The organism is Streptomyces sp. NPDC053474 (genome assembly GCF_044544845.1).
GTDB lineage: Bacteria > Actinomycetota > Actinomycetes > Streptomycetales > Streptomycetaceae > Streptomyces.
In genome coordinates this window covers 463,509-516,930 of the sequence record NZ_JBITXV010000005.1, presented here as the reverse complement: position 1 = coordinate 516,930, position 53,422 = coordinate 463,509, and the positions used below count along the sequence as shown (strand labels likewise).

Annotated in this window: 60 protein-coding genes and 2 pseudogenes (2 of these 62 only partly in view); 39 read left to right on the top strand and 23 right to left on the bottom strand. The window is 72.4% G+C overall.

Going from position 1 to position 53,422, the window contains the following annotated elements; genetic code table 11:
- Positions 1–440: the 5' end (the start) of a mycothiol synthase gene (mshD, locus tag ACIG3E_RS15235; protein WP_399615736.1), read on the bottom strand. 526 nt of this gene lie to the left of the window's left edge; 440 of the gene's 966 nt are visible here — the first part of the coding sequence; it begins with the start codon at positions 438–440; its stop codon lies off the left edge, out of view.
- 157 nt (positions 441–597) lie between these two features.
- Between mshD and ACIG3E_RS15230 the strand changes: the two genes are divergently transcribed.
- Complete coding sequence (locus tag ACIG3E_RS15230) at positions 598–2,445, top strand: bifunctional metallophosphatase/5'-nucleotidase (protein WP_399615734.1); 1,848 nt, start codon at positions 598–600, stop codon at positions 2,443–2,445.
- A gap of 52 nt (positions 2,446–2,497) precedes the next feature.
- Complete coding sequence (locus ACIG3E_RS15225; RefSeq protein WP_399615732.1) at positions 2,498–3,736, top strand: DUF2993 domain-containing protein; 1,239 nt, start codon at positions 2,498–2,500, stop codon at positions 3,734–3,736.
- Here the strand turns inward: ACIG3E_RS15225 and ACIG3E_RS15220 are convergent.
- Positions 3,712–3,996 (bottom strand): hypothetical protein, encoded by a 285-nt coding sequence (locus ACIG3E_RS15220; protein WP_399615730.1) that lies wholly within the window; start codon positions 3,994–3,996, stop codon positions 3,712–3,714. The genes ACIG3E_RS15225 and ACIG3E_RS15220 overlap by 25 nt on opposite strands.
- Before the next feature lie 127 nt (positions 3,997–4,123).
- Here ACIG3E_RS15220 and ACIG3E_RS15215 point away from each other — a divergent pair, with 127 nt between their 5' ends.
- From ACIG3E_RS15215 to ACIG3E_RS15200, 4 genes are read left to right on the top strand one after another with little or no spacing between them, the layout of a single operon-like run.
- Positions 4,124–4,948 (top strand): helix-turn-helix domain-containing protein, encoded by an 825-nt coding sequence (locus ACIG3E_RS15215; protein ID WP_399615728.1) that lies wholly within the window; start codon positions 4,124–4,126, stop codon positions 4,946–4,948.
- Complete coding sequence (locus tag ACIG3E_RS15210; RefSeq protein ID WP_399615726.1) at positions 4,945–5,148, top strand: DUF397 domain-containing protein; 204 nt, start codon at positions 4,945–4,947, stop codon at positions 5,146–5,148. Before ACIG3E_RS15215 ends, ACIG3E_RS15210 begins: the two co-directional genes overlap by 4 nt.
- Positions 5,145–5,354 carry a DUF397 domain-containing protein gene (locus tag ACIG3E_RS15205; protein ID WP_399615724.1) on the top strand — a complete coding sequence of 70 codons (210 nt, stop codon included), beginning with the start codon at positions 5,145–5,147 and terminating at the stop codon, positions 5,352–5,354. Before ACIG3E_RS15210 ends, ACIG3E_RS15205 begins: the two co-directional genes overlap by 4 nt.
- A complete protein-coding gene (locus ACIG3E_RS15200; protein ID WP_399615722.1) occupies positions 5,351–5,626 on the top strand; it encodes a hypothetical protein in 276 nt (91 codons plus the stop codon). The genes ACIG3E_RS15205 and ACIG3E_RS15200 overlap by 4 nt, the downstream gene beginning before the upstream one ends.
- Positions 5,627–5,648: 22 nt before the next feature.
- On the opposite strand, the gene ACIG3E_RS15195 is transcribed toward ACIG3E_RS15200, so the two are convergent.
- The 5 genes from ACIG3E_RS15195 to ACIG3E_RS15175 all read right to left on the bottom strand — a co-directional run bounded on the left by ACIG3E_RS15195 (position 5,649) and on the right by ACIG3E_RS15175 (position 10,097).
- Positions 5,649–7,079 (bottom strand): ATP-binding protein, encoded by a 1,431-nt coding sequence (locus ACIG3E_RS15195; RefSeq protein ID WP_399615720.1) that lies wholly within the window; start codon positions 7,077–7,079, stop codon positions 5,649–5,651.
- Positions 7,076–7,816, bottom strand: coding sequence for a response regulator transcription factor (locus ACIG3E_RS15190; RefSeq protein WP_399615718.1), 741 nt, complete (start codon positions 7,814–7,816; stop codon positions 7,076–7,078). Before ACIG3E_RS15190 ends, ACIG3E_RS15195 begins: the two co-directional genes overlap by 4 nt.
- 217 nt (positions 7,817–8,033) lie before the next feature.
- Positions 8,034–9,044, bottom strand: a complete 1,011-nt coding sequence (locus ACIG3E_RS15185) for a S1C family serine protease (protein ID WP_399615716.1) — start codon at positions 9,042–9,044, stop codon at positions 8,034–8,036.
- 107 nt (positions 9,045–9,151) lie between these two features.
- The gene (locus ACIG3E_RS15180) at positions 9,152–9,586 is read right to left on the bottom strand and encodes a hypothetical protein (protein ID WP_399615714.1); all 435 of its coding nucleotides are present in this window, start codon (positions 9,584–9,586) and stop codon (positions 9,152–9,154) included.
- Between the two features lie 190 nt (positions 9,587–9,776).
- Positions 9,777–10,097 (bottom strand): hypothetical protein, encoded by a 321-nt coding sequence (locus tag ACIG3E_RS15175; protein ID WP_399615712.1) that lies wholly within the window; start codon positions 10,095–10,097, stop codon positions 9,777–9,779.
- 536 nt (positions 10,098–10,633) lie between these two features.
- Between ACIG3E_RS15175 and ACIG3E_RS15170 the strand changes: the two genes are divergently transcribed.
- Positions 10,634–10,888 carry a CopG family transcriptional regulator gene (locus ACIG3E_RS15170; protein WP_150511857.1) on the top strand — a complete coding sequence of 85 codons (255 nt, stop codon included), beginning with the start codon at positions 10,634–10,636 and terminating at the stop codon, positions 10,886–10,888.
- A 63-nt stretch (positions 10,889–10,951) separates the two neighbouring features.
- Here ACIG3E_RS15170 and ACIG3E_RS15165 read toward each other — a convergent pair whose 3' ends face one another.
- Together ACIG3E_RS15165 and ACIG3E_RS15160 are read right to left on the bottom strand one after the other, a co-directional pair.
- Positions 10,952–11,977: a LacI family DNA-binding transcriptional regulator gene (locus ACIG3E_RS15165; RefSeq protein WP_399615709.1), complete on the bottom strand. Its 1,026-nt coding sequence runs from the start codon at positions 11,975–11,977 to the stop codon at positions 10,952–10,954.
- A gap of 127 nt (positions 11,978–12,104) precedes the next feature.
- Positions 12,105–12,804, bottom strand: a pseudogene (locus tag ACIG3E_RS15160) (response regulator transcription factor); the annotation flags it as partial.
- A gap of 281 nt (positions 12,805–13,085) precedes the next feature.
- Here ACIG3E_RS15160 and ACIG3E_RS15155 point away from each other — a divergent pair.
- From ACIG3E_RS15155 to ACIG3E_RS15125, 7 genes are all read left to right on the top strand, one after another.
- On the top strand, positions 13,086–13,931 hold the full coding sequence (locus ACIG3E_RS15155; RefSeq protein WP_399615707.1) for an alpha/beta hydrolase: 846 nt from the start codon (positions 13,086–13,088) through the stop codon (positions 13,929–13,931).
- Positions 13,932–13,951: 20 nt separating this feature from the next.
- Positions 13,952–14,206 (top strand): MoaD/ThiS family protein, encoded by a 255-nt coding sequence (locus ACIG3E_RS15150; protein ID WP_399615705.1) that lies wholly within the window; start codon positions 13,952–13,954, stop codon positions 14,204–14,206.
- On the top strand, positions 14,203–15,402 hold the full coding sequence (locus ACIG3E_RS15145; protein WP_399615703.1) for a hypothetical protein: 1,200 nt from the start codon (positions 14,203–14,205) through the stop codon (positions 15,400–15,402). Before ACIG3E_RS15150 ends, ACIG3E_RS15145 begins: the two co-directional genes overlap by 4 nt.
- A gap of 109 nt (positions 15,403–15,511) precedes the next feature.
- On the top strand, positions 15,512–16,264 hold the full coding sequence (locus ACIG3E_RS15140) for a DUF2993 domain-containing protein (protein ID WP_399615701.1): 753 nt from the start codon (positions 15,512–15,514) through the stop codon (positions 16,262–16,264).
- Between the two features lie 237 nt (positions 16,265–16,501).
- Entirely contained in the window at positions 16,502–16,582 is an 81-nt protein-coding gene (locus ACIG3E_RS15135) for a putative leader peptide (protein WP_361843195.1), read from the top strand.
- A 140-nt stretch (positions 16,583–16,722) separates the two neighbouring features.
- Positions 16,723–17,568, top strand: coding sequence for a sulfurtransferase (locus ACIG3E_RS15130; RefSeq protein ID WP_399615699.1), 846 nt, complete (start codon positions 16,723–16,725; stop codon positions 17,566–17,568).
- A 47-nt stretch (positions 17,569–17,615) separates the two neighbouring features.
- Positions 17,616–17,903 (top strand): DUF1416 domain-containing protein, encoded by a 288-nt coding sequence (locus ACIG3E_RS15125; RefSeq protein WP_399615697.1) that lies wholly within the window; start codon positions 17,616–17,618, stop codon positions 17,901–17,903.
- 146 nt (positions 17,904–18,049) lie between these two features.
- Here ACIG3E_RS15125 and ACIG3E_RS15120 read toward each other — a convergent pair whose 3' ends face one another.
- The gene (locus ACIG3E_RS15120) at positions 18,050–18,310 is read right to left on the bottom strand and encodes a DUF3099 domain-containing protein (protein WP_399615695.1); all 261 of its coding nucleotides are present in this window, start codon (positions 18,308–18,310) and stop codon (positions 18,050–18,052) included.
- Positions 18,311–18,554: 244 nt separating this feature from the next.
- Between ACIG3E_RS15120 and ACIG3E_RS15115 the strand changes: the two genes are divergently transcribed.
- The 3 genes from ACIG3E_RS15115 to ACIG3E_RS15105 are packed head-to-tail and all read left to right on the top strand — an operon-like array spanning position 18,555 to position 20,648.
- On the top strand, positions 18,555–19,127 hold the full coding sequence (locus ACIG3E_RS15115) for an FABP family protein (protein WP_399615693.1): 573 nt from the start codon (positions 18,555–18,557) through the stop codon (positions 19,125–19,127).
- A gap of 17 nt (positions 19,128–19,144) precedes the next feature.
- Positions 19,145–19,648: a Fur family transcriptional regulator gene (locus ACIG3E_RS15110; RefSeq protein WP_399615691.1), complete on the top strand. Its 504-nt coding sequence runs from the start codon at positions 19,145–19,147 to the stop codon at positions 19,646–19,648.
- Positions 19,649–19,682: 34 nt separating this feature from the next.
- A complete protein-coding gene (locus ACIG3E_RS15105; protein WP_399615689.1) occupies positions 19,683–20,648 on the top strand; it encodes a YgfZ/GcvT domain-containing protein in 966 nt (321 codons plus the stop codon).
- A 34-nt stretch (positions 20,649–20,682) separates the two neighbouring features.
- Here ACIG3E_RS15105 and dtd read toward each other — a convergent pair whose 3' ends face one another.
- Positions 20,683–21,108, bottom strand: a complete 426-nt coding sequence (gene dtd / locus ACIG3E_RS15100; RefSeq protein WP_399615686.1) for a D-aminoacyl-tRNA deacylase — start codon at positions 21,106–21,108, stop codon at positions 20,683–20,685.
- Positions 21,109–21,265: 157 nt separating this feature from the next.
- Between dtd and ACIG3E_RS15095 the strand changes: the two genes are divergently transcribed.
- The 3 genes from ACIG3E_RS15095 to ACIG3E_RS15085 all read left to right on the top strand — a co-directional run bounded on the left by ACIG3E_RS15095 (position 21,266) and on the right by ACIG3E_RS15085 (position 24,753).
- On the top strand, positions 21,266–21,937 hold the full coding sequence (locus ACIG3E_RS15095) for an ABC transporter substrate-binding protein (RefSeq protein ID WP_399615684.1): 672 nt from the start codon (positions 21,266–21,268) through the stop codon (positions 21,935–21,937).
- A 114-nt stretch (positions 21,938–22,051) separates the two neighbouring features.
- Positions 22,052–23,020: an asparaginase gene (locus ACIG3E_RS15090; protein ID WP_399615683.1), complete on the top strand. Its 969-nt coding sequence runs from the start codon at positions 22,052–22,054 to the stop codon at positions 23,018–23,020.
- Between the two features lie 869 nt (positions 23,021–23,889).
- The gene (locus tag ACIG3E_RS15085; protein ID WP_399615838.1) at positions 23,890–24,753 is read left to right on the top strand and encodes a winged helix-turn-helix domain-containing protein; all 864 of its coding nucleotides are present in this window, start codon (positions 23,890–23,892) and stop codon (positions 24,751–24,753) included.
- Between the two features lie 6 nt (positions 24,754–24,759).
- Here ACIG3E_RS15085 and ACIG3E_RS15080 read toward each other — a convergent pair whose 3' ends face one another.
- A complete protein-coding gene (locus tag ACIG3E_RS15080) occupies positions 24,760–24,948 on the bottom strand; it encodes a hypothetical protein (RefSeq protein WP_138960462.1) in 189 nt (62 codons plus the stop codon).
- Between the two features lie 125 nt (positions 24,949–25,073).
- On the opposite strand from ACIG3E_RS15080, the gene ACIG3E_RS15075 reads away from it, so the two are divergent.
- The 4 genes from ACIG3E_RS15075 to ACIG3E_RS15060 all read left to right on the top strand — a co-directional run bounded on the left by ACIG3E_RS15075 (position 25,074) and on the right by ACIG3E_RS15060 (position 28,672).
- Entirely contained in the window at positions 25,074–25,979 is a 906-nt protein-coding gene (locus ACIG3E_RS15075; protein WP_399615836.1) for a winged helix-turn-helix domain-containing protein, read from the top strand.
- Positions 25,980–26,708 carry an HAD family hydrolase gene (locus ACIG3E_RS15070; protein WP_399615680.1) on the top strand — a complete coding sequence of 243 codons (729 nt, stop codon included), beginning with the start codon at positions 25,980–25,982 and terminating at the stop codon, positions 26,706–26,708.
- Positions 26,709–26,864: 156 nt separating this feature from the next.
- On the top strand, positions 26,865–27,998 hold the full coding sequence (locus tag ACIG3E_RS15065; protein ID WP_399615678.1) for a phosphotransferase: 1,134 nt from the start codon (positions 26,865–26,867) through the stop codon (positions 27,996–27,998).
- Between the two features lie 122 nt (positions 27,999–28,120).
- The gene (locus tag ACIG3E_RS15060; protein ID WP_399615676.1) at positions 28,121–28,672 is read left to right on the top strand and encodes a hypothetical protein; all 552 of its coding nucleotides are present in this window, start codon (positions 28,121–28,123) and stop codon (positions 28,670–28,672) included.
- Between the two features lie 3 nt (positions 28,673–28,675).
- On the opposite strand, the gene ACIG3E_RS15055 is transcribed toward ACIG3E_RS15060, so the two are convergent.
- Positions 28,676–29,338: a TetR/AcrR family transcriptional regulator gene (locus ACIG3E_RS15055; RefSeq protein ID WP_399615674.1), complete on the bottom strand. Its 663-nt coding sequence runs from the start codon at positions 29,336–29,338 to the stop codon at positions 28,676–28,678.
- 73 nt (positions 29,339–29,411) lie between these two features.
- Between ACIG3E_RS15055 and ACIG3E_RS15050 the strand changes: the two genes are divergently transcribed.
- The gene (locus ACIG3E_RS15050) at positions 29,412–31,448 is read left to right on the top strand and encodes a HelD family protein (RefSeq protein ID WP_399615672.1); all 2,037 of its coding nucleotides are present in this window, start codon (positions 29,412–29,414) and stop codon (positions 31,446–31,448) included.
- Between the two features lie 107 nt (positions 31,449–31,555).
- Here the strand turns inward: ACIG3E_RS15050 and ACIG3E_RS15045 are convergent, their stop codons facing one another.
- Positions 31,556–32,653, bottom strand: coding sequence for a pyridoxal-phosphate dependent enzyme (locus ACIG3E_RS15045; protein WP_399615670.1), 1,098 nt, complete (start codon positions 32,651–32,653; stop codon positions 31,556–31,558).
- Between the two features lie 110 nt (positions 32,654–32,763).
- Here ACIG3E_RS15045 and ACIG3E_RS15040 point away from each other — a divergent pair, with 110 nt between their 5' ends.
- The gene (locus ACIG3E_RS15040) at positions 32,764–33,723 is read left to right on the top strand and encodes a LysR family transcriptional regulator (RefSeq protein WP_399615834.1); all 960 of its coding nucleotides are present in this window, start codon (positions 32,764–32,766) and stop codon (positions 33,721–33,723) included.
- Here the strand turns inward: ACIG3E_RS15040 and ACIG3E_RS15035 are convergent.
- Positions 33,660–34,313 carry a peroxiredoxin-like family protein gene (locus ACIG3E_RS15035; protein ID WP_399615668.1) on the bottom strand — a complete coding sequence of 218 codons (654 nt, stop codon included), beginning with the start codon at positions 34,311–34,313 and terminating at the stop codon, positions 33,660–33,662. The genes ACIG3E_RS15040 and ACIG3E_RS15035 overlap by 64 nt on opposite strands.
- A 179-nt stretch (positions 34,314–34,492) precedes the next feature.
- Here ACIG3E_RS15035 and ACIG3E_RS15030 point away from each other — a divergent pair, with 179 nt between their 5' ends.
- The 4 genes from ACIG3E_RS15030 (at position 34,493) to ACIG3E_RS15015 (ending at position 38,159) form a co-directional block, all read left to right on the top strand.
- The gene (locus tag ACIG3E_RS15030) at positions 34,493–35,098 is read left to right on the top strand and encodes a TetR/AcrR family transcriptional regulator (protein WP_399615666.1); all 606 of its coding nucleotides are present in this window, start codon (positions 34,493–34,495) and stop codon (positions 35,096–35,098) included.
- 344 nt (positions 35,099–35,442) lie between these two features.
- Positions 35,443–36,285: a DUF4097 family beta strand repeat-containing protein gene (locus ACIG3E_RS15025; RefSeq protein WP_399615664.1), complete on the top strand. Its 843-nt coding sequence runs from the start codon at positions 35,443–35,445 to the stop codon at positions 36,283–36,285.
- Between the two features lie 75 nt (positions 36,286–36,360).
- Positions 36,361–37,359: an ATP-binding cassette domain-containing protein gene (locus ACIG3E_RS15020; protein WP_399615661.1), complete on the top strand. Its 999-nt coding sequence runs from the start codon at positions 36,361–36,363 to the stop codon at positions 37,357–37,359.
- Complete coding sequence (locus ACIG3E_RS15015; RefSeq protein WP_399615659.1) at positions 37,356–38,159, top strand: ABC transporter permease; 804 nt, start codon at positions 37,356–37,358, stop codon at positions 38,157–38,159. Before ACIG3E_RS15020 ends, ACIG3E_RS15015 begins: the two co-directional genes overlap by 4 nt.
- Before the next feature lie 22 nt (positions 38,160–38,181).
- Here ACIG3E_RS15015 and ACIG3E_RS15010 read toward each other — a convergent pair whose 3' ends face one another.
- On the bottom strand, positions 38,182–39,627 hold the full coding sequence (locus tag ACIG3E_RS15010; RefSeq protein WP_399615658.1) for a PLP-dependent aminotransferase family protein: 1,446 nt from the start codon (positions 39,625–39,627) through the stop codon (positions 38,182–38,184).
- Positions 39,628–39,779: 152 nt separating this feature from the next.
- On the opposite strand from ACIG3E_RS15010, the gene ACIG3E_RS15005 reads away from it, so the two are divergent.
- Positions 39,780–40,550, top strand: a complete 771-nt coding sequence (locus ACIG3E_RS15005; protein WP_399615656.1) for a YitT family protein — start codon at positions 39,780–39,782, stop codon at positions 40,548–40,550.
- A 13-nt stretch (positions 40,551–40,563) separates the two neighbouring features.
- Here the strand turns inward: ACIG3E_RS15005 and ACIG3E_RS15000 are convergent, their stop codons facing one another.
- Positions 40,564–40,935 (bottom strand): VOC family protein, encoded by a 372-nt coding sequence (locus ACIG3E_RS15000; protein WP_399615654.1) that lies wholly within the window; start codon positions 40,933–40,935, stop codon positions 40,564–40,566.
- 140 nt (positions 40,936–41,075) lie between these two features.
- On the opposite strand from ACIG3E_RS15000, the gene ACIG3E_RS14995 reads away from it, so the two are divergent.
- From ACIG3E_RS14995 to ACIG3E_RS14980, 4 genes are all read left to right on the top strand, one after another.
- A complete protein-coding gene (locus tag ACIG3E_RS14995; RefSeq protein ID WP_399615652.1) occupies positions 41,076–41,618 on the top strand; it encodes a hypothetical protein in 543 nt (180 codons plus the stop codon).
- 150 nt (positions 41,619–41,768) lie between these two features.
- Positions 41,769–42,305, top strand: a complete 537-nt coding sequence (locus tag ACIG3E_RS14990; protein WP_399615650.1) for a helix-turn-helix domain-containing protein — start codon at positions 41,769–41,771, stop codon at positions 42,303–42,305.
- 24 nt (positions 42,306–42,329) lie between these two features.
- Complete coding sequence (locus ACIG3E_RS14985; protein WP_399615648.1) at positions 42,330–42,965, top strand: hypothetical protein; 636 nt, start codon at positions 42,330–42,332, stop codon at positions 42,963–42,965.
- A 143-nt stretch (positions 42,966–43,108) separates the two neighbouring features.
- The gene (locus ACIG3E_RS14980; RefSeq protein WP_171075786.1) at positions 43,109–43,441 is read left to right on the top strand and encodes a DUF2516 family protein; all 333 of its coding nucleotides are present in this window, start codon (positions 43,109–43,111) and stop codon (positions 43,439–43,441) included.
- A 33-nt stretch (positions 43,442–43,474) separates the two neighbouring features.
- Here ACIG3E_RS14980 and ACIG3E_RS14975 read toward each other — a convergent pair whose 3' ends face one another.
- Both ACIG3E_RS14975 and ACIG3E_RS14970 read right to left on the bottom strand, forming a co-directional pair.
- Positions 43,475–44,899: a PP2C family protein-serine/threonine phosphatase gene (locus ACIG3E_RS14975; RefSeq protein ID WP_399615645.1), complete on the bottom strand. Its 1,425-nt coding sequence runs from the start codon at positions 44,897–44,899 to the stop codon at positions 43,475–43,477.
- Positions 44,900–45,372: 473 nt separating this feature from the next.
- A complete protein-coding gene (locus tag ACIG3E_RS14970; RefSeq protein ID WP_399615643.1) occupies positions 45,373–46,464 on the bottom strand; it encodes an NlpC/P60 family protein in 1,092 nt (363 codons plus the stop codon).
- 393 nt (positions 46,465–46,857) lie between these two features.
- Here ACIG3E_RS14970 and ACIG3E_RS14965 point away from each other — a divergent pair, with 393 nt between their 5' ends.
- Entirely contained in the window at positions 46,858–47,232 is a 375-nt protein-coding gene (locus tag ACIG3E_RS14965; protein WP_399615641.1) for a hypothetical protein, read from the top strand.
- Between the two features lie 212 nt (positions 47,233–47,444).
- Here ACIG3E_RS14965 and ACIG3E_RS14960 read toward each other — a convergent pair whose 3' ends face one another.
- Entirely contained in the window at positions 47,445–47,996 is a 552-nt protein-coding gene (locus tag ACIG3E_RS14960) for a flavoprotein (RefSeq protein ID WP_399615639.1), read from the bottom strand.
- Positions 47,993–49,275: pseudogene (locus tag ACIG3E_RS14955) on the bottom strand (helix-turn-helix domain-containing protein). Before ACIG3E_RS14955 ends, ACIG3E_RS14960 begins: the two are co-directional and overlap by 4 nt.
- A 202-nt stretch (positions 49,276–49,477) precedes the next feature.
- On the opposite strand from ACIG3E_RS14955, the gene ACIG3E_RS14950 reads away from it, so the two are divergent.
- Together ACIG3E_RS14950 and ACIG3E_RS14945 are read left to right on the top strand one after the other, a co-directional pair.
- Entirely contained in the window at positions 49,478–49,870 is a 393-nt protein-coding gene (locus ACIG3E_RS14950; protein WP_399615637.1) for an ATP-binding protein, read from the top strand.
- A gap of 150 nt (positions 49,871–50,020) precedes the next feature.
- Complete coding sequence (locus ACIG3E_RS14945; protein WP_399615635.1) at positions 50,021–50,731, top strand: hypothetical protein; 711 nt, start codon at positions 50,021–50,023, stop codon at positions 50,729–50,731.
- Positions 50,732–50,810: 79 nt separating this feature from the next.
- Here the strand turns inward: ACIG3E_RS14945 and ACIG3E_RS14940 are convergent, their stop codons facing one another.
- Both ACIG3E_RS14940 and mshA read right to left on the bottom strand, forming a co-directional pair.
- A complete protein-coding gene (locus ACIG3E_RS14940) occupies positions 50,811–51,329 on the bottom strand; it encodes a YbjN domain-containing protein (RefSeq protein WP_399615633.1) in 519 nt (172 codons plus the stop codon).
- On the bottom strand, positions 51,322–52,677 hold the full coding sequence (mshA, locus tag ACIG3E_RS14935; RefSeq protein WP_399615631.1) for a D-inositol-3-phosphate glycosyltransferase: 1,356 nt from the start codon (positions 52,675–52,677) through the stop codon (positions 51,322–51,324). The genes ACIG3E_RS14940 and mshA overlap by 8 nt, the downstream gene beginning before the upstream one ends.
- A 223-nt stretch (positions 52,678–52,900) precedes the next feature.
- Between mshA and ACIG3E_RS14930 the strand changes: the two genes are divergently transcribed.
- Positions 52,901–53,422, top strand: the 5' portion of a protein-coding gene (locus tag ACIG3E_RS14930; RefSeq protein WP_242719512.1) for a trans-aconitate 2-methyltransferase. 249 nt of this gene lie beyond the right edge of the window; the window shows 522 of its 771 coding nt (coding positions 1–522); it begins with the start codon at positions 52,901–52,903; its stop codon lies off the right edge, out of view.

The window sequence follows — 53,422 nt, the reverse complement described above, 5'->3', positions numbered from 1 at the left end:
TGGCGCAGCTCGCGGAACAGGGTCAGGCCGAGCACCTGCGCGAGGTGCCGCGCGGCGGAGTGCCCGCCGTGCGCCCACACCCGAAGGCGCCTGCCGGACTCCGCGAGCAGCGCGGTGCCCAGCGCCCGCCCGTGCCCGTGGCCGCGCCGCGCCGGGTGCACCACCAGCTCGGCGGCCGGGGCCTCCACCGGGTCGTTGTCCTCCAGCTGTGCGTAGCCCACGAGTTCGCCGTCGACCGTCAGGAGCAGGTGCCGCACGCCTTCGCGGGCCCCTCCCCGCAGTTGGAGCCGCCCCTGCTCGGACACGGCCTGCTGTCCGTCGGTGCGCGCGGCGTCCGCGAGGAGCGCGAGCACGGCGGTGGCCTGATCGTCCGTGAGCACGTCGTACGCGTCGATCTGGCGGAGGGCGGCGGGGGTCTTGGCGGGCGTCTCGTCTGTCATGGATCCGAGGGTAAGTCGAAGGGCGGCGGCGGCACGACAACGCCTGGGCGACGGTGAATGGCTATCAGGCTGTAACCACCGGGACTCTGTTGCGCTACGCGCGTTGACCATAGGCTTCCGCACGGCCCCAGTCGTCCACACCACCCCAGGGGAACACGTGTCAGCCACATCCCAGCCACGCAGGCAACGGCGCAGAGCCGCCCGGGTGCTCGCCCTCACGGCGGGCCTCGCCACCGTCGGCGCGCTCGCCGCCGCGCTGCCCGCCACGGCGGGCCAGGAGCAGGGTCAGGACCGGATGGCGGCCGTGGGGCACCACGGCCAGAAGCGCACGGTCGATGTGCAGCTGCTCTCCTTCAACGACTTCCACGGCAACCTCCAGGCGCCCGCGGGATCCTCGGGCCAGGTCACCGAGAAGCAGCCGGACGGCACGGAGAAGAAGATCGACGCGGGCGGCGCCGAGTACCTGGCGACCTCCCTGCGCACGGCCCGCAAGGGCCACCCGTACTCGATCACCGCGGCGGCCGGTGACCTCATAGGCGCGAGCCCGCTGCTCTCCGGGCTCTTCCACGACGAGCCCAGCGTCGAGGCCCTGAACAAGATGGACCTCGACGTCTCCAGCGTCGGCAACCACGAGTTCGACGAGGGCGCCAAGGAACTGGCCCGCATCCAGAACGGCGGCTGTCACCCCAAGGACGGCTGCTACGAGAAGGACGCGCACGGCAGGGCCAAGAAGTTCAAGGGCGCCGACTTCCCCTACCTCACGGCGAACGTGACGAAGGAGAAGACCGGCAAGTCCCTCCTCAAGCCCTACTTCGTGTGGAAGCACAAGGGCGTGAAGATCGGCTTCATCGGTCTGACCCTGGAGGGCACCCCTGACATCGTCTCGGCCGACGGCATCAAGGGCCTGAAGTTCCACGACGAGGTCGAGACGATCAACAAGTACGCGAAGGTCCTCGACAAGCAGGGCGTGAAGTCGATCGTCACGCTCATCCACGAGGGCGGCTCCCCGGCCAGCCAGGCCTACAACTACGACTGCGACTCGCCGGGCGCGGGCGACGGCATCTCCGGCCCGATCGCCGCGATCGCCAAGAACGCCTCGCCCAAGGTCGACGCGTTCGTCACCGGCCACACGCACCAGGCGTACGTCTGCACGATCCCCGACCCGGCGGGCAAGCCGCGCATGGTCACGTCGGCGTCCTCGTACGGGAAGCTCTACACCGACACCACGCTGACGTACGACCGCAAGACCAAGGACATCGTCCGCACCGGCGTGAAGTCCGCGAACCACGTCGTCAGCCGCACGCAGCCCAAGGCCGCCGACATGACGCGGCTGATCGACCGCTGGAACAAGCTGGCCGCGCCGATCGCCAACAAGCCCGTCGGCTACATCTCCGGCGACATCCCCGGCCGTGGCGCCACCTCGCCCGAGTCGCCGCTCGGCGACCTCATCGCCGACGCGCAGCTCGCGCACGCCAAGTCCCTGGACCCGAAGGCCGCCGTGGCCCTGATGAACCCGGGCGGCATCCGCTCCGACCTCGTCCACAAGGCGAGCGGCGGCGAGGGCGACGGCGTCGTGACGTACGGCGAGGCCTTCACCGTGCAGCCCTTCGCCAACACCGTGAACCTCGTCGACCTCACCGGCGCGCAGCTCCTGACCGCCCTGCGCCAGCAGGTGAGCGGCCCGAACGAGGCCTCCCCGAAGATTCTCCAGATCTCGGAGGGACTCACGTACACGCTGGACATGACGAAGACCGGCGCGGACCGGATCGTCACCAGCTCCGTGAAGCTGAACGGCCAGCCGCTGGACGCGAACGCCACCTACCGCGTAGCCCTGAACTCCTTCCTCGCGGGCGGCGGCGACGGCTTCGCCGAGCTGGGCAAGGGCGCGAAGCCGCTGGTCGGCGCGGACGACCTGAAGGCGCTCAACGACTACTTCGCCGCGAACTCCTCGGCGGCCAAGCCGATCGCGCCGCCGAAGGCGGACCGGATCACGGTTGTGAAGTAGCTCTCCGGAGCAAAGCTTGGGGTGGGGTGTGAACGTATGGTGAGATCGAGCGATGCGTTCCCCCCACCGCATGGTCACAACAACCGATAGCAAAACCCCCCAACCCCCCATATCCGAGGCCGCGTCCCGGCCGAATCCGTACGACGAGCTGGCCGAACTCGCGCCGAACCCGCTGGACGACTTCCTTCGGGAAGACAGCGGGCCCGCCGACGACGAGCCCTGGTCGCCCCCCAACCACCGGCGCGGCAGCCGTCGCCGTCGCAACCGGTTCGCCGGGCTTCCGTTCCTCGCGAAGACCCTCGTCGCGCTCGCCGTCGGCACCGCCTTCCTCGTCCTCGCCGACCGCTGGGCGCTGCTCTACGCCGAGCACGAGGCCGCCGACAAGCTGAAGGACCAGCTGCACCTCAGCGCGGCGCCCGAAGTCGACATCGAGGGCTTCCCCTTCCTCACCCAGGTCCTCGACCGGCGCCTCGACAAGGTCGAGGTCACCATCCCCGACGTCGCCGCCGACCGCGTCTCCCTCGCGAAGGTCTCCGCGACCGCGAGGGACGTGACCCTGAAGGGCGACGGGCCCACCTCCCTCACCGGCGCCGTCATCGACACCATGCGCGGCGAGGTGCTGCTCTCCTTCGACGACATGAACCGCGAACTCGGGGCCTCCCAGGTCACGTTCACCGGCCACGGTCGCGACCAGGTCCTCGCGCGCGGCACCCTGCCCGTCGCCGGGCACGATCTGAAGGTGCGGGCCGACGCGCACATCGAGCGCGTCGGTCAGCGCGGCGTGGCCACGGACATCGACCGGATGCGGCTAGACATCGGCGACCTGGCGACCTACCGACCCGGTGCGCGGCCCTCCGAGGGCCTGCACCTGAGCCGGAAGTCCGCGGGCCGCGTGGCCGAGGAGTCGGGCCGGGCCAAGGCGCTCCTCTCGGTGCCCGCGATCGCCCACCGCCTCGGGCTCCCCGACGCGGCCGTGCGCGAGGCACTGCGCAGCGACGCGAAGCTCAACGACCTCACCGGGTCGCCGCGGTTCGTCGACGACGTGATGCGCCTGAACCTCCTGGACGTGGCCATGGAGCACCCCGAGCTGCTCCGCCGCCTCGGTCTCGACCCCGCCCTCCTCAAGGGCCTCGACGGCCTCACCCGCCCCGTCCTCGTCGACCGCCTGTCGCTCGCCTTCGAGCTGCCTCAGCTGCCCGGGCAGGGGGCGGTGGGCCTGCGCGACGTCAGGGTGCAGCGGGACGGGATCCGGGCCGCCGTCGAGGGCTACGGCATCGGCTTCGGCCGCTGATCGATGCGCGCACCTCTGCTGTCCGCGACGCGGAGCGCGTCCCGCAGGGACTCGGCGGCACGGGTCAGCGCGAAGCGCACGGCGCGGTCCCCGGCGGCGGCGTCCGCGAGGACCGCCTCGGAGCCCGCCAGCACCCCGCGCCCCGAGTCGAGCTGGGCTTCCTCGATGTCGTCGGCGAGGCGGGAGACCACGCTGCCCGGGTCGTCCGTGCTCAGGTAGCAGGGCCCACCGTCAGGCGTGGTCCACGGGAGCAGTCTCATCCTGGGCTTCTCTCCTCGGTACCGGATTCCGGCGATTACCGTTCGTGTTCCGATGATTACGACTCCGGCGTACGCTGCGACAGAGACGGCGAGTTGCCCTCACGGGCGGCAACAGGAGGGGCGTGCGATGTCCGAACAGGAAGCGGTGGAAGGGGAGTCGGGGCGGGCCTCGCTCGCACGCACGCTCCGGTTCCTGCGCGAGAAGGCGGGCATATCGCTGGGCAAGCTGGCCGAGGACACCGCGTACGACAAGAGCTACCTGTCGCGCCTGGAGAGCGGGGAGCGCCTTTCCAAGCTGGCGGTCATGGAGGACCTCGACCGGTACTACGGCTCGGGTGACTTGCTGGTGACCCATTGGAAGGGGGCTCGGCGGGAGGCGTTCAAGGATCAGTACAAGGAGTACATGCGGCTGGAGGAGACGGCCCGGGTCATCTGGCTGTTCTCGCTCGGTGTACCTGGACTTCTCCAGACCGAGGACTTCGCCTACGAGGTGTTGTCCGCTGCCCAGACACCACTCGATGGTGAGGGGTGGGTTGAGGAGCAGGTGGCTGCGCGGTTGGGGCGGCAGTACCTGTTGCGGCAGAAGCCGTTACCCAACGTCCGCATCATCATGGACGAATTCGCGTTCCACCGCCCGGCGGCCCGTGCGGAGATCTGGTACGAGCAACTTCAGCACATCGAGGACGTGGCGGCATGGCCGAACGTGGTGGTCCAGGTACTGCCGTTCAAGGCCGGTGCTCACCACCACATGAGCGGTTCCCTGACGCTGCTGTGGCAGAAGGACGAAAGCACCGCTGCCTACAAGGAAGGCAACGGTGTGAGCGAGTTGTGCGAAGAACCGGACGAGGTCCTGCGGCGACGGCTGATCTACGATCGGCTCCGAGACCAGGCGCTGTCCCCGTCGGACTCGCTCGCGTTCATTCGGGACGTTCTGGAGGAGCACAGGCCATGAAGCATGCCCCCGATCTCAGCGCGGCCACGTGGCGCAAGTCGTCCTACAGCGAAGGCGGAGCCAATGATTGCGTCGAAGTTGCCAGTGGGTGCCCCGGCGTGGTCCCGGTCCGGGACAGCAAGACACCCGACGCCCGCCCCCTGATCTTCTCCGCCACCTCCTGGTCCGCCTTCGTGAACGAGATACGGGAGACGGCATGACCCCCGACCTCACCGGCGCCGTGTGGCGCAAGTCGTCGTACAGCGACGGAGGCCAAACGAACTGCGTCGAGGTGGCCGACGGCCGCCTCGGCCTCGTCCCCGTCCGCGACAGCAAAACGGCCCCGCAGGGCCCCACCCTGCTCATCGCCGCCCCGGCCTGGGCGGCGTTCGTCGCGGCGGTCGGGGCCGGGGAAGCCGTCGGGTGAGGGAACGGCGGATCGCGCGCGGCGCCGCTCCCGAGGGCTACAAGGCCGAGGTCTTCGACGGGCGGGTGATCATGACCCCGCAGAGTCCGGAGCGGGACTGGACCGTCACGGATGTCAAGGACGCGGTGAAGGCGGCAGAGGTCCCCCGGGAGCGGGACGAGGTGCCCTACGGCCAAGTGGTGACCCTCACCCTGCCGACGGGCGAGCGCGTGAAGATCGACACGAGCACGTTCCCCGTCCGCGACGTGGGTGGACGCGTGCGCGAGGGGTGAATCCCGGGGAACTCGGGGCGCCTCAGGGCGTCGTGGGCGGTGGAGTCGGGGCGCCGGGGAGGGTCACGGTCGCGATCGTGCCGGGGGTGGGCGCTGGGCCCAGGGTGACCTCGCCGCCCGACTGGCGGACCGTGCGGGCCACGATGGACAGGCCGAGGCCGGAGCCGGGCAGGCCGCGGGCCGTGGGGGAGCGCCAGAAGCGGTCGAAGACGTAGGGCAGTTCGTCCGGGGGGATGCCGGGGCCGTGGTCGCGTACGGTCAGGACGCCGTTCTTCAGGGCGACCTCGATGGCGGTGCCGGGAGGGCCGAACTTCACCGCGTTGTCCAGGATGTTCACGATGGCCCGCTCCAGAGCGGGCGGCTCCGCGCGGACGTACCACGGCGTGAGGTCCGCCTCGAAGGTCAGCTCGGGGCCGCGCAGCCGGGCCCGCCGCAACGCCGTGTCCACGACCTCGTGCAGGGCGACCACCTGCACCTTGCTCTCACCCGCCGCGTCCGGGCGCGACAGCTCCTGGAGGTCGCCGATGAGCGAGGCGAGCTCCGTCATCTGCGCTTTGACCGACGCGAGCAGCGCCTTGCGGTCGGCGGGCGGGATGGCGCGGCCGGTCTCCTCGCTGCGGGCCAGGAGCTCGATGTTCGTACGCAGCGACGTGAGCGGCGTGCGCAGCTCGTGCCCCGCGTCGGCGATCAGCTGCTGCTGGAGGTCGCGGGACGAGGCGAGGGCCGACGTCATCGCGTTGAACGACCGGGAGAGCCGGGCGATCTCGTCGTCGCTGGCCCCCTCCGTCGGAAGGCGCAGAGTCAGGTCCTCGGTACGGGCCACGTGCTCGACGGCGGCCGTCAGCTCGTCCACCGGGCGCAGGCCGGTACGCGCGACCCACAGGCCCGCGGCCCCCGCGCCGACCACGCCCACGCCCGCCACCAGGGACAGCACGAGGACGAGGTTGCTCAGGGTGTCCTGGACCTCGTTGAGGGGGCGGGCGATGGAGATCGCCAGGGGCTGCCCGGGCATCGGGTAGGTGTAGACCCGGTATTTCTTGCCGTCCGAGGTGGTGGCGTCGTGGAAGGACTCGTCGCGCTCGCGCAGCGCGACCTCGGTGTCCGACTTCTTGAGCTCCAGTGTGATGCTCGGCCGCCCCACGACGATGCACGCGTTGCCGTCCTGGTCCACCACCTGGATGACCTGCTGGTACAGGTCCGGCGAGTCGGGCCGCCCGATGGTCGCGCGCCCGCACCGTCCACTGGAGTCGATCAGGTTGCGCACCTGGTCGTCGAGGTTGGCGGTACGGCGCTCGCTCAGCGCGTCGTCCAGCGAGCTGACCAGCACGTTGCGCACCACGAACCAGCACGCCACCGCCGCCGCGGCGACCGCGAGCGCCACCGCCGCCGTCACGAGCAGCGCGAGCCGCGAGCGCAGCGGCAGCGCCTTCAGGCGGCTCGGCAGGCCCCTCACTCGCGGCCACCGGTCCCCGCGGCGTCCGCGCGCAGTACGTACCCCACGCCCCGCACCGTGTGCACCAGGCGCGGCTCGCCGCCGCTCTCGGTCTTGCGGCGCAGGTACATGACGTACACGTCGAGGGAGTTGGACGACGGCTCGAAGTCGAAGCCCCACACCGCCTTCAGGATCTGCTCCCGGGTGAGGACCTGGCGCGGGTGCGCGAGGAACATCTCCAGGAGCGTGAACTCCGTGCGGGTCAGCTCCACCGTGCGCGCGCCGCGCGTCACCTCGCGCGTGGCCAGGTCCATCCGCAGATCGGCGAAGGCGAGCACGTCGCTCTCCGTCGCCTGCCCGGCGGCCGCCGCGTACGAGCTGCGCCGCAGCAGGGCGCGGATGCGGGCGAAGAGCTCGTCCAGCTCGAAGGGCTTGACCAGGTAGTCGTCCGCCCCGGCGTCCAGGCCCGAGACGCGGTCGCCGACCGTGTCGCGGGCGGTGAGCATCAGGATCGGGGTCGTGGAGCCGGTGGCGCGGAGCCTGCGGGCGGCCGTGAGGCCGTCCATGCGGGGCATCTGGATGTCGAGCACGAGGAGGTCGGGGTGGTACGCGGCCGCCTTCTCCAGGGCGTCCGCGCCGTCCACGGCGACCTCGGTGCCGTAGCCCTCGAAGGCGAGGCTGCGCTGGAGCGCCTCGCGTACGGCGGGCTCGTCGTCCACGATCAGGATCCGCTGCGGGGCGCCTTCGGCGGGGCTCATGGGTGTTCGTCTTCCTCGGGGTGTACGGGGCTGCTATCAGCGTCGCATGGTCCCTCGCGGGTAGCGCCCCAGGCCCGCCCCTTCCCGCTTCCTGGGGGCTCCACCCCCAGGCCCCCGCTCCTCAAACGCCGGAGGGGCTGAAAGATCTGCCGCAACCGGCGACAGTTGTAGCCCGTCCGGCGCTTGAGGACGAGGCGCGGAGCGCCGAAAGAGCGGCTCAGCCGTCCGCGCCGGACCTCAGCTTCGGCAGGTCCGCCTTCACCGTGTTGACGGGAATCGCGAAGCCGAGCCCGACGCTTCCGGAGTCGCCGGAACTCGGCGCGTACATCGCGGAGTTGATCGCGACGACGTTCCCGTTCATGTCGATGAGGGCACCCCCGGAGTTCCCGGGGTTGAGCGAGGCGTCGGTCTGCAGCGCCTTGTACGTCGTCTTCGACGACCCCGTGTCGCCGTTGAACTCCTGGCCGCCGAACTCGAAGGGCCAGCCCCCGCCGGGCCCCTGCTGCTCCCGGCCGCCGCCCTTGCCGGGGTCCGCGGACACGGTCACGTCGCGGTCGAGCGCGGAGACGATGCCGCTGGTGACGGTCCCGGTCAGGCCCTCGGGCGAGCCGATGGCGACGACCTGGTCGCCGACCTGCACCTTGTCGGAGTCGCCGAGGCTCGCGGCCTTCAGGCCGGAGGCGCCCTCCAGCTTGATGAGCGCGAGGTCCTTCTTGCTGTCGGTGCCCACGGTCTTGGCCCGGTACGTCTTGCCGTCGCTGGTCCGCACGGTGATCGAGGTGGCGCCGGAGATGACGTGGTTGTTGGTGATGATCTCGCCGTCGGAGGTGATGATCACGCCGGAGCCGGTGGACTTGCCCGCGTTGCCGCTGGCGTTGATCTCGACGGTGCTGGGCGTCACGGCGGCGGCGACGCCGGAGACGGTGCCCTTGCTGCCCGCGGAGACGCTCGTGCCGTTGATGTTCCTCGCGCCGGTCCCGTCGTCGCCGCCGGTGAGGGTCTGGACGGCGTAGGCGGTGCCGCCGCCGACGGCCGCGGCGGCGAGGGCGACCGCGGCGAGCAGGGCGGCGGGCCCCTTGGCCCGGCGCCGGTGCGCGGCGGCGGGCACCCCGGCGGGCTCCGGCTCGTAGGCGGGCGGGGGCGGGTACGCGCCCTGCGTACCGCCGTGGGGCCCAGGGGAGGACTGCTGCGGGTGGTACTCGCCGCTGTGGCGGAAGCTCTCGGTCATGTACCTGAGCATCACGGCCGTAGATGAGAGCCCTCTGAGCACGCCCTGAGAAGCCCGGCAGAACCCCGTTTGCCCGAGATAAAGGCCTGGCGCCGGTGCGCCGTGGCTCACAGGTCGCGGTTGCGCTCGTCGCTGGCGAAGAAGAAGCCGAAGGCCGCGCTGGCGAGGGCCACCACGGGGGTGAAGACGAGGCTCATCTCGCGGTAGTTGTCGGCCTTGAAGTGCGTCCAGTGGCTGAAGACCAGGGCGAGGCTGGGCACTACCGCCAGGACGCAGACGAGCCAGAAGAGCCCCAGGGCGAGCACGCGCCGGGTCTCGTTCATGTGCCGCTGCTTGCTGATCTTGAGCCAGTGCTCGGTGTCGAGCCCGGCGGGGGAGGGCGGCAGGTCCTCGACGAGGGCGGGCGGCGCGGCCTCGGCGGCGCGTCCGGCGCCGGGGCCGGGGCCGCCGGGCTGGACGTGGTCGCGCAGGAAGCCGAGGTCGAGCCCGTCGGGGGAGGGCGGCTCGGTCTCGGTCAGGTCGTCACCGGGTCCGGTCGTCACGGCAGCCTCCCGCCTGGGGCGTGCGGGGGACCGACGCCGGTGGTGGCCCGGGGGTGCGCGGGCCCGGCTCCGGCGAGGCCTCCGGGGTGCGGGGGAGCGGCGGGCCCGGCCGCCACGTCGGTGCGTCCGTCAACGGTTGCTCGTCCTCCAGGGTCGGGGGCGGTGCCGCCGGGCACCGCCCGCCGTCTCGTTACTCGTGTACGGGGCACCCCTGCCCCCCGGCACCGCAGGGTTCCACCGGGAGGGGAGGGCCGATCCGGCAGATCTCGCCGTCCGGCAGGGGCGGTTCATCCTCGCGCAGGAGCACTTCTCCCGCGAGGCCGGGGTCTTCGTCGTCGGCCTCGATGAACTCCTCGAAGGGCGCGGGGAGTTCGGGCACCTCGGTGAGCTGCTGCTCGTTGTGCCATTCGCGGTAGGGCGTAAGGTGGCCCACCTTCGTCGCGCAGCAGAGCTGCACGGTCACGTGCCGGGCCTGCCTGCGCGCCCCGGGCGCAGGTGTCGGCTCATTCATCCCGTGGTGCCCCCTCCGGTGATCGCCCTGTGGGCGAGGGGGCCGGGCCACAGCTCAGGACCCCCAAGCTTCACCTGAGCGAGGCTACCACACCGCATGTGATCTTTCTCAACATTTGGCGCGCATGTGATGTGGATTTGATGCACACTAGGAGTGTACTGAAAGCGCATCGGGTACGGATTTGCTTGACACGATGTGTGCGGGAGGGCACCATGGATGGCACGCGTTCCGACGAGCACGGCTGGGAGGAGCAAGTCATGGGTCGTTTGACCGGTCGGTTACCGGCCTCGTGAGATCCGGCTCGTGCACCGGCGGATCCGCCGGTGTCGGCGCGCGCTGACCTGGGTTTCTGGCGCAGGGGGATGCGCCGGCGCGGACCCGTGAGGGGGAGCGCCCATATCTGCGGCACCGGGGTCGCCCCGGATGCTTGCGATCGCTCGGGGAGCATTCAGGGAAGGCCCTGGACGGAGCTGCCCGGCGTCCGTGTGTCCGGAGCTCCGTGACATCTGCCTACTGAGGTTCTGAGGGGAACTGGCATGCCTGCTGACAACACGACCGAGACGCCCACCACGGCGGCAGACACTCAAAGCACCCGCCTCAGCGTGAACATCAACGCGGAGACAGCGGCCAAGCTCCGCTGGTACAAGGAGCAGAAGGGCATCTCGATCACCGAGACCATCCGGCGAGCCGTGGCTCTCCTCGATCTCGTGGAGCGAGAGTCGGCAGGCGGCAATGAGGTCCTGCTCAAGTCCCGTGACGGCAAGTCGGTCCGCCAGCTCTGGCTGGTCTGACCCGCGATCCCGGCGCCCGCTCCCCTGACCGGCCACGCACCCGTGGCCGCGGCCGGGCTCCGGTCAGCCGTCGCAGCCGCAGGAGCGGCGCACCACCAGGCGCGACGGGAAGACCTTCAGCCGCTCCCGCCGCGACCCCGCGACCCGCAGCCCGTCGTCGAGGACCAGGTCGACGGCCGCGCGGGCCATCGCGGGACGGTCGGAGGCGACCGTCGTGAGGGGCGGATCGGTGAGCGCCGCCTCCTTCACGTCGTCGAATCCGGCGACGGCCAGCTCACCCGGCACGTCGATCCGCAGCTCGCGCGCGGCCCGCAGGACGCCGATGGCCTGGTCGTCGGTGGAGCAGAAGATCGCGGTGGGCCGGTCGGGACCGCTCAGGAAGCCGAGCGCCAGCTGATACGCGTCGTAGCGGTTGTACGGCGCTTCGAAGAGGCGGCCCTCGGTCGGCCGGCCCGCCTCGCGCATCGCCCGTCGCCAGCCCTCCACGTGGTCGGAGACCGGGTCGCCGACGGTGGGCGTCGCCGCCGTGCCGCCGACACACGCCACGTACTCGTGTCCGTGCTCCAGGAGGTGCCGGGTGGCGAGCTGGGCACCGCCCACGTCATCCGTGACCACGGCCACGTCGTCGATGGCCTCCGGCCGCTCGTGCAGCAGGACCACGCGCGCGTCCCACGCGTCGATCTCGGCCGCCGCCTGGTCCGTCAGACCGTGGCTGACCAGGATGAGACCGGAGACCCGCATGCCGAGGAAGGCCCGCAGATAGTGGGTCTCGCGCTCTTCCACGTAGTCGGAGTTGCCGACCAGGACCATCTTTCCGCGCTCGGACGCCGCCTGTTCCACCGCGTGCGTCATCTCCGCGAAGAACGGCTGGCGCGCGTCCGGCACGATCATGCCTATGAGGTCCGTGCGGCGGGACGCCATGGCCTGGGCGACCCGGTCCGGGCGGTAGCCCAGCTCCTTGATCGCGGCGAGGACACGCTCGCGCGTGGCCGGGGCGACCGGCCGGGGTCCGTTGTTGATGACGTAGCTCACGACCGCGGTCGAAGTACCCGCCAGTCGCGCCACATCGTCCCGCGTCACCTTGGCCACGCGCGCAGTCTACGCGGATGGAGTCAGCCCTGAGCAGGGCGTGCGGCCGCTTCCTCGGGCGCCCGGGACACCGCCGCGGACGGCTGCTGTGACGAAGCGGACGAAGGGGGCGTCCGCTTGCTTTCGGTCTTCTCGGCCTTCTCCACGCGCTCCGGCTTCTCCGGGACGACGAAGCGGTAGCCCACGTTGCGCACGGTGCCGATGAGCGACTCGTGCTCGACGCCGAGCTTCGCCCGCAGCCGTCGTACGTGCACGTCGACCGTGCGGGTGCCGCCGAAGTAGTCGTAGCCCCAGACCTCCTGGAGCAGCTGGGCGCGGGTGAAGACCCGGCCCGGGTGCTGCGCGAGGTACTTGATCAGCTCGAACTCCTTGAAGGTCAGGTCGAGGACCCGGCCCTTCAGCTTCGCGCTGTACGTCGCCTCGTCCACGGACAGGTCGCCGTTGCGGATCTCCATGGGGGAGTCGTCGGCGGTGATCTCCTTGCGGCCCATGGCCAGGCGCAGGCGCGCCTCGACCTCGGCGGGGCCCGCGGTGTCCAGGAGGACGTCGTCGATGCCCCAGTCCGCGGTGACGGCGGCGAGGCCGCCCTCCGTCACGACGAGGAGCAGCGGACAGCCGGGCCCGGTGGAGCGCAGGAGCTGGCAGAGGCTGCGGACCTGCGGCAGGTCACGGCGTCCGTCGACGAGGATGACGTCGGCGCCGGGGGTGTCCACGAGGGCCGGGCCCTCGGCGGGGGCCACCCGCACGTTGTGCAGGAGCAGGCCGAGGGCGGGGAGCACCTCCGTCGACGGCTGGAGGGCGTTGGTCAGGAGCAGCAGAGAACTCATCGCGCCGCCCCCTCCGCCTGGGGGGCCTGCCCGGCCGTCAGGCCGCCGTGCACGTTTCGCTCGCCCATTACGTCGGTTCCTCCTCGGGTCCCGTGCGAGGACGTGGGGGCACTGCTTCGTACGTTGCTACACCTCCCGCGCCCGGGGAGGCGTCCGTGCTCGCCGGTCTTGAGGCTACGTTTACCGACGGCGTTCCGCGCGGCCCATGTGACCGGCCCGGAAAGCACGAAAGGACCCGGGGGCTGCGTTGCCCGGATCCTCTGCGCAGCAGAATAGCCCACATGAGTTCCGGTCCGGCAGGTCAGACGGCGCGATCTTCTGTGCCCCCGATCACTCGCGTTCAGCGGAGCGCCACGCTGCGTACCACGCTCCGTACGGCGGACGGGGTACGTCTCGACGCCGCGTACGACCCGGGTCCCGGCCCGGTCGGCGGGCCCGCGATCGTGGTCGCGCACGGCTTCACGGGGGACCGGGAGCGGCCGCACGTGCGGCGGGCGGCGCGGGCGTTCGCGCAGCGTGCGGCCGTGGTCACGTTCTCGTTTCGGGGGCACGGAGCCTCCGCGGGACGGTCCACGGTGGGCGACCGCGAGGTGCTCGACGTGGCGGCGGCCGTCGCCTGGGCGCGCTCGCTCGGGCACGCGCGCGTGGTGACCGTCGGTTTCTCCATGGGCGGCTCCGTGGTCCTGCGCCACGCGGCGTTGCACGGGGGGCGCACGGAAGCGCGCGTTGACGCCGTCGTGGCGGTCAGTGCTCCGGCCCGCTGGTTCTACCGGGGTACGGCGCCCATGCGGCGGCTGCACTGGCTGGTCACCCGGCCCGCGGGCCGGGCCGTGGGCCGCCTCGGCCTGCGCACCCGCATCCATCCGCGCGAGTGGGACCCGGTGCCCCTGTCGCCGACGGAGGCCGTGCCGCTGCTCGCGCCGACCCCGCTCCTGATCGTCCACGGCGACCGGGACCCGTACTTCCCCGTCGACCATCCGCGGATGCTGGCCGCCGCCGCGTCCGGCGCGGCCGAGCTGTGGCTGGAGGCGGGCATGGGCCACGCCGAGCACGCGGCGGACGACGCGCTCCTGGGGCGGATCGCCGACTGGGCCACGGCATCATGGACGTCGGCAACCGCCGAGTGACGAGTGGCAGGAGGGGCACCATGGCAGCCGGAACGATCCGGTACTGGGCCGCGGCGAAGGCGGCCGCGGGCCTTGCCGAGGAGCCGTACGCGGAGGCCACGCTGGCCGACGCGCTGAGCGCGGCCCGCGCGCGACACCCCGGGGAACTGGAGCGCGTCCTGCTCCGCTGCTCGTTCCTCGTCGACGGCGACCCCGTGGGTACGCGTGCCCATGAGACGGTACGTCTGGCCGAGGGCGGCACGGTCGAGGTGCTCCCGCCGTTCGCAGGAGGATGACGTTGAGCGACCAGCCGCACCAGGGGTACGACCCGTACCAGGCGCAGCAGGGGCAGCAGGGGTATGACCCCTATGACCCGTATCAGCAGCAGTGGGGGTATCAGGACCCTTACGCCGGGCAGGCGGAGTACCAGGACCATACGCAGCAGTGGCAGGGGCAGACCTGGGAGACGCAGGTCCAGCCGTCGCCTCTGCCTGTCGCCGATGTGACCGAGACCGCGTACCTGCCTTCGCAGTCCGCTGACCAGTGGGCCCCGGCTCCCGAGGCCGCCTATGCCCAGGCCCAGTACCCGGACCAGGGCGCCGCAGCTGTGCCCGCCCGTTCCGCCCCCTGGGCGGACCAGCCGCCCACAGGGGGAGGCGGGTACGAGCCGCCCGCAGAAGAGACCCCCGAGCCCGAGCCCTCCTATGGGCCCGCCACCACCACCGGGAACGCTCGGGTCACCGATGCTCAGCGGGCTCGGGCCGAAGGGCGGTCGCCGATCATCGAGCCGGGGATGCAGCCCGCCGCGCTCACGGCGGTGCTCGGGCTGCTCCTTGCCGGGGGCGCCGCGATGGGGCAGTACGCGCTGCTCGTACCGCTGGTGATCCTCCAGGCCGTGACCGCCGCCGGATGGTTCCGGCTGAACGGCATGTGGCCCGCCCGGCAGGGCATCGCGCTGGCGTTCCTCGGCGGGCTCGTCGCCGACGCCGCGCTGCTTGCCACCGGCGAGGGCAACGCCCCGGCGGCGATCCTCGGCACCCTCGGCGTCTGGGTGCTGCTCGTCCTCGTGCTCCAGCTGCGCAGCCACGCCGGTGCCGACGAGCGGATGTACGGCCTGATGGCGACCGTCGCCTCCAGCGCGCTCACGATCATCGCGGCCGGGCACCTGGCCGCCGTGCACGAGGCGGCGACCGTCGGCGGCATCGCGGTCGCGGCGGCCGTGCTCGCCCGCGCGCTGCCGCTGCCCACCCCGGCGTCCGTGGTCGTGGCGCTGCTCGCGGCCGCCGGTGCGGGCATCGCGGTCGGCGGGCCCACGGACTTCGGCTCCAAGGGCGCGCTGCTCGGCCTCGCCGCCGGGGTCTGCGCGCTCGTGGGGCACCGGGTCGCCAGCTACGACTACCCGTCGCGGTTCGTCCACTTCACTGCCGGGGTCGCGCTGCCGCTGGCCGCCGCGGCGCCCGCGGTGTACCTCCTGGGGCGTGCCATCGGCTGAGCCTCGCGTCACAGCTGTTCGACAGGTCCCCGGCCGGGCGCTCCCGCCGGGGACCTGTCCTTTAGGCTCGCGGCAACTGACTCTGAGGCGGGGGAACGGGAATCCAGGCATGAGCAAGCGCGCGATACGCATACTCCTGATCGTCGTCGTGGTCCTCGGCGGCCTGTTCGTCGCGGCCGACCGCTTCGCGGTCTCGTACGCGGAGAGCGAGGCGGCCGACAAGATCAAGACCCAGGAGGGGCTGAGCAGCACCCCTGACGTGTCGATCAAGGGCTTCCCGTTCCTGACCCAGTTCATCGGCGGCAAACTCGACGACGTCGAGATCACGATGAAGGACTACGACGCCAAGTCCGACGGCGACACCATCCGCGTCGCCGACCTCAGCGCCACCATGCACGGCGTCGACTTCTCCAGCGACTACAGCTCCGCCACCGCCGACCGGGCCGCGGGGGTCGCCCGGATCGACTACGACGAGCTCCTCAAGGCCGCCAAGGCCGAGCCGGTCGAGCTGCCGCTCGGCGCGAAGGGCGAGGTCGTCGGCCTCTCCGACGGCGGCGACGGCAAGATCAAGGTCTCGGTCGAGGTCAGCAAGGGCGGCACGAAGCTGCCCGAGCCCGTGGACGTGCTCAGCACGGTCAGCGTCGAGGGCGACACCATCCGCGTGCACGCCGACAAGATCCCGGACAAGCTGAACGTGCTCGGCGTCAGCGTGCCGCTGCCCGAGGGCCTGGTCCGCGACGTCACCGACTTCCAGGAGAAGGTCTCGGACCTGCCGGGCGGCATCCAGCTCGACACGGTGCAGGCCGCACCGGACGGGGTTGACGTGGCGGTCAAGGGCGAGAACGTGGACCTGGTGTCCTGACTGAACCGCGTCCTCCGGATTCCTCCGGCGCGCCGGTTTTGGCATCCGCGCTGTCCGTAGTACGAGACGAAGGTGTCCGCCCCTCAGATGCCGGGCGGGCACCCCTCCGGTGGGAACGGGTCGGCACGCCCCCGCCGACGGCCGGAAAGCGGCACTCCGATCACATGCTGGACTAAATCGTCTCACCATCCGACATTGCGGTGACACGGCCCTGTGGGCGTCCCTACGATCGGACCCATGCACCGACAGGCGGATCTCACGAAGCGGCGGGCAGTGGACCTGTGCCGCGTCGCCGCCATGCTCTGTCGCGCTCTCTGAGCGGGATGCCCGACTCCCGTATCCCCCGGCCCGTTGACCGCCGTCAGGGCCATCACGTGCGGCGCGCCCGTGCCTCCCCGCATGCGCGTCCCCGCACCCCACCGTTCAGCTTCGCCGCACCTGCTCCGGAGGAGAAACGCATGAGCCGCAGCGACGTCCTGGTAGACGCCGACTGGGTCGAGGCCCACCTCGACGACCCGAAGGTCGTCCTCGTAGAGGTGGACGAGGACACCTCGGCGTACGACAAGAACCACATCAGGAACGCGATCCGGATCGACTGGACCAAGGACCTCCAGGACCCGGTCCGCCGCGACTTCATCGACCAGGAGGGCTTCGAGAAGCTCCTCTCCGCCAAGGGCATCGCGAACGACTCCACCGTCGTGCTCTACGGCGGCAACAACAACTGGTTCGCGTCCTACGCCTTCTGGTACTTCAAGCTCTACGGCCACCAGGACGTGCGCCTCCTCGACGGCGGCCGCAAGAAGTGGGAGCTGGACTCCCGCGACCTGGTCGACGGCTCCCAGGTGCCGCAGCGCGCCGAGACGTCGTACAAGGCCAAGCCCCAGGACACGTCCATCCGCGCCTTCCGCGACGACGTCGTCGCCGCGATCGGCTCGCAGAACCTGGTCGACGTGCGCTCGCCCGACGAGTTCTCCGGCAAGCTGCTCGCCCCGGCCCACCTGCCCCAGGAGCAGTCGCAGCGCCCCGGCCACGTGCCCAGCGCCCGCAACATCCCGTGGTCGAAGAACGCCAACGACGACGGCACCTTCAAGTCGGACGACGAGCTGCGCGCCCTCTACGCCGCCGAGCAGGTCGACCTCGGCACGGACACCATCGCCTACTGCCGCATCGGTGAGCGCTCGGCCCTGACCTGGTTCGTGCTGCACGAGCTGCTCGGCGTCGAGAACGTCAAGAACTACGACGGCTCCTGGACCGAGTACGGCTCCCTCGTCGGCGTGCCGATCGAGCTCGGCGCCAACAAGTAGTCCGCCGCCCCTTCCCCTTCATTCCTATTCAGTCCTAGGAGTACGTCATGTGTGGAGCCAAGGCCGGCGGCCCCGACGCCTCGACGGCGAAGACCGGTGAGACCACCATCCAGGGCCAGGTGACCCGCGACGGCGAGCCGGTGACCGGCTACGTCCGGCTGCTCGACTCGACCGGCGAGTTCACCGCCGAGGTGCCGACCTCGGCGACCGGTCAGTTCCGCTTCTACGCCGCCGAGGGCACGTGGACCGTGCGGGCCCTCGTGCCGGGGGGCAGTGCCGACCGCACCGTGGTCGCGCAGAAGGGCGGGCTCGCTGAGGTGGCCATCGCCGTCTGAGCGCGTTTCTGGCCGGGGGCCGCATCCTGGGGTTGGACGCCAAGGGGTGCGGCCCTCAGCCGTGCGGGGGTTCATCGGCGCTTCGCGCCTCGTCCTCAAACGCCGGACGGGCTGAAAGGTGGCCGATCACCCGGCACGTACCCCCGCTAGGGGCGGCGACGTCTGCCGTCGAGTTCGTCCCACCACTCGTCGGACTTGGGGTCGCCGGACGGGTCGTCCCACCAGCGGTCCTCGGGGCCCCGGCGGTTCGCCACCATGGCCGCGAGCGGGGGGATCACCATCGCCACCACGCACATGCCGACCGCGACCGGGACCGACCAGAGCCGCACGACGCCCCAGGCCAGGACGAACAGGGCGAGGCACGTGCCCATCATGGCGAAGTACACATGACGCCGTCGCGCGTACATACGTCCAGCGTACGGCGGACCTCGCCGAGAAGCGGCCGCGCGTCCCCACTACAGTGGAGCCTGGCTCTGTTACCGCTCACCACAGCTCACCGAGGAGCACCCCGTGCTTGAGGCCTTCTTCTCCGCACTCCTTGTCCTGGTCTGCGTCGGCGTTCTCGCCTTCACCGGTCTGGCAGTGAAGAAGCTGTACCAGGGCCAGCGCTGACCCCCACCGGGACCCCCACGAGAGACTCCTGAGCAACCCATGATCCAGATTCCGTCCGACCTGCACCCCGACCTCGTCCCCCTCGTCTGGCTCCTCGGCACCTGGGAAGGCGCGGGCGTCACCGACTTCCCCGGCTCCGCCAAGGCGAACTTCGGCCAGGAGGTCACCTTCACGCACGACGGGCGGGACTTCCTCGAGTACCACTCGCACACGTGGGTGCTCGACGCCGAGGGCAAGAAGACCGAGCCCCTGGAGTCCGAGTCCGGCTTCTGGCGCGTCGACAAGGACCGCAAGGTCGAGGTCGTCATGGTCCGCCAGGACGGCGTCGTCGAGGTCTGGTACGGCGAGCTCGCCGACCAGAAGCCGCAGATCGACCTGGCCACCGACGCCGTCGCCCGCACCGCGGCCTCCGGCCCGTACAGCGGCGGCAAGCGCCTGTACGGCTATGTGAACAGCGACCTGATGTGGGTCGGCGAGAAGCAGACGCCCGAGGTGCCGCTGCGCCCCTACATGTCGGCCCAGCTCAAGAAGGTCGTCTCCCCCGAAGAGGTCGCCGAGATGGCCCGCAACCTGGGAGACCTGCCCGACGACGGCATCGCCTTCTTCAAGTAGTCCCTACACTCGGGGGTGTGGTGACCACGGACCCGGACGCGACGACGGACTGGAAGAGTGACCTGCGGCAGCGCGGATACCGCCTCACGCCGCAGCGCCAGCTCGTCCTGGAAGCCGTCGACGCCCTTGAGCACGCGACCCCCGACGACATCCTCTGCGAGGTCCGCAGGACGGCGTCGGGGATCAACATCTCCACCGTCTACCGCACCCTGGAGCTCCTGGAGGAGCTCGGGCTCGTCTCCCACGCCCACCTCGGGCACGGCGCGCCCACCTACCACCTCGCGGACCGCCACGACCACATCCACCTGGTGTGCCGGGACTGCACGACGGTCATCGAGGCCGACCTCGACGTCGCCGCGGACTTCACCGAGAAGCTCCGCGCGACGTTCGGCTTCGACACGGACCTGAAGCACTTCGCGATCTTCGGCCGGTGCGGTACGTGCGCGACGGACGGCCCCGCCGCCGAGGACGCCGTCGCGGCCACGGCGAAGACCGGTGGCGAGGGCCCGGGGGAGAAATAAACACGGGGCTCCGCGAGTCGTAGTCTTTGTGAACATGAAGAGCCCCCTGCTGTCCCTGCCCGGCGCCGTCCCCGCCGAGGGCGTGGACGAAGGCGTCGCCGCCCACTACGGCGACCTGTTCCGCGAGCAGCGCGCCCTCGCCGACGGCACCGGATTCGTCGACCTCTCGCACCGCGGCGTGGTCACCGTGACCGGCGCCGACCGGCTGAGCTGGCTGCACCTGCTGCTCACCCAGCACGTCAGCGACCTCCCGGCGGGCCAGGCCACCGAGGCGCTGATCCTCTCCGCCAACGGGCACATCGAGCACGCCCTCTACCTCGTCGACGACGGCGAGACGATGTGGGCGCACGTCGAGCCCGGCACCCAGGACGCGCTCATCGCGTACCTGGAGAGCATGAAGTTCTTCTACCGCGTCGAAGTCGCCGACCGCACCGAGGACTTCGCCGTCGTGCACCTGCCCGCCGGGTCGATCGCCGCCCTGCCCGACGGCGTCGCCGTCCGCGAGACCGCGCACGGCCGCGACGCCTTCCTGCCGCGCGCCGACCTGCCCGCCTTCGCCGAGGCGCACGGCCCCGCCGCCGGGCTCCTCGCCCACGAGGCGCTGCGCGTCGAGCACCACCTGCCCCGGCTCGCCTTCGAGACCGACCACCGCACCATCCCGCACGAGCTGGGCTGGATCGGCACCGCCGTGCACCTCCAGAAGGGCTGCTACCGCGGCCAGGAGACCGTCGCCCGCGTGCAGAACCTGGGCAAGCCGCCGCGCCGCCTGGTCTTCCTGCACCTGGACGGCAGCGAGGTGCACCTGCCGGCGCACGGCACGCCCCTCCACCTCGCCGCGGACGGGCCCGACGGCCGCAAGCTCGGGTTCATCACCACGTCCGTACGCCACCACGAGCTGGGCCCGATCGCCCTGGCCCTGGTGAAGCGGAACGTGCCCGTGGACGCGGAGCTGATGGCGGGCACGACCGCCGCGGCCCAGGAAACCGTGGTCGAGCCGTAGGCCCCTCGCGGGAGCGGGGCGCGGGAGCGGGGCGTCACACCTCCAGCAGTACCGTGAACGGCCCGTCGTTCGTCAGGCCCACGCGCATCGCGGCGCCGAAGCGCCCCGTGGCGACGGTCGCGCCAAGGGTCCGGAGCTGGGCGACGACCTCGTCGACCAGGGGCTCGGCCACGTCCCCGGGCGCGGCCGCGTTCCACGTGGGCCTGCGGCCCTTGCGCGCGTCGCCGTACAGGGTGAACTGGCTGATCACCAGGAGCGGCGCGTCGACGTCCGAGCAGGACTTCTCGTCGTGCAGCATCCGTACGGACCACAGCTTGCGGGCCAGCCGCGCGGCCTTCTCCTTGGTGTCGTCGTGCGTGACCCCGACGAGCACGCACAGGCCCTCGCCCGTGATCTCGCCGACCGTCTCGCCGTCCACGACGACGCTCGCGCCGTCCACCCTCTGCACCACCGCACGCATGCCGCCATCATGCCCTGCCCGTGCGCGCCGTCCGCGCGCCGGTCCGGAACCCCCCATCCGGGGCCGATTGGGGGCACTCGGTCACAGAGTGGCCACGCGGGGTGGCACCATGCTCACACGCGGTGTACCGCGCCGGCTGAGGGGACGGTAGAGCCACATGAGCACACCCAGTACGCCAAGGGCACCCAGGGCGAGGCAGGCCAGCGCCACGGGCGGGGGCTTCGGCGGCGCACCCGTGCCGCGCCCGCCCGTGCAGCGCACCGACAGCCCCGTCCTGCCCGAGGCGCCCGCCCACGACCTGGCCGCGCTGCGCCTGCCGGAGCTGCGCGAGCTGCGCCGGGCCGCACAGCAGGACGAGGCCGATCTGAGCTACGTACGACGGCTGCTCCAGGGGCGCATCGACATCCTGCGCGCCGAGACCGCGCGCCGTGCGCGGACGCGAGCGGGAGCGACCCAGGACGGTGTCCCGGGCGCTCCGGGCGTTCCGGACGGCGATGGGACGGCGGCCCTCGTCGTGGACCGGCTCCCGGAGATCCTCACGGACGGCCCGGCCCGCCGCCGCGCCTCGGCCCGGCACGTGACGCTCGGGACGCCGCACAGCGAGGAGTACCGGCGGCTCGCCGCCGACATGCTCGCCGAGGTCGCGCTCTCCGACCTCGCCGCCCGCACGGACGACGAGCTGCACACCGCCATGGGCCGTCTCGTACGGTACGAGCAGCAGGTGTCCCGGCGGCGCCAGGAGATGCAGCGGACCACGGACGATTGCAGTGCGGAGATCACGCGCAGGTACCGTGAAGGCGAAGCACAAGTAGACGACCTGCTCGCATGACCCCCTCGGCCCCGGCGGCCCGGAGCGACCGGCGATCCCCCTGATCCCGGCCGTGTCCGCGGCCCCGGCCGGGCGCGGGCGGTCCGTCGCACCACCCGCACCACGGAGCCGAAGATGACGCCGACGTCCGCCGCCACCCCCGTCATACCGCCGGTCCTCGCCGAAGTCGTACGTTCCGGCTTCGTCGAGGGCCGCCATCGGGGCAGCCTCGTGCTGCTCGGGGCGGACGGCGAGGTCGAGCTGGCGCTCGGGGACGTCGCGGCGCCCGTGTTCCCGCGCTCCACGAACAAGCCGATGCAGGCCGCGGCGGTGCTGCGGGCCGGGCTCGACCTGGCGGGGGAGCGGCTCGCGCTCGCGGCCGCCAGCCACTCCGGCGAAACGTTCCATCGGGACCTGGTGCGGAAGATGCTCGCCGAGCACGGGCTGACCGCCGCCGCGCTGCGGTGCCCGCCCGACCTGCCGCTCGACCCCGTCGAGGCCGAGACGTACCTGGCGGCGGGGGCCGTGCGGGACCGGGTCACCATGAACTGCTCCGGCAAGCACACGGCGATGCTCGCGGTGTGCGACCTGAACGGCTGGGACCGGGAGACCTATCTGGACCCCGCGCATCCGCTCCAGCGCCTCACGCACGACGTGATCGAGGAGGCGGCGGGGGAGCGAGTCGCGGCCGTCGGCACGGACGGGTGCGGGGCGCCGCTGATGGCGATCTCCCTGACGGGGCTCGCCCGCGCCTACCGGCACTTCGTGCTTGCCGCGCCCGGTACGGCCGAGCGGCGCGTGGCCGACGCGATGCGGGCGCACCCGGAGTACGTGGCCGGGACGCGGCGGCCGGACACGTGGCTCATGCGGGAGGTGCCCGGGACGCTGTCCAAGATGGGGGCCGAGGCGGTGCAGGCCGTGGCCCTCGCGGATGGGCGGGCGCTGGCCTTCAAGATCGACGACGGCGGTACGAGGGTGTTGGGGCCGGTCCTGGCTCGCGCGCTCGGCCGCGCGGGGCTCGACTCTCCGGTCCTGGCCCGCTTGGCGGAGGCGCCCCTGCACGGCGGCGGCGTGCCCGTGGGCGAGATCAGGGCGGTCTTCTAGAAGCCTCGGCCTGGCCGGTGCCTGCCTTGGCCGGGGCTGGGCCTGGCTGGGGTCCTGGCCCGCCCGTGCCGGGGCTGGGGCCTGGTGTGACGGTTGCGCGGCACCTTGCCCGGGGCCGGGGCCTGGTTCAACGGTTGCGCGGCACCTTCCTGGGCCGGGGCCGGGTTCAACGGTTGCGCGGCACCTCGGCGCTGTGCCCACCCGTCCCGCCCCGCGGGACGATTGCCCACAGCGGGGGCGGAGGCGGGGGCACCCCTCCCCGCGTGGCGTCCCCCGCCGGGCGGCCCCACCCACCCGCCCCCACCGGCTACGGCACCACGCGCAGCGCCCCGCGTCGGGGTCCGGCTGGCGAAGCCATGGTGTGACGGGTGGGCGGGCGGGGGAAACGGAGCCGCAGCGCCCCGCGTCGGGGTCCGGCCCCGCAAGGCCGGGGAGAAACGGGTGGGTGGGTGGGGGAGGAACCGCCGCGGTAGCGGCGGGGGACCCGGCAAGGCTGGGGAGCGACGGGCAGGCAGGGGTGGAGGGGCGTCAGGCCCCGTGGGGGTCGGGTTGCCGTGGGGGCGGCGGGCCCCATGTGCCGCCGCCCCCACGGCCAGGGGCACCCCCGCCCCGCTCAACGGCTGACCGAACTCCCGGCTCCCCTCCGGATGAGAGCCCGGTCAGCCCGACCTGGGAGCGGAGCTGGCAGCCAACCCTTCCACGGTTCCGACCATGTTCGCCCGAGTTGGCCACCAACTCCACTGGGCTTATCTCCGCCCTGGCGCGTCTTATAACCACCCACCGTACAACTCCCCAAAGATGGCGGGAAGTTGTACGGTTTGGTTGTGAGCACGGACCAAGCCTCCGTCAACGGTCGGAAAAGGCCGGGCATGCCGCCGCACCGCTCGCACCGCGACGTGGCGGACGAGCTGCGGTCCCGGATCAGATCGGGCCTGCTGCGGCCGGGGCAGCGCATGCCCACGCAGGCGGAGCTCGCGTCCGAGTTCGGGGTGGAGCGCGGTGCGGTGCGCCAGGCCCTGCGCATCCTGCAGGGCGAACAGCTGCTGGCCAACGTGTCCAAGGGCAGCCCCGCCACGGTCGCGACCCCGGCCGCGCCGAGCCCCGACGCGGTGCGCCCGCAGCCCACGATGGTCGGGCTCGCGCCGCGCATAGCCGCCGCGTTCCAGGCGCCGCACGTGGAGATCGACGCGCTGTGCCTGACGTCCATCTCGCTGACGATGGCGATCGGCGAGCCGCTCCGGCAGATCCACGCCGGACGGCTGAAACCGGCCAAGATCGACGTCCGCGTCCTGCTACCGAGCCGCGACATCGACCTCGCCTTCCCGGCCCCGGTGGGGGGCGGGGACTCGGACGGCCCCGTGCACCGCCGCTGGCTCGACCAGCGCAACGCGCAGGGGCAGGTCCTGCGCCACAACCTGCTCACCCTGCGCGGCACGCACGGCATCGACGTACGAGTGGAGTTCCGGGCGCTGCCGTTCACCCCTCCGGTGAAGCTCTATCTGCTCAACGGCTCCGAGGCGCTGTTCGCGTACTACACCCTCACCAAGCGCGGTGAGGAGATCGGCCAGGAGTATCTGGAGATGTGGGACGCGCAGGGCACGCGGTCGATGCTCTTCCCCTTCCTCCAGGGGGACGGCCTGCGGGACACCACCTTCGTGGAACAGTCCCACCTGTGGTTCAACGCCCTGTGGAACACGATCAGCAGGGACCTGAGGCTGAACCCGGGTCCCTAGCCCCGCCTACAGGGCGGGCCCCGTCACCAGCAGAGCGAGGACGAGCGCGCCCAGGGAGCTGCACGTGGTGTTCCTCGCCTTGACGCCCACGGTCAGCAGGAGCAGCCCGACGATGCCGAGGGTTCCGTACTTCCACTGCACCAGCTGCTCGACGACGACGGCGAACACGGCTGCGAGGAGAGCTATGGCGGGCATGGTGGTTCCCCCTTCTGCCATCTTGGAAGAGTTGGCAACCAACTCATTGAAGTTGTCCCCACTTGGCAGGTGTTCATAAACAACTCTGTGCCCAACTCCCCAAAGATGGTGGGTAGTTGTATCGTCTGGTCGTGACCAAGGAGAACGGTGCCGTGACCGGCAGGAGCAAGCCCTCGCCCCAGGACATCGCCGACGCCCTGCGTGACCGCATCCGCACCGGCACCCTCAAACCCGGCGACCGCCTGCCCACCCAGGCCCGCCTCGCCGAGGAGTTCGGCGTGGAGCGCGGCACCGTACGCCAGGCCCTGCACGGCCTGCACCGCGACGGTCTGATCAACCACGTCACCAAGGGCAGCCCGCCCCGGGTCGCGGCCCCGGCCGAGCCGACCGCCTCCGCGACGCCGGAGCCGCAGCCGTCCATGGTCGGGCTCGCCCCGCGCCTGGTGGAGGCGTTCACACAGCCGCACGTGCGTGTGGACGCGGTCTCGTTCACGGCGGAGACCCTGATGAACGCCCTCACCGAGCCGATCCGGCAGATCCACGCGGGCCTGTTGCGCCCTCAATCCATCGACGTGCGCATCCTGCTGCCGAGCAGCGACATCGAACTGGCCTTCCCGGTTCCGGTGCAGGCGGAGCGCGAGAGCCGCGAGCGGCTGCACCAGCGCTGGCTCGCGCAGCGCAACGCCCAAGGGCAGGTCCTGCGCCACAACCTGCTCACGCTGCGCAACGAGCCGCATGGCATCGACGTCCGCGTCGCCTTCCGGGCCCTGCCGTTCACCTCGCCGGTCAAGCTCTACGTACTCAACGGGCACGAGGCGCTCCTCGCCTACTACACGCTGGAGCGCGAGCGGGTGGAGCTGGACGTGGACGGGGGCGAGACGGTGGAGATGTGGGACGCGGGCGGCCTCAAGACGCCGCTGTTCTCCTTCACCGACGGCGCCAATCCGCGCGACTCCGGCTTCGTGGGGGAATCTCAGAAGTGGTTCGACGCACTCTGGGAAACGATCACGTCGGACCTAACACTCTCTTAGGTGACTTCTGAAGCGACTGATCCGACCGAGGGCCTGCGGAAGCTGATCGAGCTCGCCCGTTACGTGCTCTTCGACTTCGACGGCCCCATCTGCCGCCTGTTCGCCCGGCATTCGGCGGTGGGGGTGGCCCGCGAGCAGGTCCGCTGGCTGGAGGGGCGGGGGCTGCACGGCCTGCTCACCAACGGGGTGCGCGACGACCCCGACCCGCAGGTCGTGCTGCGCGCCGTCGACCGCCGCAGGCCCGGCAGCGACCTCGTTGTCGAGCTGGAGGAGCGGCTCACGCACGAGGAGCTGACGGCGGTCGGCTCGGCCTGGCCGACGCCGTACGCCGACGCGCTGATCCGCACCTGGTCGGCCGTCGGCGTCCGGCTCGCCATCACCACGAACAACTCGCCCCGGGCCGCGATCCGTTACCTCGGCGGGCGCGGCCTGCTCGACTGCTTCGCGCCGCACATATACGGCCGCACCCAGGACCTGCGGCTGCTCAAACCGGACCCGCACTGCGTGCGGCGGGCCCTGGGCGCGATGGGCGCCGACCCGGCGGGCACGCTCATGATCGGCGACACCCCGTCGGACTTCCTCGCCGCCAGGGCCGCGGGCGTGCACTTCCTGGGGTACGCGCGCGACGCCCGCAAGGAGGGGCTCCTGCGCGAGGCCGGTGCCGACCGGGTCGTGACCTCGCTGGAGCCGGTGCTTTCCGTGGTGCGGTCCCTCGGGGCGGCCGGGTGACCAACCGCTCAGCGCCAAAACGTTTCAACTTGGGGGAGTTGAGGCGTCGGAGGCCGAGACTCAGGGGGTACTTTTGCTCCGCTCCTCTCATTCGTCTCCAACGGATCGGTTTCCCCGTCGGGCAGAACCGGTTCACCAGGCTGGGAGAAACGTGCCATGCCCTCTGAGTCGACCTCCCCGGCCCGGGCCCGCGCTGCCCGCGCGAGCGGCGGCATGGCCGCGCTCGAAGGGCCGCTCAGGGGCTACCACCACGAGACGTACGTCTTCCCGCTGCCGGACGAGTCCGGGGTGACCTGGCGCTGGAAGTGCCGGGAGCCGCGCCCGGGCCTCCTGTGGTTCGACCGCCGCTGCTTCTGGTCGGAGGAGGAGCTGCTCGTCGCGCTCGCCGGGCGCGTCACGCGCGTTCCGGAGGTCATCCAGAAGGACGAGTTCCGCCTCCAGCGATTCATCGAGGGGCGCACGCTGGGCTCCTGCGCGCGCTCGGAGGCCGAGTCCGGCGCGGAGTACCAGCCAGGACCCGGCGCCGGGCGCGGCGCCGACATCCCGGCCGGGGTGATCGACCAGATCGTCGCCCTGTTCGGCGAGCTGGCGGGCGTGGGTCCTGACGACGTGGCGGCCGAGCGGCGCTGCGCCGCCGCGGACCGGCCGCGGGACGGGGACACCAACGGCTTCATCGAGCGCCTCGTCTTCTTCGCCGAGGAGTACGTCTACCTGAGGAACGAGGACCGGTTCGGCCCGCTCTTCAAGGAGTTCGGGATCGGCAGGGACTCCTTCGCCGTGCTGCGCGAGCGGGTGTCGGGGCTGACGCGCCGCCCTTTCTGCCTGCTCCACGGCGACCTGCACCGGGAGAACTTCGTCCTGGACCGCTGCGGCCAGCTCTGGACGATCGACTGGGAACTCGCGATGGTCGGCGACCCCCTGTACGACCTGGCCACGCATCTGCACCTCATGCGGTACGCCCCGCACCAGGAGTGGCACGTCGTCCGGCGCTGGTGCGAGGCGGTGTCGGCGGCCAGGGCCGGGAGTCGAGCCGGGTGGTGGCGGGACCTGCCGCGGCTGCTCGACTTCAAGCGGGCCCAGTCCGTCTTCACCGACGTCATCCGGGCCGCCCTGATGCTGGAGGGGCCGGAGCGGGCGGAGGGCGCCCTGGAGCGGGCGGCCGGGCGGGTGCACTCCGCGCTCGGCGCCGCCCGGCACGCCCTGGACCTCAAGTCCGTCCCGTCGTACGCCGACACGATGGACGCCCTCGAACGCTGGTCCTGGTCCGAGGAGGAGCGCGGGCCGCGGTAGACCCGGGGGCCGCGGTGTCTTCCTGGGCTTCCCCGGGGCGGGCATCATGTCGCTGGCCGCCGGTCCGGGCGGTGACCCTCCTGGGTGGGGTGGGAGACGCGCTGTGCGGCGAGGGACGTGACGTGAAGGAATCACTGCGGCCGGCGGGGCGGCGGTACGCGTCGACGGCGGCCGCGTCCGTGCTGGAGCACCGCATCGGCGCGGCCCTCGGCCAGGATCCCCGTATCGACGCCGTCGCGTTCACCGGCGAGGACGTGGTGCGGGCGCTGACGGGCTGTCTGGGTGGGCCCGGCCCGTCGGCGCGGCCGCACGTCACGCTGCGGGTCATCGTGCCGGACTTCACCCGGCCGGTGGCCGTGCCGGGCGCGGCCGGGGACGAGGCGGCCGCGCGGCGGGAGCTGCTGCGGCGGGTGCGCGGGCACGCCCAGGACGTCGCGGCGCTGCGGCGGTCCCTCGCGCGGGGCGAACGGGCCCGCCTCGACGGGGAGTTCCGTGCCCTGCACCTCTCGCCGTTCCCCGGCTTCTGCCTGATCGGGCGGGAGCAGCTCTTCGACGGGAGCGGCGGCCTCACGCGCTGGCACGCCGACGAGGGCGTCGCCGCCCGCGAGCGGATCCGGCACCGGGGGCTGCTCTTCGACGCCCTGTGGCGCGTGGCGGGCCCGCTGCCCGGCTAGTGCTCAGGCGTAGTGCGGCAGTCCCGCGCGGAGTTGGCCGAAGGCCGTGGCGGCCTCTCCGCGTGCTTCGGGAAGGAGCGCGGCCGCGCTCCTTCCCGCCGAGATCCTGCGCCAGTTCTCCAGCGCGAGCACCCGCTGCACGGCCAGGATCTGCGCCGCGGCCAGGCGCGCTTCGAGGGAGGCTTCGGCGGCCGGGGCGGCGAGGGCGTGGGCGAGGGCGCGTTCGGCCCGGTCCTGGTAGGCGTACAGGCGGCCCGTCAGCGCCGGGGTGCCGTAGAGCAGCCGGTGGAAGGCGAGCACGTCGGGGTGGTCACAGAGGCCGGTGACCGGGTCGTGGCGGTCGAGCCCGGCGTGGAAGTGGTCGCGCAGCGCCGTGAGCGGAGAGCGGTCGCCGCGGGTCGCGACCACGCGGGCCGCCTCGTCCTCGTGATCGGCGAACCGGTGCAGGACCAGGTCCTCCTTGGCCGGGAAGTACCGGAACAGCGTGGGCTTGGAGACCTCCGCGGCGGCCGCCACCTCCGCGACCGACACCTTGTCGAAGCCGCGCTCGAGGAAGAGCGCGACCGCCGTGTCGGAGATCGTCTGCTGCGTGCGCCGCTTCTTGAGCTGCCGCAGGCCGACGGGGGCCGGGTCGGCGTGCGGGGGCGTGTCCGTCGTACCGGTCATGGCTCCAGCGTAGCCCAAAGTGAGCCTCAGTAAAAAATGTAACCGAGTAACGACTTTTGCTACGCTCGTCGGCATGACACCACTCGACGAAGAGCTCGCATGGGAGCGCGACTATCACGACACCTGCCGCGCCGCCCTCGCCGCGATGGTGGACGGGGCCCAGGAACAGGTGATCAGCGGCGAGAACGCCTCCGCGTCCGGCGCCGACGCCGAAGTGCTCGGCTACCAGCTGCGCAGCAAGGCCAAGGAGATGCGCGAACTCCCGCAAGGCCCCCTGTACTTCGGGCGGCTCGACTTCGACCCCGAGGCGGCGGACGCGGGCGACCACCGCGGCCAGCGCTACCACATCGGACGGCTGCGCATCACCGAGGACCCGGCCGCGCCGCCCCTGGTCGTCGACTGGCGGGCGCCCGTGTCGCGCGCCTTCTACCAGGCGGGCGCCCGCGACCCGCAGGGCGTCGCCGTCCGCCGCCGCTTCGGCTGGGCACCCGGCAGCAAGGGGGAATCCGCCGACCTCACCGGCCTCGAGGACGAACATCTGACGTCCGGCGAGACGGCCGCGCCGAGCCGCATCCTCGCCGGGGAGATCGAGCGGCCCCGCGTCGGCCCCATGCGCGACATCGCCGCCACCATCCAGCCCGAGCAGGACGACCTCGTCCGAGCCGCGCTCACCGCCTCCGTGTGCGTCCAGGGCGCCCCCGGCACCGGCAAGACCGCCGTCGGCCTGCACCGCGCGGCCTACCTCCTCTACACCCACCCGCAGCGCGTCCGCCGCTCCGGCCTGCTCATCCTCGGCCCCAACCGCACCTTCCTGCGGTACATCGCCGAGGTCCTGCCCTCCCTCGGCGAGACCGGGGTGCGCCAGTCCACCGTCCAGGACGAGATCGCCCGGCAGCCCGTCACGGCGTACGACGACGAGCGGGCCGCGGCCGTCAAGCACGACGCCCGGATGGCGGAGGTCCTGCGCCGCGCCCTCTACGCGCGCGTGACGCCCGTCGCCGCCGACCTCGCCCTGCCGGACGGCTCGTACCGCTGGCGGATCCCCGCCGCCGACCTGGAGCGGATCGTCGCGGACGTCCGCGCGGAGGAACCGCCCTACGACACCGGCCGCGAGCGCGTCCGCAGCCGCGCCGTCCGCCACATCCAGGACCAGGCCGAGCGCCGCGCGGGCCCGATGAACAACACCTGGGTGCAGAAGGTCTCCCGGGCACGGCCCGTCTCCGCCTTCGTCGACGCGGCCTGGCCGAAGGCCCGCCCCGAGGAGGTCCTCTGCGAACTCCTGGGGGACGCTGGCGCGTTGGCCCGAGCCTCCGACGGCCTCCTCACGCCCGAGGAGCAGCGGGCGATCGTGTGGGCCAGGCCGCCACGCTCGTACCGGTCGGCGCGGTGGTCGGCCGCCGACCTCGTCCTCCTCGACGAGCTCGCGGGCCTCGTGGAACGGCCCGAGGGCTACGGCCACATCGTGGTCGACGAGGCGCAGGACCTCTCGCCGATGGAGTGCCGCGCCATCGCGCGCCGCGTCGGCTTCGGCTCCGTCACCGTCCTCGGCGACCTCGCGCAGGGCACCACGCCGTGGGCCGCCCGCGCCTGGCCCGAGCTCCTCGCCCACCTCGGCAAGCCGGACACCCAGGTCACCCCGCTCACCACCGGCTTCCGTGTCCCGCGGGCCATCGTCGCGCTCGCCAACGACCTGCTCGCCGGGCTCGACGTCGACGTGCCGCCCGCGCGCTCCCTGCGCCGCGACGGCGACCTGGCGGTCCGCCGGGTGCCGGACGTGCTGACCGGCGCCGTCGCGGCGGTCCGCGGCGCGCTCGCCCGCGAGGGCTCCATCGGTGTCATCGCGGCCGACGCCGCCACGGACGCGCTGCGCGCCGCGCTCACCGCCGCGGGCATCGGGGCGGCGGGCCCGGACGAGCTGGGCGCGCGCGTCACGGTCGTTCCCGCGTCGGTGGCCAAGGGCCTGGAGTACGACCACGTGGTGGCGGTCGAACCGGCCGCGATCGCGGAGGCGGAGAAGCGCGGACAGCACCGGCTGTACGTGGTCCTGACCCGGGCGGTGTCGAGCCTTGAGGTGGTGCACAGCAGGGAGTTGCCGTGGCGGGTGGCCTAGGAGGCCGGGGTGTCCCTTCCTAGTTCGCGACTAGATAGATGGTTCTATTTACTGCGGAAGTAGAAGTCGCCCTGCCCGCCTTCGGCCCCGCGGCCGGGTGAGAAGCGTCAACCGTGCGGGTTGGCTTCCCTGCCCTCTGTGCTGAGGAGTACCACCGTCGTCGTCGGTGTCACCGCGAGGGCCGTTCTGCGGGCGGTGTCCGTCAGGGCCGCTCGGGCGGCCGCGAGGGGGGCGGCGCCGCAGGGGCCGGAGGGGACGCCGAGGGCGGTCAGGTCGCGCAGGGCCGTCGCGGCGGCCGGGTCCGGTACGGCGGTGGCCGCGTCGAGGCCGTCGCGCAGGTACGGCCAGGCGAGGCTGGAGAGGGTGCCGCAGTTCAGGCCCGCCATGGCCGTCGTGCGGGTGGGCACGGTGACGGGCTCGCCGCGCGTGAGGCTCGCGAGGGCGGGTGCCGCGGCGGTCGGCTCGACGGCGAGCAGGGCGGGGGCGGCCCCGGGCCCGGAGGCGGGGCGGCCGCGGTAGTGCGTGACGGCGGCCTGCGCCAGGGAGCCCACGCCGACGGGCACCACGACCAGGCCGGGCGCCCCGGCCCCGGCCGCCGCGAGCTGCTCGTCGACCTCCGCGAACAGCGTGGCGTACCCCTCGACGATCAGCGCGGGCACCTCCTCGTAGCCGGGCCAGGCGGTGTCCTGGACGAGCACCGCGTGCGCGGTGGCGCGCGCCGCCGCGGCGGCCTCGCGGACCGCCCGGTCGTAGTCCCCGGCGACCCGCGTGACCCGCGCCCCCTCGCTCTCGATCGCGGCGGCCGCCCCGGGGTGCACCCCCTGCGACACGAAGACGTGGGCGCCGTTGCCGAGCCGCCGTGCCTCGCGGGCCACCGCCCGGCCGTGGTTGCCGTCGGTCGCGGTCACGAACTCCACGCGCTCCCCGGCCGGGCGGCCCGCGAGCAGCCGGTGCACGGCCCACGACGTGCCGAGCACCTTGAACGCGGGCAGCCCGAGCCGCGCCGACTCGTCCTTGACGAAGACCCGGCCCACACCCAACTCGGCGGCCAGGGAGGGGAGTTCCGTCAGGGGTGTGGGCGCGTACCCGGGCAGTGACGCGTGGAAGTCCCGGACGCCGGCCGGGGCGGGCGCGCAGGTCCAGGCGCGGGCGGCGGGGCGCGCGAACCACGGCGTCGTACGGGCGGAAGCGGAGGTCTCGGTCATGTGCCCCACCTTGCGGGCCGGTCGATCTTTCGGTCCAGCGGATCTTTCCGACCTATATTCGTCAGGAAGGCCGAATGTTCGGCACGAACTCGCTGGTCGAAGGGGGCCGCGTGTACGACCTCCGCCGCCTGCGGCTGCTGCGCGAGCTGAAGCACCGCGGCACGCTCGCCGCCGTCGCCGCCGCGCTCTCGTACAGCCCCTCCACCGTCTCGCAGCAACTCGCCCAGCTGGAGGCGGAGGCGGGCGTCCCGCTCCTCGAACCCGTGGGGCGGCGGGTGCGGCTCACCGCGCAGGCCGAGATCCTCGTCGCCCACACCGAGGCGCTCCTGGAACGCATGGAGCGCGCCGAGGCCGACATCGCCGCCTCGCTCACCGAACTCACCGGCACGCTGCGCGTCGCCGCCTTCCAGACCGCGGCCCTCGCGCTCGTCCCGGCCGCCCTCACCTCGTTGCGCGCCGCCCACCCCCGGCTGCGCGTGCACGTCACGCAGCTGGAGCCGGAGGCGGCCCTTCCGGCGCTGCTCGCCCGGGACTTCGACCTGGTCGTCGCGGAGGAGTACCCGGGCGGCGCGGGGCCGCGCTCCGAGGTGCTTGAGCGGCAGGAGCTGTGCCGGGACCCGCTGCGGCTCGCCGTGCCGGGGTCGGCCGGTGACCTGGACCCGCGGTCCCTGTCCGGTCACCCCTGGGTCATGGAGCCCGAGGGCACGGCCGCGCGGCGCTGGGCGACGGCGGTGTGCCGCGAGGCCGGGTTCGAGCCCGACGTGCGGTACGAGTCCGCCGACCTGCTGGTCCATCTGCGCCTCGCCGAGCGCGGCCACGCCGCCGCGTTCCTGCCGGACCTGGTGTGGGGCGCGGGACCCTTCTCGGCGGTGCCCGGCACGCCGACGGTCGTGCTGCGGGACCTGCCGCCCGGCCTGGGCGCGCGCCGGATCCTCACCGTCGTACGCCGCGGCGGTGGCGGCCGTCCGGCGGTGGCGGCCGCCCGGCAGGCGCTGCGCGCGGCGGCTCAGGCGGCGTCGAGGGCGTCGAGCGCCGCGAGCACGTCGGCGGGCTCGGCCCGCAGCGCGTAGTCGGTCGCGACGAACGCCCAGCGGACGACGCCCGCGGGGTCGATGACGTACGTGGCGGGCAGGGGCAGGGTGCGGCCGTGCCCGCCGTTGACGCGCTGGAGCTCGAAGCCGAGGCTGTCGTAGAGCGCGCCCAGCTCCTCGCCCAGGTCGAAGGCGATGCCGTAGCTCTTCGCGACGTCCGAGCCGAGGTCGCTGAGCACGTCGAAGGCGAGGCCCTGCTTCTCCGTCAGGGACAGCGACTCGTCGGGGACCTGCGGCGAGACGGCGACGAGCCGGGCCCCGCGGGCGGTGAGCGCGTCGTGGTGCTCCTGGAGGGCGCGCAGCGCCAGGTTGCAGAACGGGCACCAGGCGCCACGGTAGAAGGTGAGCACGACCGGGCCCTCGGCGAGCAGCCCGGTCAGCGAAACCTCCGCGCCCGTCGCCGACTTGAGGGTGAAGAGCGGGGCCCGTGCCCCGACGCCGACGGCTCGGTCCGTGATGCCGGACCCGGCGAGCGCCTCGGCGTTGCGGTCCATGGTCGCCATGGTGTCGGCGGACAGTTTGAGGTGGCGGTTGTCGTGGAGGAAGCGGAGTTCGTCGCGCAGGCTCATGCGGGGCCGTCCTTCTGGTGGGTGCCGCGTGGTCGTCGATGCTGCGTACGCGTCGTCCCGGGCGACCACGGCCGCCGCGCTTATCTTGGAACGACCGTTTCAGGATGGTGGTGGCCCCGTACGGGCGTCAAGGGCTAACTTGGAACGGCCAGTTCAGGAATCGACCGGGGGAGGGCGCGGTGCCCGACATCAAGCACTTCGACCCCGACGCGGCCCTGGAGCGCGTCGAGCGCCTCTTCTGGCGGCTCGGCGCCGCCACCGTCTCCATCCAGACCGTCACCGCCGAGACGGGACTCAACCGCTCCAGCCTGTACGCCACCTTCGGCGGCAAGCGCCAGCTCTACTTGGCCGCGCTGCGCCGCTACGTGCGCGAGCGCGCGCGCCCGGCGTGCGAACGCCTCGCGGGCGACGGGCGCGGCCTGCCCGCGATCCAGGAGGCCTTCGACGGCCTGATCGAGCAGCGCTGCCGCGGCGAGTACGCGGGCTGGGGCTGCATGCTCGTCAACGCCTACGCGGGCGGCGAGGCCGAGGACCCCGACGTCCGCGCCGTCCTGGACGACCACCACCGGCGGCTGCGGGAGGCGATGGCGGGCGCCCTGGCATCGGCCCGCGCCGAGGGTCAGCTCGCGCCGGGGGTGGACCTCGATGCCACCGCCGAGACGCTGGTCCTGCTCGCGTACGGCGTGAACCTGCGCTCGCGCGCCGGTGCCGGTACGGAGGCGCTGCGGCGCACGGTGGCGGCGACGCTGGCGGGGCTGCGGGCCCCGGCGGCCCGGGCCGACTGACCCGCCCCCGAGCGGCACCGCAGGCGCCGTGACCGGCACCTCCGTGGCGCCTGGCGGCGCCAAACGCCCCTTCCGCCCCTCCCGTGATGCCCTTAAGGGCAGTGTCCAGCGCCCGGCTGGCGCCTGCGGCGCACGCTGCTCCGGCGTACTCCGGTACGAATAACAGCAGCTCAGAAGGCATGCGGCGGCAGGGGTACCTCCGCTGCGCGCCCCCCTTCACGCCCCGTGGCACCACCCTTGCGCCAAGCAGGCTTGCATTGGCGCCATCGTGATGCCATGCTGGCGTCATGAAGTTCAGGCCGCCCACGGGCGGCGCCGGACCCCACGATCGGAACAGGACGGCCATGCCTACCTTCGACACCCCCGAACCGCTCTCCGCCCTCGTCGAGTTCGACATGGGCACCGCCCGCTTCACCGCCACCAAGCGCCTCGACACCGTCGTCACGGTGGCGCCGACCGACGACGGCGAGAGCGCCGACGTGAAGGCCGCGCAGCAGGTCGAGGTCTCGTGCGTCGACGGCCGCCTGGTCGTCAAGGGCCCCAAGCAGCGGTCCGTGTTCGGCAAGAGCGGCTCGGTGGAGGTCACCGTGGAGCTGCCGTCAGGATCGGACGTCCGGGGCGTGACCGCCGCCGGTTCCTTCTGGACCGAGGGCCGCCTCGGGGACTGCCGCTTCGAGTCGTCCGCCGGTGACATCACCGTCGCGGAGACCGGCGCGGCCTACCTCAAGACCGGCTTCGGCGCGGTCCGCCTCTCGCGGGCCACCGGCGACGTCGAGGTCGAGGCGGCGGGCCAGGTCGACCTCGGCGACATCACCGGCACCGCCACCGTCCGGAACCACAAGAACGACACCAGCATCGGCGAGATCACCGGCGACCTGCGCGCCACCACCGCCAACGGCAACATCTACGTGGGCGTCGCGCACGCCGCCGTCGACGCCAAGGCCGACAACGGCAGCATCAAGCTCGCCGACGTCGCCCGCGGCCGCGTCACCATGGAGGCCGCCATCGGCGACCTGGAGGTCGGCATCCGCGACTCCAGCGTCGCCTGGCTGGAGGCCAACTCCCAGTTCGGCGCGGTGCGCAACGCGCTCGGCTCCGCCGCGGGCCCCGCGCCGGGCGCCGAGACCGTCGAGATTTCGGCCCGCACCGGCTACGGCGACATCGTGGTCCGCTCCGCCTCCGCCTGACGCGCCCCCGCCCCGGGGCGCCCACAGCACCGGCTCTCACCAGCCACGGAAGAATCGAAGCAAGGAGGCGGCACGATGACTGCCACCACCGGTTTGACCGCTCCGCCGAAAGCGATCGCCGCACAAGGGCTGCGCAAGGCGTACGGCGAGAAGGTCGTGCTCGACGGGATCGACCTGAGCGTCGCGCCCGGCACGACCTTCGCGCTCCTCGGTCCGAACGGTGCGGGCAAGACGACCACCGTGCAGATCCTCTCCACCCTGATCGCCCACGACGGGGGCACGGCCCAGATCGCGGGCCACGACCTGGTCCGCCACGCGGACGCGGTCCGCAAGTCCATCGGCGTGACGGGGCAGTTCGCCGCGGTGGACGGCCTGCTGACCGCCGAGGAGAACATGCTCCTCATCGCGGACCTGCTGCACCTCGACCGGGCCGAGGGCAGACGCCGCGCCGCCGAACTCCTGGAGCGCTTCGAGATCGCCGACGTGGCGCGCAAGCCCGCCTCGACCTTCTCCGGCGGCATGCGCCGCAAACTGGACCTGGCGATGACGCTGGTCGGCCGCCCGAGCGTGATCTTCCTCGACGAGCCGACGACCGGCCTCGACCCGCGCAGCCGCCGCACCATGTGGGACCTGATCCGCGACCTGGTCGCGGGCGGCACCACCATCTTCCTGACCACGCAGTACCTGGAAGAGGCCGACCAACTGGCCGACCGCATCGCGGTGCTCGACGGCGGGAAGATCGTCGCCGAGGGCACCGCCGAAGAGCTCAAGCGCCGCATCCCCGGCGGCCACATCCGCCTGCGCTTCAACGACATCCACCAGCTGAACGCCGCCACCGACCGCCTCGCCCTGTCCACCGTCACGCGCGACGACGACGAGCTCACGCTCCAGGTCCCCAGCGACGGCAGCATCCCCGTGCTGCGCGCCGTCCTCGACGTCCTGGAGGGCTCCGGCATCCAGGCGGAGGCGCTCACCGTGCACACCCCCGACCTGGACGACGTCTTCCTGTCCCTGACCGGCCAGGACCGCAGGACCGTCGCCGCGGGCACCGCCGTGAAGGAGGCTCAGCGATGAGCACCACCAGCTACGCGCTGCGCGACTCGATGACGATGCTGCGCCGCAACCTCAAGCACGCCCAGCGGTACCCCTCGCTGACCCTGTCGGTCGTGGTCCTGCCGGTCCTGATGCTGCTGATGTTCGTCTACGTCTTCGGCGCCCCGCTGGGCGACGGCATCGACGTACCCGGCGTCGGCGGCGGTGGCGGCCGGGACGTGTACACCAACTACATCACCCCCGGCATCCTCCTGATGGCCATCGCCACCAGCTCGATCGCCACGGCCGTCTCGGTGTGCACCGACATGACCGAGGGCATCATCAACCGCTTCCGGACGATGTCGATCTCCCGGGCCTCGGTCCTCGTCGGACACGTCCTCGGCAACGTGGTGCAGACCGCGGTCAGCCTCCTGCTCATCGTGTGCGTCGCCCTCGCGGTCGGCTTCCGCTCCAACGCGCACGTCCTGGAGTGGGCGGCGGTCCTCGGCCTGCTGCTGTTCCTGGCGTTCGCGCTCGCCTGGCTCTCGGCGGCGATCGGCCTCGGCTCCGAGAGCGTGGAGACGGCCTCCAACGCGCCGCTGCCGCTGGCGTTCCTGCCCTTCCTGGGCTCGGCGGTGGTCCCGCCCGACTCGATGCCCGCCGGGATCCGCTGGTTCGCGGAGTACCAGCCCTTCACGCCGATCACCGAGACGGTACGCGGGCTGCTCCTGGGCACCGAGATCGGCAACGACGGCTGGATCTCCCTGGCCTGGCTGACCGCCCTGACCGTACTCGGCTACGCGTGGGCCAAGGCCTCCTTCAACCGGGTCGCCAACCGCTGAGCCCCCGGGTACCGGATCAACCTCAGACGACCCAGCGCGGCCGGTGCGCGGCCGTCGGCAGTGGCCGGTCGTCGGCGAGCGCGGCGGCCAGCCGGCGCACGGCCTCGCGCAGCGCGTCCGGGCTGGTGGTGAACGGGATGCGCAGCCGCTGCTCGAACACGCCGGGGTCGGCGGCGAAACAGGCACCGCCCTCGATCCGCACGCCGTAGTCCAGGGCCCGTTCGGCGAGCGCGGCGGAGACGGGCGCGCCCAGGTCCGCCCAGAGCGAGAGCCCGCCGGGCGGCTGCCGCCAGGTCCACCCCGGCAGGTGCGCGGCGAGCGCCCCGGTGAGCGCGTCCCGCTGCTCGCGCAGGCGCGCGATCCGCTCCGGCACCGAGGTGTCCGCCCGCTCCAGGAAGTACAGGGCGAGGAACTGGTCCACGACCGGGCCGCCCAGGTCGCCCGCGACGCGCTGGGCGGCCAGCTCGGTCACGAGCCGCGCGGGCGCGCGCAGCCAGCCGACGCGCAGGCCGCCCCAGTGGCTCTTGCTCATCGAGCCGACGGTGATGACCTGCGCGGCCGCCCCGGGCGCGGCGTGCGTGGCGGTGGGGCGCGGGGCCGGGACGTCCAGGGCGAGGTCCGCGAGGGTCTCGTCGACGACCAGCCAGGTGCCGCAGCGGTGCGCGGCGCGCAGCACCCGGGCCCGGGTGGCGTCCGGCATGAGCAGCCCGGTGGGGTTGTGGAAGTCGGGGATGAGGTAGGCCAGTTGGGGCACGGCCTGGCGCAGCGTCGACTCGACGAGCTCCGCGTCCCAGCCGTCGTCGGCCATGGGGACGGACACCGGGCGGAGCCGGGCGCGGCGCAGCGCCTCCAGGGCGTTCGGGTACGAGGGGCTCTCGACCAGGATCCGGTCGCCCGGGCTTGAGAGGAGCCCGAGGACCAGCGTGAGCGCGTGCTGGGCGCCGGAGGTCACCAGGATCTGCTCGGGCACGGTGGCGAGGCCGCGCCGGGTGAACCGTTCGGCGACGGCGGCCCGCAACTCCGGCAGCCCGTACGGGTGGTAGCCCGGGCTCCGCGTGTGCGCGGCGATCCGGGGCGCGGCCGTGGCGAGCGCGTCGGTCACGGTGTGCTCGGGCAGCCCCGGCGCCGCCCTGGCCAGGTCGATGGCGGCGTCCGGCGGCGCGAGGGCGCGGGTGACCCCGCTGGGCGCCCGCCCCTCGGGCAGCGCGGTCCAGGTGCCGGAGCCCCGGCGGCTGTGCGCGTAGCCGCTCTCGCGCAGCAGGTCGTAGGCGGCGGTGACGGTGGGCCTGCTGACCCCGAGCGCCAGGGCCAGCTCCCGCTCCGCGGGCAGCCGCACCCGCAGCGCGATCCGCCCGTCGAGCACCAGGTCGCCGATGGCCTGGGCGAGGTGCCGGTAGGCGGGCCGGGCGTCCGCCGCGCCGGGCAGCAGCGCGGCGAGCTGCTGACTGCCCAGATTCCGCTCGGCCATACCACTCCCCGAAGATTGGCCATGCTTTCAAGGCCAATGACTGTACAGACTCCTGGCCATGGGCAAGGGGCCTGCGGGGCGCCGTGCCCGGGGCCCATGCCTGGCGAGGTCGGGGGGCCCACCGGGCGGCAGGCGAAAGGGAGGAGCGGGGCGTGGGACTTGAGACGGGGCAGCAGCGGAAGGCGCGGGGCGCGGAGGTGGCGCGCGAGGGCGGGCGGGGCGCGGGGCCGGGGGCGGCGGGCGAGGGCGGGCGGGGCGCGAGGCCGGGGGCGGCGGGCGAGGGCGGGCGGCTGCGGGGTCAGGCCCGGCGCACACCGCCCCTGACCTACCTCCCGTTCGCCGAGCGCCCCCTGCGCCGGGTCCCCCAACTCCTCGTCGGCCTGGCCCTGTACGGCTTCAGCATCGCGCTCACGGTCAGAGCCGCCCTGGGCGTCAACCCGTGGGCCGTCCTGAACCAGGGCCTGGAGCGGCACACTCCGCTCAGCTTCGGCGCGCTGACCACGCTGGTGGGCGCGGCCGTCCTCGCCCTGTGGATCCCGCTGCGGCAGAAGCCGACCTTCGGCACCTTCGCCAACATCGCCCTGGTGGGCGTGGTGGCGGACGCGGGCCTCTGGCTCGTCCCCGAGCCCGCGGGCCTCCCGGCGCGGATCGCCCTCCTGACGGCGGGCATCCTCCTGAACGGCTTCTCGATCGGCGTCTACGTGGGCGCCCGCTTCGGCCCCGGGCCCCGCGACGGCCTGATGACCGGCCTGACCGCCGCGACCGGCCGCTCCCTGCGCACGGTCCGCACCGCCATCGAGCTCACCGTCCTCGCCGCGGGCTGGCTCCTCGGCGGCACCGTGGGCGTCGGCACGGTCCTGTACGCCGTCGCGGTGGGCCCGGTGGCCCAGTTCTCCGTACCGAAGTGGGCGTACGCGCCGTGACGGCCGCGGGGGCTCAGTTCAGCCGGGCCCGCAGGAGGCAGAACTCGTTGCCCTCGGGGTCGAGCAGGACGTGCCACTGCTCCGTGCCGCTCTGGCCGATGTCGGCCGGGTGCGCTCCGAGCTTCAGGAGGCGTTCGAGCTCGGCGTCCTGGTCGCGGTCGGTGGCGTTGACGTCGAAGTGCAGCCGCAGCTGGCCCGACTTGGGCTCGTCGGTGGGGACGAAGACCAGGGTCGGCTGGAGTCCGCCGAACCCTTCGCGCGGGCCGATCTCCACCGCGCCGTCATCCGTGTCGAGCTCGACGAAGTCCAGCACCTCGCACCAGAACGCCGCGAGACGCCGCGGCTCCAGGGCGGGAACGATCAGTTCAGAGATGCGACATGCCATGCCCGGCACCCTAGGCCGCGCCCACCACACGCAGCCAGCCATTAATGTGCCCGGCTCCGCGCGTGGTGATCCGGAGCGGCTCGGTTGGCCACTCCGAGCCGGACAGTTGGCGGGCGCTCCGTGACGGGCAAGCTCCGAAGGTGACCGCCTTTCTGAACCAACTGCCCGCACTCATAGGCGTCGTCGTCGGCGTTCTCGGAACGCTGCTCACAGCACGCCTCAATGACAGGGCACAGTGGGCACGCGCCCTCTCGGTGCGGTGGGACGAGCGGCGGCTGGACGCCTACTCCGAGTTCGGCCGTGCGCTCAAAGAGGTCCACTTGCTCGCGCATCGCATCACGGCACCGTCGCGCCCGGCCTCGCGGGCGCATCCGATCGACCGGACCGCGGGACTTGAGCTGCTGGCCCAGGCTGACGCCCAGCGGACCAAGGCGTGGGAGGGGGTGCTCCTGCTCGGCGACGCGGACACGGTCGCCGCCGCGCGCGACTGGCGTTGGGCAGTGCTGCAACTGGAGCGAGCGGCACGAGGGGTGGCCGACGACGACTTCGACTGGGTGGCCGCCGTGCGGCGCGCGGACGAAGGCCGGGACCGCTTCTACGTCGCCGCCCGAGCAGGCCTGACCGTGGGCAGCGGTGATGTGGCTCAAACGCGATGGCTCATCGACCGTCGGATGAACTCGTGACGTCCGAAGCGGCAGGACGCCCGCTCTCGGCGCGGAGGTGGCCGACTGGAGCACTCACCGGCCGACCGAGGCGCTCGGCCGCACGTGGCGTGGCGCACTTTTGCAAGCGGGCGCTTGCAATAGTTAGCAAGGCAGGGCACCATCGGGAACATGGCATCGCTCAACGTCGGCAATCTCGGTGAGTACCTGCGCGAGCAGCGGCGCAACGCGCAGCTGTCGTTGCGTCAGCTCGCCGATGCCGCCGGGGTGTCCAATCCGTATCTGAGCCAGATCGAGCGCGGGTTGCGCAAGCCGAGTGCCGAGGTGCTCCAGCAGGTCGCCAAGGCGCTGCGGATCTCCGCCGAGACGCTCTACGTCCGGGCCGGAATCCTCGACGAGAAGGAGCGGGACGAGCTGGAGACGCGCGCCGTCATCCTCGCCGACCCGTCCATCAACGAGCGGCAGAAGCAGGTGCTCCTGCAGATCTACGAGTCGTTCCGCAAGGAGAACGGCTTCGTGACCGCGCCCTCGGAGACGTCGCAGCCCTCGGCCACGGACGCGTACGCGTCGTCGTACTCGAACGGTTCCGGTCCCGAGAGCGCCCAGGACGGCGCACCGGCCCCCACCGCTGACGGACCCCGCACGGCCGGCGGCAGTGATGCCAACCCCGAGGGCCGTCGGCCCACGGGTGAACAGCCCCCCAGCTGAAGCCAATCCGGGAGGACCATCGTCATGCCCATCACCGACGAGGTGCGCAAGGCCGTCACCAACCCGACCCCCCTCTACTTCGTCGTCGGCGGCGCGGAACTCGCGCTCCAGCAGGCGAAGAAGGTGCCCGGCGCCCTCGAACAGCTCGCCGCCGAGGCCCCCGCCCGCCTGGAGGCGGTGCGCAACACCAACCCCAAGGACGTCCAGGACCGGGCGGCCGCCCGCGCCAAGGAGGCCCGCGAGGCCATCCAGACCAAGGTGGGCGAGCTCATCGGCGTCCTGGACACGGACCTGAAGCGCATCGGTGAGAACGCCCAGGACTTCGCCCTGCGCGGCGTCGGCGTCGCCGTCGAGTACGCGGTCCAGGCGCGCGAGACGTACGAGAAGGTCGCCGAGCACGGCGAGCAGACCGTGCGGAACCTGCGCGGCGAGGCCGCCGACGAGCTCGTGGAGATCGCCGACACCGTCGAGCCCGACGCGCCTGAGGGGTCTGAGGCGTCCGAGGCGTCTGAGGCGAAGACGGGCGAGGGCGAAGGCGCCGCCGCCACGGACGCCTCCGCCGCGGAGAAGGGCGAGGGCACCGAGGCCCGCAAGCCCGCCGCGAAGAAGACGGCCACCAAGAAGACGGCCGCGAAGAAGACCGCGCCGCCCGCCGAGTAGGACCGCTCGGGTCCGGGCCCGCCCACACGGCCGGGCACTCCCGGAGTGCCCGGTCCGTTGTGCGGGTAGCGGTACCGTGACGTCGTACGGACGGCACGGGAGTCGTGCTGAATTCGCCGAGACTGGTGGTGGACGTTGTGCTGATGCAAGGGTTCGCGAACTTCATGTGGCTGCTGTCGCTGGCCCTGATCGTGTTCAGCGGATTCGCGCTCATCGACGCCGCCGTCCGGCGGGAGGACGCCTATCGGGCGGCCGACAAGAAGACCAAGCCGTTCTGGCTGATCATCCTCGGGCTCGCCTTCGTGGTGAACCTGATCTTCAACGTGCTGTCGTTCCTGCCGATCATCGGCCTCGTCGCCACGATCGTGTACATGGTCGACGTACGCCCCGCCCTTCGCCAGGTCATGGGCGGGGGCGGCGGCCGCCGCGGCTCCAGCAGCGACGGTCCGTACGGCCCGTACAACGGCGGGCGCTGACGTCCCGCCTCGCGCCGACCCTCCGGACAGGCCCTAGCGCTCGTCGCCCCGCTCGTGGGCCGGTTCGCGGTCCAGGAGCAGGACCGCCACGTCGTCGGTCAGCTCGCCGCCGTTGAGCTCCCGCACCTCGGTCACGGCCGCCTCCAGGAGCGCGTCGCCGCGCAGGCCCGCCGCGAGCTTGCGGCGCACCATCTCCACCATGCCGTCCTGCCCGAGCCGCTGGTTGCCGCGGCCGATCCGGCCCTCGATGAGGCCGTCCGTGTAGAGCATCAGGCTCCAGGTCCCGCCGAGCTGCACCTGCTGGCGCGGCCAGCGGGCGCGCGGCAGCAGACCGAGCGCCGGGCCGCCGTTGTCGTACGGCAGCAGCTCGGCCGGCAGGCCGGGGCGGGCGACCAACGGCGCCGGGTGACCGGCCAGGCACAGGCCCGCCCGGCGGCCGTCCGGCGCGATGTCGACCGTGCACAGCGTCGCGAAGATCTCCTCGTTCGCCCGCTCGTGCTCAAGGACCTTCTGCAACGTGGACAGGAGCTCGTCGCCGACCAGGCCCGCGAACGTCAGGGCCCGCCAGGCTATGCGCAGCTCCACGCCGAGCGCCGCCTCGTCGGGGCCGTGGCCGCAGACGTCGCCGATCATCACGTGCACCGAGCCGTCGGGGGTGCGCACCGTGTCGTAGAAGTCGCCGCCGAGCAGGGCGCGGGAGCGGCCCGGACGGTAGCGCGACGCGAACCGCAGCGGTGACCCTTCGAGCAGCGGCGTCGGCAGCAGGCCCCGCTCCAGGCGGGCGTTCTCCTGGGCGCGCAGCCGGGACTCGGTGAGCTGCCGCTGCGCGGCGTCCGCGCGCTTGCGCTCCACCGCGTACTGGATCGCGCGGCTCAGGAGACGGCCGTCCAGCTCGTCGCGGAACAGATAGTCCTGGGCGCCGACCCGCACCGCCCGCGCGCCGCGCTCGGCGTCGCCCGACGTGGTCAGGGCGAGGACGGCGTGCCGGGGCGCGAGGCGGAGCACGTGCCGCAGCGTGGTCAGCTCGTCGGCGTCGGCGGGCGCCCGGTCCGCGCCGCGCTCGGCGTCGTACGCCGGGGTGCCGTACGCCGGTGTGCCGCCCGTGCCGCCCGTGCCGCCCGTGCCGCCGTTCGGCGCCGGGCCGTCGGGCAGGGCGAGGTCGAGCAGGATGCAGTGCACGTCGTCCGTGAGCAGCCGCTCGACCTCGGTGAGGTTGCGGGCGGCGCGGATGCGGATGGGCCTGCCCGTGGAGTCCACCAGCTCGGGCAGGCTCAGCGAGCCGCCCGGGTCGTCCTCGATGAGCAGCAGGGTGAGCCCGGGGCTCGCGGAGGTGCCGGGGCCGCCCGTGCCGCCGGCGCGGCCGGAGCCGTCCGGGGACGCGTCGGGCGTCGGCACCGCCGGTGCCTGACCGCCTGCCGCGGCCGGGACCGCTCTCTGCCGCGGTATGGGTACGGGCATGCGTTGAGTTCCTTCCCTCCCCCCGAGGGCACGGTGGGGCGACGGTCGCACGCCCCACACCAGACGGGGACCATAGCGGTAGCCGAGGGCACGGGGGAATGCGGCGCGGCACCCGGCAGACGGCATATGCCGCGCCCTGGACCGCAATGGGGCACGAACCCGCTTCGACTGGGATGACGAACATCACGCCCGCGGGGTTGAGCGGGGCGGTACCTCGTGCGCTGGGTCACAGGCGTGCGCGGCACACCGTACGCGGTGTGCGGCGGGACCCCTCCCGGATGCGGCCGAATGGCCCGGCCGGGCGCCGCTGAATGGCTCAGATTCCGCGGTGGGAGGCCTCCGGGCGGGGCGCCCGTGCCTCCGGCCGGGGCGGCTGCCGACCGGGCACCTCCGGGCGGGGCGGCGGTGCCTCGGGCCGGGGCGGCTGCGGGGCGGCGGTGCCTCCGGTCAGGTCGGGGGCGCCCCCGGCCGGGTCAGCGGTCCGGGCGGACGACCCCGAGGATCTCCATCGAGCCCGCCCCCGCGATCGTCACGCTCCGCCCCGGCCGGGGCGCGTGCACGATGGCGCCGTCGCCCACGTACATCCCCACGTGGCTGGCGTCCTTGTGGTAGATGATCAGGTCGCCGGGGCGCATGTTCTTCACGTCGACGTGAGGCAGGCGCTTCCACTGCTCCTGCGAGGTGCGCGGGATGCCGCGGCCCGCGGCCGCCCAGGCCCGGGAGGTGAGCCCCGAGCAGTCGTACGACTTCGGGCCCTCGGCCCCCCAGACGTACGGCTTGCCGATCTGGGCCGTGGCGAAGGCGACGGCCTTCCTGCCGCGCGCGGTCGCGTCGCCCTTGAGGTCCTTCAGTATCCCGGTGTCGACCCACGCCGACTGCTGCTTGAGGGCGGCCTCCTCCTCCAGCTCGCGCAGCCGCTCGCGCTCCTTCTTCTCCAGGCGCGACTCCAGCTTCTCGGCGGCGGCGATCCTCTCCTTGATCTTCCGCTTCGCCGCGGCCTTGGCCTTGCGGCCCGCCTCCAGCTTGCGCCACTGGGCGGCGGCGTCCTTGGCGTACGTCTTCAGATCGGCCTGGGTCCGGCCCATCTCCGTGAGCAGCGACTTCGTGCCGTGCTGGCCCTGGCGCAGGCGGCCCGCGCCGTCCAGGAACCGCTCGGGGCTGTCGCTCAGGAGCAGCCGGGCCTGGTCGGGGATGGAGCCGCCGCGGTACTGCGCGCGGGCGGCGGCGCCCGCCTGGGCCTTGAGTCTGTCCAGCTTCCGCTGGCCCTTGTCGATGTCGCGGGCGAGCCGGGCGATCTCCTTGGACTGCCGGTCGGCCTTCTCCTCCGCCGCGTTGTACGCGTCCGTGGCCGTGCCCGCTTCGCGGTAGAGCCGGTCGATCTTCTTGCGGACCTGCTCAAGAGGTGTGTCCCCGGCGGGTGTCGGCGGGCCGGGCGGGGTGGGGTCGGCGGGGCTCGCGAACGCCGCGCCGGGCGCGCCGAGCACCACCGCCGCGCAGACCAGAGCCACGGCTGTCGCCGTCGAATACCGCGTGCCGGACACGCTCCACCCCCACAGCAGATCCATCGGTCAAAGCTGATTTACCGTCAGTAACCCCGCGACGTCCTCGGGATGGTGCCATGCCCGCGCCCATTGCGACAGGGGTGCGTGGCAACTCCCGTTCCCCTCCTGCCTCGTGTGACGAACGGCACGCGGTGATCGTTCCCCTGCGTCGAACGTTCACTCGCGGTGAACGGACGGCGCCACCCGATGCGTTGGACCGCCCTGGGGCGCGGGCCGCGCGCCGCCCGGGCGTGCGGCCGCTCCGGAGCGCGGGCCGTACGCCCCGGGCGCCTCATGCTCCGTGGGTCGTACGCCCGGGGCGCTACGTCGCGGCTGGGGCGACTGCGCACCCGCCGCGTTGCGCCAGTGTGAAGAACTTGTGCATGGCGTTGCGAGATCGTTGGTAGCGTCCCGAGCATGGCATCCGATTTCGGTAGTGACTTAAGGAAGCTGCTCGCCCAGCTGAGCGCCTTCCCCATTGGCGACAAGGACTACGTCTCCTACTTCGTCAATGACAGTGGGGAGCGATTGATCTTCGTTCAGAAGTGGGGCGAAGGAGCAGCCACGCTGCTTCACTCGGACCTGGATTGGGAGCCGAAGCCGGTCAAGGGGTTCACGACCACGATGGCTGACACCGTGACTCCCGCTCAGAAGAAGACTCTGGAGAACGTGAGCATTGACGGCGGGTTGTTCAGCACGCCCATGTGCGGGAGCACCATCCTCGGCACGGACGAGGCGAAGTGGCTGGACGCGTGCTATTCGGCCAGCGAACCTCTACGGGATGTCAGCTAGCTTGCTAGGCCGTCCGAGGGCGCTCGGCAGTGTTCAACACCAACCGGCAACGACCGCCCAGATGCTGGCCAGGACTTCATGAACTCCGACAAGAATCAGGGCAAGAAGAAGTAAGCCCACGCCTTCCTCTCACACTCAAGGCCCCCACCTGCGGTTTCTCCTCGGTGGGGGCCTTGTCGCTGCGCTGGACCATGGCTGGCTCGGCCGGGGCGTCAGGTGATGCGTGGCTCGAGGAGTTCGAGGGCCTCCTGCCACTGGAAGCGGGCCGCTCCGCCGCCCGCCTTGGGCGGGTGGGGTTCGTACGAGCCGATGAGGACGTCCATCGCTCGCAGCCGGTCCAGGCTCTGGCGGTAGGCGGGGTGTGCCGCCTGCGCGGCGTTGAGGTAGGGCAGGGCGGCGGTGGGGATGCCCATGCCGTAGGCCTCGCACAGGATGCCGAGGGCGAGGGTGTCGGAGGTGCCCGCGGCCCATTTGTTGATGGTGTTGAAGCTGGCCGGGGCTACGGCGATGGCGTCTGCGGGTGGGAGGGGGCGGGGCTCTTCAGGGGTGCGCCAGGCGGCGCGGATCGGGTAGCCCGTCTGCGCCTCGACGGCTGCGGTGTCGAGGAAGCCGAGGGCTTGCGGGGTGGCGACGACCCCGACGCCCCAACCCCGCTCCTGCGCGGCGGTGATCAGCTCACCGACGTCGGGGGCGACGCCGCACGCGCACACGACGACGTAGAGAAATGGCCTCTCGTCCGAGTTGGCGGCCGAGTCGTCAGTCACGTGATGGCTCCCAGTGTGCGGTGGAAGTGGTGCAGCTCGGGCAGCGTACGGCGGGCGTCGCGGGCAGCTATGTCCGCGACCAGCTCGCGCACGGCCGGGCGACGGACGTCCTGCGCGGCGCAGCGCTCGGCGATACGCAGCGCCCGGTAGGCGTCGGGGAGGCGTTCCTGCTGGGTATAGGCGCGGGCCGTCTCCACCCAGAGGGCGGCGCGGCGCTCGGGCACCGGGATGCGGCGGCGCAGGAGCGGACGGGCGGCCCGGAGGGCGAGGCCGGCGTCGCCGAAGGCCACCAGAGCACTGAGCTCGTGCAGCGCGACGTTGGTGGAACTGAAGTTGGCCCACGCGTCGGGTCGGTCGGCGTGGACGTATCGAGCCGCCTCACCGGCCTCGGCGAGGAAGTCCTCGGCGGACGCCCGGTCACCGGCGCCGCTCGCGGCCGTCGCCCCGCGCAGGAGGAGCAGGCCGACGGCCGCCAGGTGCTTCGGGGAGCGGCGGTCGTACGAGCCCGTGAGCTGATCGGCGGTGTGCCGGACGAGGGCGACGGCCTGCTCGGTGTGCTTCTCGCGGGCCAGTGCGTGGGCCTGGACACGGACGCTGGAGGCGAGGACCACCGGGTCGCGCCGGAGCGCTCCGCCTCGGCCATGGCCCGGCCGACCGCGAGCCAGGCGTTGCCCTGGTCGTGCTGTTTGAGGAGCAGGCTGGCCGAGGTCTGATAGGCCGTGGCCAGTAACGCGGACAGGGCATCGCCGTCCGTCGCGTCCCGGGACGCGCACCTGAGGTCGGCGATCAGAGCGGGCAGAACGCCTTCCAACTCGCTGTACTCGCAGGCGTAGAAGAGTCTGCGGGCCGTGCCGATACGTTCGTCAAGACGCGGCAGGTCCAAGGCGACGCCCGTGCCCTCCGGGCTCATGGCGGGCAGGAGCGCCTGGACCAGGTCGTGGCGGGCGGGCTTCGGGGCAGGTGCGACGGTGGGCGCGGCGAGTGCGGCGATGCTCGCCGTGAGGAAGGCGCGGCGTTGCAGGTCCTCGCCCCCGGAGCGTGACGCGGCCGGTCCCGGAGTGGGTGCGAGGCCCAATCTCCCCTGCGGGATGCCGAGTTCCTGAGCGACGGCCCGCAGGACGCGAATGTCCTCCGTGCCATGCCCGCGCTCCAAGCGGCTCAGCTTCGACTGGTGGTAGCCCAGCTCGGAGGCGACGTCGTGCTGCGAGCGTCGCTGCAGCACCCGCGCCCGACGGATCTCCTCGCCGATCCGTCTCGATTCACCGTGTGCTTCGACCATCTGCCACGGCCCCTTTCCACCGCCGCCGATCATGCCCGCTCAACCGAGCGTAAATCAGGACCATTTCGCCGTTATGCAGTTCTCGCATAACCGATGCGACGCCGCCCTCCGGGCCAACCCCACCTCGCAGCCGCCTGGTTGCGTGAGGTGGCCGCACCCCTTCCGGAGGTCACCCATGGCAGAACCTCGCCTCGCTCTCTGCGTGCCCGTCACCCCAGGCTCGGTGACCACGACCCGCCACCGGGTCGTACGGGCCATACACGGCTGGGAGCCGAAGCTGGAGCCCGATGTGGTCGACACCGCCGAGCTCGTACTCAGCGAACTCCTGACCAACGCGGTACGGCACACCGGCACGGCCCGGGTCTCCGTGAGCGCGCGACTCCTCGAGACCGCCCTGCGCATCGAGGTCCACGACTCCGGCCGGGCCCTGCCCCGGGTCTCCACCCCTAGCACCACGAGCGAGCACGGCCGCGGCCTGCTCCTGGTGGCCGCGTTGGCCGCGCGCTTCGGAGCGGAACCCACCTCTACGGGCAAACAGGTATGGGCCGAGGTCTCCCTTCGGCCCTCTGACATTGGGCTGCACAGTCGGCCCTGAAGCCAGGGCACTTGAGTCACTCTTCACCGCTGGCTCAAGACGGCTCACTCCAGTTTCCGGGCACGGTCACCTGGGGTCCCAGAAGGGGCACGCTGCGGGCTCCAATCGAAAGCCGCCTCAGCGACCCCCATGTACGACTACCATCAACGGATGGGTGGACTGCAACGTGATGATTTCAGCGCAAAAACGAAGGCTACTTTGGCAGCCAGAGCTGGACACCGGTGCAGCAATTCAACATGCCGTCGCCTGACCACTCGCCCAGCATGGCAGGACCTTGAGGCGTTCACCAATCTTGGCGAGGCTTGCCACATTTTTGCCGCCAGCCCGCAAGGTCCCAGATATAACGCGTCAATGACATCAGCCGAGCGCGGTTCAATTCAGAACGGCATCTGGCTGTGCAGGTCGTGCGCAAAGATTATCGACAGCGAGCCTGATGCATACCCTGCAGAAGCACTGATGGCATGGAAGCGGCATGCAGAAGCTAGGGCGGCGCGAGACGCAACAGCAGCAGTCGACCAGGTCGGAGTTTTGCTTGCAGACATCACCGCAACACGCGACCTGTTGATCTCCTTCTGCGGGGACTGGCAGCGCAACGAACCAGAGTTGCCTTTCAGCATCCCGTTCGAAGAGCGAACCTCACGAGACATCGCTTATTCACGGGAACGCCTCCATGCATACCATGAGGAGGTTTCGCCTCACGTCACGAGAGTCCTAGTCACCGCTCGTCACATCTTGGGGCCAGATCATCAAGCGGTAGTCGAACTGGAGGAGGAAGCACCGCACGCCGCCGTAAACTACATCAGCATGCGCTATCTTGCCCAGCGTCTTGAGGAATTGCATTCCATTCTGGAGCTGCGTTAGAGCTGGGGCGCGTAGCGGAGGCCTGAGGCGAGATGTGTTCGGGTTCCTCTCGGCCGGGCAAGGGCGCTTGGCGGTGGCGCTACTCCACGGTGCCGGTGCGGGGCCGGGTGAGGTGGGTGAAGGCCTCCAGGTTGCGGGTTGATTCGCCGCGGGAGACGCGCCAGGCGTACTCCTTGCGGATCGCTGTCGCGAAGCCCAGTTCCAGGAGGGTGTTGAAGGAGCCGTCGGACGCTTCGAGGACGGAGCCGAGGAGGCGGTCCAGTTCGGCCGGGGTGACGGCGGCTAGGGGGAGCTTGCCGGTGACGTAGACGTCGCCCAGGGAGTCGATCGCGTAGCTCACGCCGTAGAGGCGGAGGTTGCGCTCCAGGAGCCAGCGGTGGACGGCCTCGTGGTTCTCGTCGGGGTGGCGGACGACGAACGCGTTCAGGGAGAGGGAGTGCTTGCCCACGCGCAGGGAGAGCGTCGTGGAGAGCTTGCGGGTGCCGGGGAGCGTGACCACGTACGAGCCCGGCTCGGGGGACTCCCAGTCGAGTTCCGCGTCGGCCAGGAACCGCTCGATCACCGTGTCAGGGGTCTCACCAGCCACCACGTCACCCATGGTGCGAGGGTACGCGACGGCGGTGGTCGTGCATCGCCGCGGTGTACACATCGGCGGTGGCGGACGCCGCCGTGCCCCAGCCGAAGGACTCCGCGTGCTGGGCGGCCGCCGTGCCCATGCGGTCGACCAGGTGGGGGTTGTCGGCGAAGTCGCCGAGCACGCGCGCGTAGTGGGCCGGTTCGTGGTCGGGGATCAGGAAGCCGGTGACCCCGTCGCGTACGGCGACCGGCAGGCCGCCCACCGCCGCCGCGAGGACCGGCGTGCCCGCCGCCTGCGCCTCGATGGCGACGAGCCCGAACGACTCGCTGTAGGAGGGCATGACGAGCAGGGAGGCCGCGCGGAACCAGTCCGCGAGCTGGTCCTGGCCGACGGGGGGCTGGAAGCGCACCACGTCCGCGATGCCCAGGCGGGCCGCCAGCTTCTGCAGGCCTTCGGGTTTGGCGAGGCCGCTGCCGCTCGGGCCGCCGACGATCGGGACGACGATGCGGCGGCGCAGCTCGGGGCGCTCGTCCAGGAGGACGGCCACCGCGCGAAGGAGTACGTCCGGGGCCTTGAGGGGCTGGATGCGGCCCGCGAAGAGCGGGACCAGGGCGTCCTGCGGCAGGCCCAGGCGGTGGCGGGCGGCGGCGCGGCCGTCGGCGGGGCGGAAGCGGTCGAGGTTGACGCCGGGGTGGACGACGGCGACCTTCCCGGGGTCGGCGTCGTAGTGCCGTACGAGTTCGTCGGCCTCTTCGGAGGTGTTGGCGACGAGCCGGTCGGCGGCGCGCACGATCTGGGTCTCGCCGATGACGCGGGCGGCGGGCTCGGGGGTGTCTCCGGAGGCGAGCGCCGCGTTCTTGACCTTGGCCATGGTGTGCATGGCGTGGACGAGCGGGGTGCCCCAGCGCTCGGCGGCGAGCCAGCCGACGTGGCCGCTGAGCCAGTAGTGCGAGTGCACGAGGTCGTAGTGGCCGGGGCGGTGGCCCGCCCAGGCGAGCATGACGCCGTGCGTGAAGGCGCACAGCTGGGCGGGGAGCTCCTCCTTGGCCAGGCCCTCGTAGGGGCCCGCGTCCACGTGGCGCACGAGGACGCCGGGGGCGAGCTCGACGACGGGCGGCAGCGCTCCCGTGGTGGCGCGGGTGAAGATCTCGACCTCGATGTTGATCTCGGCGAGACGCTTGGCGAGCTCCACGATGTAGACGTTCATGCCGCCCGCGTCGCCGGTGCCGGGCTGGTGCAGCGGCGAGGTGTGCACGCTGAGCATGGCGATGCGGCGGGGGCGGCGGGGCGTACCGGGAAGGCGCAGTCGGGCGGGCGCCGACGGGGCCGCTGGGAAGCGACGCCCGAGCCTGGTCACGTAGTGGCTCACGTGGCGGTCCTCCTTGGCCTTGGCAGCGGCGTCCTGGATCTCGTACGGCGGGCGCGGCGATATGGAGGGCGTACGAGGTCCTCTGAGGACGGCAACACCGGAACTTTCGCCTCCATTTCCTCTTTGCCAAAGCATTACCTTGGGGGTCTCAACCGTAGCCCTTGCTTACGCTTGCCCCATGTCCCCCCGCGCACCCCGTTCCCCCAGCTCCGCGGCTCGCCCCGTGGGAACCGTGACGCGCGGGACGACCAACCCCAACCGCCTGCGCCGCATGGACCGCTGGATCGCCGCCGCCCACGGCGCCGCGCTCCGCCGCGCCGCCGACCCGCTCGCCGTCGACCTCGGCTACGGCGCCGCCCCCTGGACCGCCGTCGAGCTGCTGCTGCGGCTGCGCACCGCCGCCCCGCACGCGCGCGTGGTGGGCATCGAGATCGACCCGGCGCGGGTCGCGGCGGCGCGCCCGTACGAACGGGAGGGGCTCTCCTTCCGGCACGGCGGCTTCGAGGTGCCGCTGCCCGCGCGCCCGGTCCTCATCCGCGCCGCGAACGTGCTGCGCCAGTACGACGAGGGCGAGGTCGCCGCCGTCTGGGAGCGGCTGTGCGCACGGCTCGCCCCCGGCGGGCTGCTCGTCGAGGGGACCTGCGACGAGATCGGGCGACGGCACGTCTGGGTCGCGCTCGGCCCCGAAGGCCCGCGCACGGTGACCTTCGCGGCCCGGCTCGCCTCCCTGGAGCGCCCCTCCGAC

Excerpts from the sequence above, each read along its gene's own strand:
- ACIG3E_RS15225 (WP_399615732.1), top strand. The coding sequence starts at position 2,498 with ATGCGTTCCCCCCACCGCATGGTCACAACAACCGATAGCAAAACCCCC.
- ACIG3E_RS15220 (WP_399615730.1), bottom strand. The coding sequence starts at position 3,996 with ATGAGACTGCTCCCGTGGACCACGCCTGACGGTGGGCCCTGCTACCTG.
- ACIG3E_RS15215 (WP_399615728.1), top strand. The coding sequence starts at position 4,124 with ATGTCCGAACAGGAAGCGGTGGAAGGGGAGTCGGGGCGGGCCTCGCTC.
- ACIG3E_RS15210 (WP_399615726.1), top strand. The coding sequence starts at position 4,945 with ATGAAGCATGCCCCCGATCTCAGCGCGGCCACGTGGCGCAAGTCGTCC.
- ACIG3E_RS15205 (WP_399615724.1), top strand. The coding sequence starts at position 5,145 with ATGACCCCCGACCTCACCGGCGCCGTGTGGCGCAAGTCGTCGTACAGC.
- ACIG3E_RS15190 (WP_399615718.1), bottom strand. The coding sequence starts at position 7,816 with ATGAGCCCCGCCGAAGGCGCCCCGCAGCGGATCCTGATCGTGGACGAC.
- ACIG3E_RS15185 (WP_399615716.1), bottom strand. The coding sequence starts at position 9,044 with ATGACCGAGAGCTTCCGCCACAGCGGCGAGTACCACCCGCAGCAGTCC.
- ACIG3E_RS15175 (WP_399615712.1), bottom strand. The coding sequence starts at position 10,097 with ATGAATGAGCCGACACCTGCGCCCGGGGCGCGCAGGCAGGCCCGGCAC.
- ACIG3E_RS15170 (WP_150511857.1), top strand. The coding sequence starts at position 10,634 with ATGCCTGCTGACAACACGACCGAGACGCCCACCACGGCGGCAGACACT.
- ACIG3E_RS15155 (WP_399615707.1), top strand. The coding sequence starts at position 13,086 with ATGAGTTCCGGTCCGGCAGGTCAGACGGCGCGATCTTCTGTGCCCCCG.
- ACIG3E_RS15150 (WP_399615705.1), top strand. The coding sequence starts at position 13,952 with ATGGCAGCCGGAACGATCCGGTACTGGGCCGCGGCGAAGGCGGCCGCG.
- ACIG3E_RS15145 (WP_399615703.1), top strand. The coding sequence starts at position 14,203 with ATGACGTTGAGCGACCAGCCGCACCAGGGGTACGACCCGTACCAGGCG.
- ACIG3E_RS15140 (WP_399615701.1), top strand. The coding sequence starts at position 15,512 with ATGAGCAAGCGCGCGATACGCATACTCCTGATCGTCGTCGTGGTCCTC.
- ACIG3E_RS15135 (WP_361843195.1), top strand. The coding sequence starts at position 16,502 with ATGCACCGACAGGCGGATCTCACGAAGCGGCGGGCAGTGGACCTGTGC.
- ACIG3E_RS15130 (WP_399615699.1), top strand. The coding sequence starts at position 16,723 with ATGAGCCGCAGCGACGTCCTGGTAGACGCCGACTGGGTCGAGGCCCAC.
- ACIG3E_RS15125 (WP_399615697.1), top strand. The coding sequence starts at position 17,616 with ATGTGTGGAGCCAAGGCCGGCGGCCCCGACGCCTCGACGGCGAAGACC.
- ACIG3E_RS15120 (WP_399615695.1), bottom strand. The coding sequence starts at position 18,310 with ATGTACGCGCGACGGCGTCATGTGTACTTCGCCATGATGGGCACGTGC.
- ACIG3E_RS15115 (WP_399615693.1), top strand. The coding sequence starts at position 18,555 with ATGATCCAGATTCCGTCCGACCTGCACCCCGACCTCGTCCCCCTCGTC.
- ACIG3E_RS15105 (WP_399615689.1), top strand. The coding sequence starts at position 19,683 with ATGAAGAGCCCCCTGCTGTCCCTGCCCGGCGCCGTCCCCGCCGAGGGC.
- dtd (WP_399615686.1), bottom strand. The coding sequence starts at position 21,108 with ATGCGTGCGGTGGTGCAGAGGGTGGACGGCGCGAGCGTCGTCGTGGAC.
- ACIG3E_RS15095 (WP_399615684.1), top strand. The coding sequence starts at position 21,266 with ATGAGCACACCCAGTACGCCAAGGGCACCCAGGGCGAGGCAGGCCAGC.
- ACIG3E_RS15090 (WP_399615683.1), top strand. The coding sequence starts at position 22,052 with ATGACGCCGACGTCCGCCGCCACCCCCGTCATACCGCCGGTCCTCGCC.
- ACIG3E_RS15085 (WP_399615838.1), top strand. The coding sequence starts at position 23,890 with ATGCCGCCGCACCGCTCGCACCGCGACGTGGCGGACGAGCTGCGGTCC.
- ACIG3E_RS15080 (WP_138960462.1), bottom strand. The coding sequence starts at position 24,948 with ATGCCCGCCATAGCTCTCCTCGCAGCCGTGTTCGCCGTCGTCGTCGAG.
- ACIG3E_RS15065 (WP_399615678.1), top strand. The coding sequence starts at position 26,865 with ATGCCCTCTGAGTCGACCTCCCCGGCCCGGGCCCGCGCTGCCCGCGCG.
- ACIG3E_RS15055 (WP_399615674.1), bottom strand. The coding sequence starts at position 29,338 with ATGACCGGTACGACGGACACGCCCCCGCACGCCGACCCGGCCCCCGTC.
- ACIG3E_RS15050 (WP_399615672.1), top strand. The coding sequence starts at position 29,412 with ATGACACCACTCGACGAAGAGCTCGCATGGGAGCGCGACTATCACGAC.
- ACIG3E_RS15045 (WP_399615670.1), bottom strand. The coding sequence starts at position 32,653 with ATGACCGAGACCTCCGCTTCCGCCCGTACGACGCCGTGGTTCGCGCGC.
- ACIG3E_RS15035 (WP_399615668.1), bottom strand. The coding sequence starts at position 34,313 with ATGAGCCTGCGCGACGAACTCCGCTTCCTCCACGACAACCGCCACCTC.
- ACIG3E_RS15025 (WP_399615664.1), top strand. The coding sequence starts at position 35,443 with ATGCCTACCTTCGACACCCCCGAACCGCTCTCCGCCCTCGTCGAGTTC.
- ACIG3E_RS15020 (WP_399615661.1), top strand. The coding sequence starts at position 36,361 with ATGACTGCCACCACCGGTTTGACCGCTCCGCCGAAAGCGATCGCCGCA.
- ACIG3E_RS15015 (WP_399615659.1), top strand. The coding sequence starts at position 37,356 with ATGAGCACCACCAGCTACGCGCTGCGCGACTCGATGACGATGCTGCGC.
- ACIG3E_RS15010 (WP_399615658.1), bottom strand. The coding sequence starts at position 39,627 with ATGGCCGAGCGGAATCTGGGCAGTCAGCAGCTCGCCGCGCTGCTGCCC.
- ACIG3E_RS15000 (WP_399615654.1), bottom strand. The coding sequence starts at position 40,935 with ATGGCATGTCGCATCTCTGAACTGATCGTTCCCGCCCTGGAGCCGCGG.
- ACIG3E_RS14990 (WP_399615650.1), top strand. The coding sequence starts at position 41,769 with ATGGCATCGCTCAACGTCGGCAATCTCGGTGAGTACCTGCGCGAGCAG.
- ACIG3E_RS14985 (WP_399615648.1), top strand. The coding sequence starts at position 42,330 with ATGCCCATCACCGACGAGGTGCGCAAGGCCGTCACCAACCCGACCCCC.
- ACIG3E_RS14980 (WP_171075786.1), top strand. The coding sequence starts at position 43,109 with ATGCAAGGGTTCGCGAACTTCATGTGGCTGCTGTCGCTGGCCCTGATC.
- ACIG3E_RS14975 (WP_399615645.1), bottom strand. The coding sequence starts at position 44,899 with ATGCCCGTACCCATACCGCGGCAGAGAGCGGTCCCGGCCGCGGCAGGC.
- ACIG3E_RS14970 (WP_399615643.1), bottom strand. The coding sequence starts at position 46,464 with ATGGATCTGCTGTGGGGGTGGAGCGTGTCCGGCACGCGGTATTCGACG.
- ACIG3E_RS14965 (WP_399615641.1), top strand. The coding sequence starts at position 46,858 with ATGGCATCCGATTTCGGTAGTGACTTAAGGAAGCTGCTCGCCCAGCTG.
- ACIG3E_RS14945 (WP_399615635.1), top strand. The coding sequence starts at position 50,021 with ATGGGTGGACTGCAACGTGATGATTTCAGCGCAAAAACGAAGGCTACT.
- ACIG3E_RS14940 (WP_399615633.1), bottom strand. The coding sequence starts at position 51,329 with ATGGGTGACGTGGTGGCTGGTGAGACCCCTGACACGGTGATCGAGCGG.